43 protein-coding genes, 1 pseudogene and 1 riboswitch are annotated in these 45,171 nt (G+C 75.8%); of the genes and pseudogenes, 22 read left to right on the top strand and 22 right to left on the bottom strand.

Annotated elements, in window-relative coordinates; genetic code table 11:
• Positions 1-509 precede the first annotated feature (509 nt).
• The 3 genes from ACIPYS_RS29465 (at position 510) to ACIPYS_RS29455 (ending at position 5,538) form a co-directional block, all read left to right on the top strand.
• Entirely contained in the window at positions 510-3,329 is a 2,820-nt protein-coding gene (locus ACIPYS_RS29465; protein ID WP_400751651.1) for a M4 family metallopeptidase, read from the top strand.
• A gap of 302 nt (positions 3,330-3,631) precedes the next feature.
• Positions 3,632-3,771: riboswitch (cobalamin riboswitch) on the top strand.
• A gap of 104 nt (positions 3,772-3,875) precedes the next feature.
• Entirely contained in the window at positions 3,876-5,009 is a 1,134-nt protein-coding gene (locus ACIPYS_RS29460; RefSeq protein WP_400751648.1) for a peptidase, read from the top strand.
• 58 nt (positions 5,010-5,067) lie between these two features.
• Positions 5,068-5,538, top strand: coding sequence for a hypothetical protein (locus ACIPYS_RS29455; protein ID WP_093863955.1), 471 nt, complete (start codon positions 5,068-5,070; stop codon positions 5,536-5,538).
• Between the two features lie 46 nt (positions 5,539-5,584).
• Here ACIPYS_RS29455 and ACIPYS_RS29450 read toward each other — a convergent pair whose 3' ends face one another.
• Positions 5,585-6,307 carry a hypothetical protein gene (locus ACIPYS_RS29450; RefSeq protein WP_400751645.1) on the bottom strand — a complete coding sequence of 241 codons (723 nt, stop codon included), beginning with the start codon at positions 6,305-6,307 and terminating at the stop codon, positions 5,585-5,587.
• 182 nt (positions 6,308-6,489) lie between these two features.
• Positions 6,490-7,548, bottom strand: a complete 1,059-nt coding sequence (locus ACIPYS_RS29445) for an NAD(P)-dependent oxidoreductase (protein WP_400751642.1) — start codon at positions 7,546-7,548, stop codon at positions 6,490-6,492.
• Between the two features lie 261 nt (positions 7,549-7,809).
• Here ACIPYS_RS29445 and ACIPYS_RS29440 point away from each other — a divergent pair, with 261 nt between their 5' ends.
• From ACIPYS_RS29440 to ACIPYS_RS29420, 5 genes are all read left to right on the top strand, one after another.
• On the top strand, positions 7,810-9,027 hold the full coding sequence (locus ACIPYS_RS29440) for a glycosyltransferase (RefSeq protein WP_400751639.1): 1,218 nt from the start codon (positions 7,810-7,812) through the stop codon (positions 9,025-9,027).
• A gap of 593 nt (positions 9,028-9,620) precedes the next feature.
• A complete protein-coding gene (locus tag ACIPYS_RS29435; RefSeq protein WP_400751636.1) occupies positions 9,621-10,649 on the top strand; it encodes an RNA polymerase sigma factor SigF in 1,029 nt (342 codons plus the stop codon).
• Positions 10,650-11,191: 542 nt separating this feature from the next.
• Positions 11,192-11,575 carry an STAS domain-containing protein gene (locus ACIPYS_RS29430; protein WP_400751633.1) on the top strand — a complete coding sequence of 128 codons (384 nt, stop codon included), beginning with the start codon at positions 11,192-11,194 and terminating at the stop codon, positions 11,573-11,575.
• Between the two features lie 351 nt (positions 11,576-11,926).
• Positions 11,927-12,202 (top strand): hypothetical protein, encoded by a 276-nt coding sequence (locus ACIPYS_RS29425; RefSeq protein WP_400751630.1) that lies wholly within the window; start codon positions 11,927-11,929, stop codon positions 12,200-12,202.
• Positions 12,199-12,642, top strand: a complete 444-nt coding sequence (locus ACIPYS_RS29420; protein ID WP_400751628.1) for a hypothetical protein — start codon at positions 12,199-12,201, stop codon at positions 12,640-12,642. Before ACIPYS_RS29425 ends, ACIPYS_RS29420 begins: the two co-directional genes overlap by 4 nt.
• Before the next feature lie 254 nt (positions 12,643-12,896).
• On the opposite strand, the gene ACIPYS_RS29415 is transcribed toward ACIPYS_RS29420, so the two are convergent.
• A complete protein-coding gene (locus tag ACIPYS_RS29415) occupies positions 12,897-13,121 on the bottom strand; it encodes a hypothetical protein (protein WP_159425178.1) in 225 nt (74 codons plus the stop codon).
• A 254-nt stretch (positions 13,122-13,375) separates the two neighbouring features.
• On the opposite strand from ACIPYS_RS29415, the gene ACIPYS_RS29410 reads away from it, so the two are divergent.
• From ACIPYS_RS29410 to ACIPYS_RS29400, 3 genes are all read left to right on the top strand, one after another.
• The gene (locus tag ACIPYS_RS29410; RefSeq protein ID WP_400751624.1) at positions 13,376-13,756 is read left to right on the top strand and encodes an SRPBCC family protein; all 381 of its coding nucleotides are present in this window, start codon (positions 13,376-13,378) and stop codon (positions 13,754-13,756) included.
• A 162-nt stretch (positions 13,757-13,918) separates the two neighbouring features.
• Complete coding sequence (locus tag ACIPYS_RS29405) at positions 13,919-14,380, top strand: hypothetical protein (RefSeq protein ID WP_400751621.1); 462 nt, start codon at positions 13,919-13,921, stop codon at positions 14,378-14,380.
• A gap of 166 nt (positions 14,381-14,546) precedes the next feature.
• Complete coding sequence (locus ACIPYS_RS29400) at positions 14,547-14,966, top strand: hypothetical protein (protein ID WP_400751618.1); 420 nt, start codon at positions 14,547-14,549, stop codon at positions 14,964-14,966.
• 155 nt (positions 14,967-15,121) lie between these two features.
• Here ACIPYS_RS29400 and ACIPYS_RS29395 read toward each other — a convergent pair whose 3' ends face one another.
• On the bottom strand, positions 15,122-15,430 hold the full coding sequence (locus ACIPYS_RS29395; RefSeq protein WP_093863966.1) for a hypothetical protein: 309 nt from the start codon (positions 15,428-15,430) through the stop codon (positions 15,122-15,124).
• 506 nt (positions 15,431-15,936) lie between these two features.
• On the opposite strand from ACIPYS_RS29395, the gene ACIPYS_RS29390 reads away from it, so the two are divergent.
• Positions 15,937-16,497 (top strand): type 1 glutamine amidotransferase domain-containing protein, encoded by a 561-nt coding sequence (locus tag ACIPYS_RS29390; protein ID WP_093863967.1) that lies wholly within the window; start codon positions 15,937-15,939, stop codon positions 16,495-16,497.
• Between the two features lie 152 nt (positions 16,498-16,649).
• On the opposite strand, the gene ACIPYS_RS29385 is transcribed toward ACIPYS_RS29390, so the two are convergent.
• Entirely contained in the window at positions 16,650-17,210 is a 561-nt protein-coding gene (locus ACIPYS_RS29385; RefSeq protein WP_159425180.1) for a hemerythrin domain-containing protein, read from the bottom strand.
• A 202-nt stretch (positions 17,211-17,412) separates the two neighbouring features.
• Here ACIPYS_RS29385 and ACIPYS_RS29380 point away from each other — a divergent pair, with 202 nt between their 5' ends.
• The gene (locus ACIPYS_RS29380; protein WP_400751682.1) at positions 17,413-18,213 is read left to right on the top strand and encodes a VOC family protein; all 801 of its coding nucleotides are present in this window, start codon (positions 17,413-17,415) and stop codon (positions 18,211-18,213) included.
• 99 nt (positions 18,214-18,312) lie between these two features.
• Here the strand turns inward: ACIPYS_RS29380 and ACIPYS_RS29375 are convergent, their stop codons facing one another.
• From ACIPYS_RS29375 to ACIPYS_RS29365, 3 genes are all read right to left on the bottom strand, one after another.
• Complete coding sequence (locus tag ACIPYS_RS29375) at positions 18,313-19,599, bottom strand: PP2C family protein-serine/threonine phosphatase (protein ID WP_400751613.1); 1,287 nt, start codon at positions 19,597-19,599, stop codon at positions 18,313-18,315.
• A 346-nt stretch (positions 19,600-19,945) separates the two neighbouring features.
• The gene (locus tag ACIPYS_RS29370) at positions 19,946-20,134 is read right to left on the bottom strand and encodes a CsbD family protein (RefSeq protein WP_231978096.1); all 189 of its coding nucleotides are present in this window, start codon (positions 20,132-20,134) and stop codon (positions 19,946-19,948) included.
• A gap of 75 nt (positions 20,135-20,209) precedes the next feature.
• Entirely contained in the window at positions 20,210-20,761 is a 552-nt protein-coding gene (locus ACIPYS_RS29365; protein WP_400751610.1) for a DUF6328 family protein, read from the bottom strand.
• Between the two features lie 99 nt (positions 20,762-20,860).
• On the opposite strand from ACIPYS_RS29365, the gene ACIPYS_RS29360 reads away from it, so the two are divergent.
• Complete coding sequence (locus ACIPYS_RS29360; protein ID WP_400751608.1) at positions 20,861-21,511, top strand: STAS domain-containing protein; 651 nt, start codon at positions 20,861-20,863, stop codon at positions 21,509-21,511.
• Positions 21,511-21,978: an ATP-binding protein gene (locus ACIPYS_RS29355; protein WP_400751606.1), complete on the top strand. Its 468-nt coding sequence runs from the start codon at positions 21,511-21,513 to the stop codon at positions 21,976-21,978. The genes ACIPYS_RS29360 and ACIPYS_RS29355 overlap by 1 nt, the downstream gene beginning before the upstream one ends.
• 340 nt (positions 21,979-22,318) lie before the next feature.
• On the opposite strand, the gene ACIPYS_RS29350 is transcribed toward ACIPYS_RS29355, so the two are convergent.
• Positions 22,319-22,642, bottom strand: a complete 324-nt coding sequence (locus ACIPYS_RS29350) for a plasmid stabilization protein (protein ID WP_093863976.1) — start codon at positions 22,640-22,642, stop codon at positions 22,319-22,321.
• Positions 22,643-22,867: 225 nt separating this feature from the next.
• Here ACIPYS_RS29350 and ACIPYS_RS29345 point away from each other — a divergent pair, with 225 nt between their 5' ends.
• From ACIPYS_RS29345 to ACIPYS_RS29330, 4 genes and pseudogenes are all read left to right on the top strand, one after another.
• The gene (locus ACIPYS_RS29345; protein ID WP_400751602.1) at positions 22,868-26,854 is read left to right on the top strand and encodes a HAMP domain-containing protein; all 3,987 of its coding nucleotides are present in this window, start codon (positions 22,868-22,870) and stop codon (positions 26,852-26,854) included.
• Positions 26,851-27,099 (top strand): annotated as a pseudogene (locus ACIPYS_RS29340) (hypothetical protein); the annotation flags it as partial. The gene ACIPYS_RS29345 and the pseudogene ACIPYS_RS29340, both read left to right, overlap by 4 nt.
• Positions 27,100-27,344: 245 nt before the next feature.
• Complete coding sequence (locus ACIPYS_RS29335) at positions 27,345-29,252, top strand: PP2C family protein-serine/threonine phosphatase (RefSeq protein ID WP_400751599.1); 1,908 nt, start codon at positions 27,345-27,347, stop codon at positions 29,250-29,252.
• A 234-nt stretch (positions 29,253-29,486) separates the two neighbouring features.
• Positions 29,487-30,260: an SDR family oxidoreductase gene (locus ACIPYS_RS29330; protein WP_400751596.1), complete on the top strand. Its 774-nt coding sequence runs from the start codon at positions 29,487-29,489 to the stop codon at positions 30,258-30,260.
• Between the two features lie 21 nt (positions 30,261-30,281).
• Here ACIPYS_RS29330 and ACIPYS_RS29325 read toward each other — a convergent pair whose 3' ends face one another.
• On the bottom strand, positions 30,282-30,677 hold the full coding sequence (locus ACIPYS_RS29325; protein ID WP_400751594.1) for a winged helix-turn-helix transcriptional regulator: 396 nt from the start codon (positions 30,675-30,677) through the stop codon (positions 30,282-30,284).
• Positions 30,678-30,745: 68 nt separating this feature from the next.
• Between ACIPYS_RS29325 and ACIPYS_RS29320 the strand changes: the two genes are divergently transcribed.
• Complete coding sequence (locus ACIPYS_RS29320; RefSeq protein WP_400751591.1) at positions 30,746-31,570, top strand: nitroreductase family protein; 825 nt, start codon at positions 30,746-30,748, stop codon at positions 31,568-31,570.
• Between the two features lie 22 nt (positions 31,571-31,592).
• Here ACIPYS_RS29320 and ACIPYS_RS29315 read toward each other — a convergent pair whose 3' ends face one another.
• Positions 31,593-32,354, bottom strand: coding sequence for a hypothetical protein (locus tag ACIPYS_RS29315; RefSeq protein WP_400751589.1), 762 nt, complete (start codon positions 32,352-32,354; stop codon positions 31,593-31,595).
• Between the two features lie 352 nt (positions 32,355-32,706).
• On the opposite strand from ACIPYS_RS29315, the gene ACIPYS_RS29310 reads away from it, so the two are divergent.
• Positions 32,707-33,195: a hypothetical protein gene (locus ACIPYS_RS29310; RefSeq protein WP_400751587.1), complete on the top strand. Its 489-nt coding sequence runs from the start codon at positions 32,707-32,709 to the stop codon at positions 33,193-33,195.
• 210 nt (positions 33,196-33,405) lie between these two features.
• On the top strand, positions 33,406-34,068 hold the full coding sequence (locus tag ACIPYS_RS29305; RefSeq protein ID WP_400751584.1) for a GNAT family N-acetyltransferase: 663 nt from the start codon (positions 33,406-33,408) through the stop codon (positions 34,066-34,068).
• A gap of 339 nt (positions 34,069-34,407) precedes the next feature.
• Here ACIPYS_RS29305 and ACIPYS_RS29300 read toward each other — a convergent pair whose 3' ends face one another.
• From ACIPYS_RS29300 to ACIPYS_RS29250, 11 genes are all read right to left on the bottom strand, one after another.
• Complete coding sequence (locus tag ACIPYS_RS29300; protein ID WP_400751581.1) at positions 34,408-35,802, bottom strand: carbohydrate-binding protein; 1,395 nt, start codon at positions 35,800-35,802, stop codon at positions 34,408-34,410.
• Positions 35,803-36,214: 412 nt separating this feature from the next.
• Entirely contained in the window at positions 36,215-36,823 is a 609-nt protein-coding gene (locus tag ACIPYS_RS29295) for a hypothetical protein (protein WP_162497186.1), read from the bottom strand.
• A 240-nt stretch (positions 36,824-37,063) separates the two neighbouring features.
• Positions 37,064-37,534, bottom strand: a complete 471-nt coding sequence (locus ACIPYS_RS29290; RefSeq protein WP_093863985.1) for a hypothetical protein — start codon at positions 37,532-37,534, stop codon at positions 37,064-37,066.
• A 223-nt stretch (positions 37,535-37,757) separates the two neighbouring features.
• Complete coding sequence (locus ACIPYS_RS29285) at positions 37,758-38,402, bottom strand: dihydrofolate reductase family protein (RefSeq protein WP_030395138.1); 645 nt, start codon at positions 38,400-38,402, stop codon at positions 37,758-37,760.
• A 186-nt stretch (positions 38,403-38,588) separates the two neighbouring features.
• On the bottom strand, positions 38,589-40,004 hold the full coding sequence (locus ACIPYS_RS29280; protein WP_400751679.1) for a cytochrome P450: 1,416 nt from the start codon (positions 40,002-40,004) through the stop codon (positions 38,589-38,591).
• A 265-nt stretch (positions 40,005-40,269) separates the two neighbouring features.
• Positions 40,270-40,890, bottom strand: a complete 621-nt coding sequence (locus tag ACIPYS_RS29275) for an ATP/GTP-binding protein (RefSeq protein WP_328958804.1) — start codon at positions 40,888-40,890, stop codon at positions 40,270-40,272.
• Positions 40,871-41,230, bottom strand: a complete 360-nt coding sequence (locus tag ACIPYS_RS29270) for a DUF742 domain-containing protein (protein ID WP_093863988.1) — start codon at positions 41,228-41,230, stop codon at positions 40,871-40,873. The genes ACIPYS_RS29275 and ACIPYS_RS29270 overlap by 20 nt, the downstream gene beginning before the upstream one ends.
• Positions 41,227-41,634: a roadblock/LC7 domain-containing protein gene (locus ACIPYS_RS29265; protein WP_093863989.1), complete on the bottom strand. Its 408-nt coding sequence runs from the start codon at positions 41,632-41,634 to the stop codon at positions 41,227-41,229. The genes ACIPYS_RS29270 and ACIPYS_RS29265 overlap by 4 nt, the downstream gene beginning before the upstream one ends.
• Positions 41,631-43,301 (bottom strand): ATP-binding protein, encoded by a 1,671-nt coding sequence (locus ACIPYS_RS29260; RefSeq protein ID WP_400751573.1) that lies wholly within the window; start codon positions 43,299-43,301, stop codon positions 41,631-41,633. Before ACIPYS_RS29260 ends, ACIPYS_RS29265 begins: the two co-directional genes overlap by 4 nt.
• Before the next feature lie 548 nt (positions 43,302-43,849).
• A complete protein-coding gene (locus tag ACIPYS_RS29255; protein ID WP_400751571.1) occupies positions 43,850-44,293 on the bottom strand; it encodes an NTP pyrophosphohydrolase in 444 nt (147 codons plus the stop codon).
• A gap of 113 nt (positions 44,294-44,406) precedes the next feature.
• Positions 44,407-45,060, bottom strand: a complete 654-nt coding sequence (locus tag ACIPYS_RS29250) for a hypothetical protein (RefSeq protein WP_400751568.1) — start codon at positions 45,058-45,060, stop codon at positions 44,407-44,409.
• Between the last annotated feature and the right edge of the window lie 111 nt (positions 45,061-45,171).

Below are 45,171 nucleotides of genomic sequence, written 5' to 3'. Positions count from 1 at the left end.
GCGAGCAGCCGGCCAGGGCGGCGGTCGCCACGGCGAGGGTGAGCAGCGTGGCGGCGGTGGAACGACGGGCGGACATGCGGGCTCCAGCGGTCAGGGTCGGGGGTGTGCTCGGCGGCGTCGTGACCGCTGTGCGGACGGCGGCCGGGGAGCTTAGGTGCACCTTACTAAGGTCGCCCTAATTCGTCTACTTTGCTGTAGACATTCGCGCGGTGCGGGGGTGGCGGCAAGGGCAACTGCTCGGGTGTGGCTGGGTGGTGGGGCTGGGTGGTGGGGCGGGGTGATGGGGTGGGTCGGTGGCGGTGGGTGCCGGGTGTGCTCTCCGGTCGGGGTCGGACGCATTGGTCGGTCTGCATATGCAGTCGATCGACATATGCAGAGAGATGGCCTATGTTGATCCGCAGGACGGACCGCCGGCTCCGGAGAACGGACGAGCCGTGGGGGTGGGCGTCCGCCGTCCGTGCATGGCCTGGCACGCCGTCAGGCCGGCCGCTTCCCGTGGGAGGACCGCAGTGCATCACCGTTCCCGTACACCCGGACCCAAGCTGCTCGGTGTCGCGATCGCCGCCGTGCTCGGCCTCGGAGTGGCCGTGCCACCCGCCTTCGCCGGACCGGCCGGGGGACCGTCCGCCGACGCCGACCCGGTGCCCGGGTTGGTCGCCGGGTCGGACACCGGGGCGCCGCAACTGGTCACCGGCCTCGCCGAGGCGGCCCCCGGCGACAACCCGGCCGAGGCGGCCCGCGCCCATCTGGCCGCCCATCAGGACCGCTACCGGATCGACCCCGGACAGCTCGTCGAAGCCGGCGTGGAGCGTGCCGCCGACGGCCGGCGCACCGTCAGGTTCGAGCAGCGGCACGGCGGCATACCCGTCTTCGGGGCCCGGTACCTGGTTCACCTGGTCGGCGAAGGCACTGGACAGCGGGTCGAGTCGGCCGGCGGCAAGTACTTCACCGGACTCACCGCCCCGACCGTGCAGAGCGTTCCGGACGAGGTGCTGCGACGGCTCGCGATCGGCGCGGTCCAGGACCCGGTGGCCCGCGCCGGCGCGACGGCCGAGGACCGCGGCCCGGTGGTGCTGCCCGGCGGTGCCGGCCGGCTCGCCCGCCACTTCACCGTGCGCGGGAGCGACCCGGCGGTGTGGGCGGCGAAGGCGCAGGAGGTGTTCGTGGACGCCTCGACCGGGGAGGTCGCGCTCTCCTACCAGGTACGCGCCCCGTACCCGCTCGACGTCCCGGGCGCCGCGGCATCGGGCGTCGCGGCGGGCGTCGCGGCATCCGCCGCCGCGACCTCTCCCGACGCGGCCGCCGCCGCCCCGGCCCTCGAACCCGCCACCGGCACCGCGCCCGACGCCCTCGGCCGCCCCGCCCGGGTGAACATCGGCCGACTCCCGGACGGCACCTACCAGCTCGTCGACCTCACCCGCCCCGCCACCGTCACCACCTACGACGCGGCCGGTCGCGACGAGCTGGACTTCAGCACCCTGCCCGCCGACGCCCACCCCGCCGCCTCGCCGACCACCGACTTCCCGGCCGTCACCGGTACCAGCGGCGCCACCGACGCCCACCTCAACGCCGCCGCCGTGTACGACTTCTACCGCGACCGACTGGGCCGCGACGGGATCGACGGCAAGGGCGGACCGATCACCTCCGTCGTCAACGTCACCAGCTTCGGCGAGCCCCTGGACAACGCCTACTGGGACGGCCGGAAGATGGTCTACGGAGGCGGCAGCGGCAAGTACCTCCCGTTCTCCGCCGCGCGCGACGTGGCCGGCCACGAGATGACGCACGGCGTCGTGAAGCACACCGCGGAGCTGGTCGGACTCGGCCAGTCCGGTGCCCTCGACGAGGCCGTCGCCGACTACTTCGGCAACGCCATCGAGGTGACCGGCCGAGGCATGCCGATGACCGACCCCAGGGCCGCGCTGCTCGGTGAGGACCTCTGCCGCACCGGCACCCCCGAGGCCTGCGCCGACCGCCGGCTGGACGACCGCCGCACCACCGTCGCCGACTACGTCGGAGCCCCCGCCGGGGTCGACAACGGCGGCGTGCACCTCAACTCCACCATCTTCTCCGGCGCGTTGTGGGACATCCGGCGCACCCTCGACCCGCTCCTCGCCGACCGTCTGGTCTACCGCGCGCTGGCCGAGTACCTCACCCCGCTGGACGACTTCGTCGACGCCCGCAACGCGGTGCTCGCCGCGGGCCGCGCGCTCGGCCTCGACCGTGCCCGGCTCCGCACCGTGGCCGCCGCCTTCGACGCCCACGGGATCAAGGCCGGCTGGCAGCGCCGGATCGGCGTGGACAGCCGGCCGCTGCTGCGCGAACTCTCCACCGAGAGCGTGGCGCCGGACGTCGCGGCCGGCCGCTGGGTGGCGGCCACCGCGGGCGAGGGCGCCAAGGGCAGCATGGCCGTGTACACGGGCGCCGTCGCCGGCTCCGCCGAGCCCGCCCGGCTCAGCGCGGAGGACGGCCGCTCGCACGGCTGGCCCGCGACCGACGGTACGACGGCCGCGTGGGTGGCGATGGGGCCGGGGGCCGACGGTGGTTGGGGCATGGAGGTGCTGGCCCGGCCGCTCGACGGTGGCCCGGCGCGCAGCGTCCAGCGCGGCGCGAACCAGTACTTCGGCGATGTCCGGGTCTCCGGTGGGGACGTCGCCTTCCTGATGACGGACTACGCCACCGGCCGCGGCGGGCCGGTGCTCTCCCGCGCCGGCGCCCCGGCGGTGCCGATCGCGCTGCCGGAGGGCCACCGGGCCTCCGCCCTCGCCTTCCGGGACGGCCTGCTCGCCTGGACCGAGAGCTGGCAGGTCGGTGAGCGGACGGTGAGCGCGCCGACGGTCTACTCGCTCGCCGCCGGCAAGGTCGTCGCCCAGTACGTGGTGGACGACGCGAACGCCGCCGCCGGGACCGAGGTCGGCAGCACCCGACTGGCCGGTGGCCGGCTGCTGTGGGTCGAGACCCCCTTCGACCGGACGAAGGGCAGCACGATCCGCTCCGGCGCGCTGGACGGCTCCGGGGTGAGCGACCTCCTGCCCGCGGGCCCGAGGCTCGGCACCGGCACCGAGCCGCGCCGGATCTCCGGCCTCACCGCCTCCGACCGGGCCGTCACCTTCGCCGAAGCCGCTCGCCCGGTGACGGGCGGCACCAGGAACACGGACCTGCCCAAGCTCTGGCAGCTCCCGCTCACCGGCGGCACCCCGGAGCGGATGTCCTGCAACCGGGGCGGCCAGTACTCCCCGGTGGCCGACCGGGGGACCCGGGTGGTCTGGCTGGACGCCACGGCGGGCCGTACCGACCTCGTCGTGCGCGAGCGCGCGGCCGGCACCTGCTGACCGAAGGCGGCTGCCCCGGGGACCCAAGGGCTCTCGACCCCGAAGCCCGGCCCCCGTCCGCCCCGGTCTCCCGCCCGGCCGCCGCATCCCTGCGGCAGCCGGGCGGGTCCTTGCCGTGACCGGACCGCCGCTCCCGCCGCAGCAGGCTCGTCGCCGAAGTGCTGGTACCGACGACCCGCCTGTGCGGTCCAGGTGACGGACCACCGCCCGCCGGTCCCGGCGGCCCGGGCCGCTGAGGTCCTGTCAGCCGAGACCCGGCGACGGCGATCCGACCTCGAACCGGCCTTGACCCTCTCTCGGCCGAGCCGACATCATGAGCCGTCATGTTCTGACTCCGCCGTCGGGGGAAGTCCGGTCGAATTCCGGCGCTGACCCGCAACGGTAGGCCGCCGACGGCAGTCGGTGGCGAGCCCGAGTACCCGTCGGCGGAGGCGTGTCCCCTCCTCCCGTCGTGGTCTGCGGCCAGGGGCTCCCGGAGCCGTCGGGCGGTCCGTCCCGCGCGGTCGCCGGCGGTCGCCCGTGCGCCCAGGCCCGGAAAGGCCTCGCATGTCCGACTCCGCGCTCCGCCGCCGCCCGCTCCGCCTGCTCGCGATATCCGCGCTGGCCCTGACCGCCACCCTCCCCGCCGCCACCGCCGCCCAGGCTGCCGCGCCCGTCCCGGCCGTCACCGCGCCGGCCGTCACCGCTGCGGCCCCGGCCTCCGGCGACAACGCCACCACCTACCGTCCTGACGCCGCCGCGGCCGGCTGGCTCGCGCGCCAGCTGGTCAACGGCGACCACTTCGAGTCGGTCTTCGACGGCACCGCCTACCCCGATCAGGGCCTCACCATCGACGCCGTGCTCGCCTTCGCCGCCGCGGGCAGCGCCGACCAGGCCGCCGCCCGCGCCACCGCCTGGCTCGCCCGCCCCGACATCCTGAGCGGCTACCTCGGCGACGGCACCACCGAGGCCTACGCCGGTGCCACCGCCAAGCTCCTGCTGGTCGTCGAGGTGCGCGGCGCCACCCCGTCGGCCTTCGGCGGCGTCGACCTGCCCGCCCGGCTGCGCTCCCTGCTGACGCCGAGCGGCCGCTTCTCCGACCGCTCCCAGTGGGGCGACTACAGCAACGCCTTCGGCCAGTCCCTCGCCCTGATCGCCCTCCAGCGCACCCCCGGTGGGGTACCGGCCCCGGCCGTCGACTTCCTGGCCGCCGCCCAGTGCGCCGACGGCGGCTTCCCGGTCTCCTTCGGGCAGGCCACCTGCACCGCCGACGCCGACGCCACCGCGCTCGCGGCCCAGGCGCTCGCCGCCACCGGCCGCAGCGCCAAGGCCAAGGCGGGCCTGGACTGGCTGACGGCCCACCAGAACACCGACGGCGGTTTCGCCGCGGCCGGTGCCACCACCTCCAACGCCAACAGCACCGGCCTGGCCACCTCCGCCCTGCTCCCCGGCGGACGGTTCATCAGCGGCCTCAAGGGCTGGAGCAGCCTGGTGAAGCTCCAGCAGGGCTGCTCGGCCGACCCCTCCGTGCGCGGCGCCGTCGCCTACGACGCCAGCGGCTTCAACCCCGCCAACGCCGCCCGGGCCACCGCTCAGGCCGTCCTCGGCCTCTCCGGCCAGGGCCTGGCCGGCCTCAGCGCCCACGGCGCCCGCCCGTCCGCCCCGACCCTGGCCTGCCCGGCCCCGGCCGTGCGCCCCTGACGGTCGCCCGCCCGCCCGTGACCCGCACTGCCGCCCGCCACACCCCAGGAGCACGCCCATGACCACCTCCGTCCACCCGGCCCGCCGTACCCTCGGCGCCTTCGCCACCGCTGCGGCCCTCACCGCCGGCCTGCTCGGCGTCTCCACCGCGACCGCCCCGCAGGCGCAGGCCGCAGCCTGTTCCGGCACCTCCGGCGTCACCGTCGTCGTCGACTTCACCGCCCTCGGTGGTGGCATCGAGACCGGCTGCGCCCCGGGCGACCCGGCGAGCGGCCTCGCCGCGATCACCGGCGCCGGCTTCTCCTACTCCTTCCACCCGCGCTTCCCGGGTTTCGTCTGCAAGATCAACGCCCTGCCGACGACCTGCACCAACCCCACCGGCACCGCCTACTGGTCGTACTGGCACGCCCCGCACGGCGGCCCGTGGTCCTACAGCAGCCTCGGCGCCGGCTCCTACAACCCGGCCCCGGGCGAGGTCGAGGGCTGGTCCTTCGGCGCCGGTGCCCAGCCGGGCATCACCGCGCCCTGACCCCGGCCCCGCTCTCCCCAGGGCGCGGTCCGGCCCGGACCGCGCCCTACCGGCCGGGCGTCCTCGGGGCCTCCAACTCCACGTGGTGGACGGTGAAACCGCCCTGCAGCACCGGGGCGAACGGCGCCGGAGCCATGCAGGTGCCGACCACCGGTTGGTAGGGCTTCTGGTCGGCGTCCAGGTCGAGATTGGCCACGCCCCAGGAGAATCCGAGGCGGGCGCCGTCGCGGCCGCTGCCCTGGTAGACGCTGAGACCGATCCGCTCCTTGCGGTTCTCGGTGTCCGAGCCGATGACGGCGGTCAGGGTGGCGACCGGGCCGCCGGTGCTCAGGCAGTCGACCTCGGCCTCGGCGCTGTGGACCTCGCCGGTGGCGGCCACGCGGTGGGAGTAGCGGACCGTGCCCACGGCATCGGTGGGCAGCCCGTTCGGCGAGTTCGTCCCCGGGAGGGGGCGGGAGTAGGGCTTCGCGCGGGCGTCGACGGTGAACCGGATCTCGTCGTCCGGGGAGAAGGCGTACGAGATCCGGGCGCTGCCGCTGACGCTCGCCGTCCGCTCGGGCCGGTCGCCCCGGCCGGCGGGCCCGGACTCGCCGGACAGGGAAACCGTGGACACGCCGTCCGTGGACAGGGTGTCGGCGGAGGCCGGCGCGACGCCCGAGAGGGCGGCGAGGGCCAGCCCGGCGGCAGCGGCAACCCGTGCGGTCCGAGCAGCCCGAGCGGCACGTGCGGTCCGGACGGCGGCACGGTTGTGGGTACGAATGCGGAACATGGTGGGTCTCCCTCCCCGGCGGCCCCGTCGGCCGCCCTCTCGATGCCCCCAATCCTGGTCGCGGCACCCCCACCCGCACATGTACCGATCGGCACATCTACCGAGCTCGCCCGGCGGCTCCACCCCTGCCGAACGGCAGGGTCGGAACCGACGACCCGTCAGCCGGTCAGCCGGTCAGCTCGTCAGCCCGTCGCCACCGGCACGCCCTCCGGCCGACCGGCCAGCAGCGCCGCCACGTGGTCGGCGCAGCGGACGGCGGCCTCGGCCATGGCACCGCGGGTCATCCCCGCGACGTGCGGCGTCAGCAGGGCGTTCGGGAGCCCGAAGAGCGGTGAGGCGAAAGCGGCGTGCTCGTGCTCGAAGGTGTCGACGGCCGCCGCCGCGAGCGGGTGCCCGGGATCGCGCAGGGCGTCGGCCAGGGCCGCTTCGTCGACGATCCCGCCCCGGGCGGTGTTCAGCAGGACCGCGCCCGGCCGCACCGACGCCAGTTCGCGGCGGCCGATCAGTCCCCGGGTGCGTGCCGTGAGCGGCAGGTGGACGGACAGCACGTCGCTGGTCGTCAGCAGTTCGGTGAGGGAGCCCGCCCGCCGGACGCCGTCCTCCTCGGCCGCCGGGCCGCGGCCGAGGCCGAGGACGGTCAGGCCCAGGGCGCGGGCCCGGCCGGCCAGTGCGCGGTCGGTCCGGCCGAGGCCGAGGATGCCGAGGGTCAGTTCGGACAGGGCCCGCGACGGTGACGCCGGAGTGCGCCAGTCGCCCCGGTGCGAAGCCGCGTTGTGCTGCACGAGGTCCCGGCTCAGGGCGAGCAGCTGGGCCAGGGCGAACTCGGCGACCGCGTCGGCGTTGGACCCGGGCGTGTGGGTCACGGCGACCCCGAGGCGGGCGGCCGCGCCGAGGTCGACGTGGTCGGTGCCCGCTCCGGCCCGGCCGATCACCCTCAGCGCCTCGGTCGTGCCGGCGGCCGTGGCGGCGAGGAACCCGGCGCGCATCGGCACCCCGGCCCGGGACTTGACGGCCCGGTGCCCGCCGTCGCGCAGGGTCGCGGCGATCAGGGCGGCCTCGTCGAAGGGGTCGAAGTCGGTGAAGGCCACCCGTCCGTCCCAGTCGTAGCGGGCGCGGGCCGGGTCCGCGACCCGCCGCAGGTTCAGGGTGACCTCCAGGCCGTGGCCGAGCAGCCGCTCCAGCTCCACGCGGAGCAGGTCCCCGGGCGCCGCGTCCAGCAACAGGATCCGGTTCCGTCCCACCGGGCCCCCGTTCCGCCCCACCGGGCCCCCGTTCTGCCCCGGCCGGATCCCCACGGACGCACGGCGACGCGGGGCGACGTGACGCGGTGCGGCACGGCGCGGCACGGTGCGGCGCGGTGCGGTTGCAACGAGGGGCGCGGGAGCTGATTGATGATCACTGCCGCTGCCAAGCTACCGCGCACCCGGGGGCTTGCCGCAAGGCCCCGGGGACGTCGGAGAATCACCGTCGAAACCGGAACAGGTGTGGCGGGAGGGGGCGGGATGCGTGTGGTGCTGTCGACGTACGGGTCGCGGGGGGACGTCGAGCCGATGCTGGGGCTCGCGGTGCGACTGCGCGAACTGGGCGCGGACGCAAGGCTCTGCGCGCCCTCGGACGAGGAGTTCGCGGCCCGGTCGGCCGCGCTCGGCGTCCCCGTGGTGCCGGTGGGCGACCCGGTGCGGGCGCTGGTGACCGGTGCGGCCCCGGCGGCGCCGGTGGACTTCCCCACCCGGGTGGCCCGGCTGACGGCGGCGTCCTACGAGGCGGTGCTCGGGCAGGCGGCGGCGGGCGGCGCGGTCGTCGCGACCGGGCTGTTCCCGAGCGCGGCCGGTGCCCGGGCGGCGGCGGAGACGGCGGGCGCCCGGTTCGTCTACGCGGGCCTGCAGCCCACCGTCCTGCCGTCGCCGCACCACCCGCCGTTCCAGTACCCGGGCCGGCCTGCGCCGCCCGCGGGGGCGGACAGCACGGAGCTGTGGGAGCTGGACGTCGAGAGCATGAACGCGCTGTTCGGCGGGGCGGTCAACGCGCACCGGACGGCGGTCGGCCTGCCGGTGGTGGAGAACGTCCGTGACCACGTCCTGACCGGGCGGCCCTGGCTGGCCACCGACCCGACCTTGGGCCCGTGGCTGCCGGCCGACCTCGACGTGGTGCAGACCGGCGCCTGGCTGCTGCCGGACCCGCGCCCGCTGCCCGCCGGTCTGACCGCCTTCCTGGACGCGGGCGAGCCGCCGGTGTACGTGGGCTTCGGCAGCATGCCGATGCGCGGGGCGGAGGACGTCGCCCGGCTGGCCGTCGAGCAGGCCGTCGCCGCCGGCCGCCGGGTGGTCGTCGGCCGGGGCTGGGCGGAACTGTCGGCGGGTGGGGACGGCGCTCCGGACGACCGTTTCGTGACCGGCGAGGTGAACCACCGGGCGCTGTTCGCCCGAGTCGCGGCCGTCGTGCACCACGGCGGCGCGGGCACCACCACGGCGGCCGCCCTGGCGGGTGCGCCGCAGCTGGTGGTGCCGCAGATCGTCGACCAGCCGTACTGGGCCGCCCGGGTCGCCGAACTGGGCATCGGGGCGGTGCACGACACGGCCGTTCCGACCGCGGAGTCGGTCGCCGCCGCGCTGCGGACCGTCCTGGCGCCGCGGACCCGGGGGCGGGCCGCCGCCGTGGCCGCCGCCGTCCGCACCGACGGCGCGGAGGTGGCCGCGCGCCTGCTGCTCGACGGGTGCTGACCCGCCCCCGGGCCGGTGCGGCGCGGGACCCGGGTACTCGGGGTCGCCGGCCGGATTGCCGTGCCGCGGCCCGGGCACCCGCCCGGTGTCCGGGGGGTGAGCACCGTGGTGCGGAGGTGGCCGTGATGGACGGACCGGGCCTGTCGAGCCGGGAACGCCGCATCCTGGCGGAGATCGAGGGCGACCTGCGGGCGGACCGCCGCCCGGCCGGGGCGGGACGAGCGGGTACGCCCGACGTCCGGTGACGCGTGGCGTGCCGTCCGGCCTACTGCCGGTGACGCCCGACGCCCGGTGACGCACGGTGTGCGGACCCGAGCCTGCAACAGACCCCGGTGGAACGGGGCCGGGAAACATCGAGGACCGGAGAACATTCAAGCCGACAAATCAGAATGAACCGCTCCATGTCGGGTACCAGAACCACCGGAGCGGTCGCACAGCACCGCACGCCGTTCCCGCGCCCGCACAGGGCGCCACCTGGACCGTCGCTTGAAGAAGCCGGGCAGAGGTCTTCGGGAAGAGGGGCCGCAGTGCGCGGGCGATCACGCCCTACCCTCTCGCGGTCCGAGGCGTTCCCGCTGCCCAGGAGAACCGCCGTGTCCACAACGATGTCGGACGTCGGCCGTCGGACCGACCCGCCGCCCGTTACCCCCGATGCCCTGCCCGCCGCCGCCGACGGCGTCCCCCAGGACGCCACCGCTGTCCCGCCGACCGACATCCCGTCGCCCTGGCACCCGGCCGACCCGCCGCCCGACCTGCCCCCGCGCCCGAGCGAGGCGCAGCTGCGGGCCATGGGCAAGACCGAGGCCCGCGAGCTGAGCGACGCGCTCTTCGACCGCCTCGCCGGCCTGGCCCGCGAGACCCACGCGTACAGCTACGTGCGCGGCACCATCATCGAGCTGAACATGCCGCTGGTGCGGTTCATCGCCGGCCGCTTCCGTCACCGCCCCGAGGACATGGACGACATCCTCCAGGTCGGCACCGTCGGCCTGATCAAGGCCGTCGACGGTTACGACCCGGGGCGCGGCGTCGAGTTCGTCACCTACGCCATCCCCACCATCGCCGGCGAGATCAAGCGCTTCTTCCGGGACACCTCCTGGCCGGTCCGGGTGCCGCGCCGGATGCAGGAGTGCTACCTCGCCGTGGCCCGTGGCTCGGACCGGCTGGAGCAGGAGCTCGGCCGGCTGCCGCACCCGGAGGAGATCGCGGAGGCGCTCGACCTCGACGTCGACGAGGTGGTCGAGGGTCTGATCGCGGGCCGGGTCTACCGGCCCAACTCCCTCGACGCCCCGCGTGAGCAGGACACCGACGAGTCGGGCAGCGCGCTGCTGGACCGGCTCGGCTCGTGCGATCCGGGGATCGAGCTCGCCGACTTCCGCACCGCCGTCCGGCCGCTCCTCCGGCAGCTGCCGCGGCGCGAGCAGACGGTGCTCGAAATGCGGTTCTGGGAGGACCGGACCCAGTCCGAGATCGCCGCGCGGATCGGGGTCTCCCAGATGCACGTGTCCAGGCTGCTCTCCGCCACCCTCGCCCACCTGCGCGAACAGCTGGACGACCGGGACGCGGCGGGTTGGAGCGACGACCCGGACGGTCCCGGGTCCTCTTCGGAGCAGGGTCGAGGCTGACTCCACGAGGCTGGTCCGGGCGGCCGACTCCGGGCGGCCGACTCCGGGCGGGGCGGCCGCACCCCGGGAGTCCGGAGGGCGCCGACCCGGTATCCGACGGACGGAACGGAGCAGACCCTCCGACCGGGAATTCCGGTGCTTCCTCGTGTTTCCGGCCCCCCGCAGCGGATACCCGCGCTGCGGGGGGCCGTCGGTACGAGAGAGGAGAGCGCGGTGGCAGCGGAGGTTCCCGACCGCGTTCCGGAGCGGCTCCGACCGTCTCCGCAGGCACCTGTCGGCAGCCTGACCTTCGGCGCCCGCCACGTGTGCCGTCGGCCGCGCCGTGCGCAGCGTCCGCAGCGTCCGCAGCGTCCGCAGCGTCCGCTCCGGCGTTCCCCGGCGCTCGCCGCGACCGGCGGTTCGATGACCACGGCCGCCGACGGTGCGCGCCGCCCGGTACCGAAGCGCCTGGACCCCGCACCGATCCACGGACCCGCCGCACGGGCCGGGCCCGGCTGCGAACGCGCCCGACCGGCCGCCGCGAACGAACAGGAGCATCCGTCATGACCCGCCGCCCGCCCCGCCCGCCCCCCGGGGCCGTCACGGCCGCCCCGGACCAGTCGGTCGGACTCACCGTCCGCACCCGGCCGTCGGCCCTCGGCACCGTGCTCTCGCTGCACGGAGAGCTCGACCTCGACACGGTGGCGGTGCTGCGCGAGGCACTCGACCGCGCTCCGGCCACCCCCGGCACCGTGCTCCTGGTCGACTGCGGCGACCTCGCGTTCTGCGACTCCACCGGCCTGTCCGCGCTCCTCGACGCCGCGGTCGGGGCACGGGAGCGGAAGACCCGGATCGAGCTGGCCCGGCTTCGGCCGATCGTCCGCCGCGTCCTCGAACTCACCGGCGCCATCGACGCGTTCACCCTCCGCGAGAGCCTGCCGCCGTGACCGCGCCCTGACCGCGCCGCGACGGTCGAACGTCCCGCTCGGGGGCACCGGTCGGACCTGCCCCGCCGGTGCCCGACCTGCACGTGTCGTGCCCGACCCGCCCGTGCCGTTCCTGGCCGCCTGCTCCCTACTGCTTGCCCGGCCCTCCGCCTGCCCGCTCGCCTAATCGCCTGCCGACGCCCCGCGTGGCGGCTGCCGTGCCGTGCGTGCTTGTGTGCAGGTCGTGGCGATGCCACGGCGAAACGGCGGTCCGACGTTCGCCGGGCGCCTTTCGGGGAAGCCGCAGGGCGGGGGACCGGACCGCGTAGGCGGAGAGGGAGGTCGGCGGGGATGAGGCGGCAAGGACGGATCGTGGCCGGGACGCGGTCCCGGGCGCTCGCGGTACGCGGGCGGGTGTGGGCGGCCACCAGCGGAGCGCGTCCACGGGCGCTGCCGACCCTGGGACTTCTGCCGCTGGTGCTGCTGGCCGCCGGCCTCGCCACCGACGCGGCGCCCGTACTGTGGGCCCTGATCGGCGGCTGGCTGCTGGCCCTCGGCGGCGCCGGGCTGCTGCTGCGGCGGTCGGCCGGGAGCGGTGACCGACCGGGAGCTCCCGGCTCCTCCGCCGCCGGGGCGGACCGGCGATGAGGACGGCGACGAGGCGACTGCCGCCGGCGGCCCGCGGACCGCTCTCCGTGGCGGTGCTGGAACTGGTCTCCGCCGGTCCGCCGGACGGGACCGCCCGGCCGGCACCGGCCGCCGGCGGCGACCCCTGGGGCCAGGACCACCAACTGGCCCTCCACCTCTGTTACGAACTGCACGACCGGCGCCTTCCCGGCGCGCATCCCGACTGGGAGTGGGACCCAGGACTGCTGGCCTTCCGGCAGTCCCCGGAACGCCCCTTCCTGGCCGCCCTCCGCGCCGAGGCCGGGCCGGTCCCGCCGCTCGCGGACCTGGTCGAGGACATGCTGAGCGCGACGGGCGGCGGCGGCCCGTCCGTCTACCTCCTCACGGAGGGCGAGCGCCGGCAGGCCAGGGAGTACCTGGTGCACCGCTCCCTCTACCACCTCGAGGAGGCGGACCCATAGGGGCCGAACGGCACGCCGTTCAGCGCGTCGGCCAGCGGCCGGGTGTCCATGCCGGGCGGCTGGCCGCCCGGCGCGCGGACAAACCCGTGACGGGAGGCGCGGGCGGGCCGGACCTGTCCGCACGGCCCCCCCGGCCGGGGCCGTCGCGCCCGATGTCGGGCGCACGAGGCCGAGCGGCCGACGGCGAGCGGTAGGTGTTCCGCCGTCGGTGCTCCGCCGTCGGTGTTCCGTGGCCGGCGCTCAGTGGCCGACGCTCAGTGGTCGGCGGCCGCCATGGTCTCGCGCACCGACACCAGGCACGGATCGCAGTAGCGGTCCGGCGCCCCTATCGGCGTCTCCACACCGTTCGGCACGACCCGGCGGGACAGCTCCAGCAACTGCCCGCAGAGCGCCGTCGACGCGTCGTCCTTCGACACCACGTGCCACATCAGACCGGACGGCTCCACCGCCGCATCGGTCTCGGCCCACATCTCGTACACGACTGCCTCCCTGAGCAGGGGTTGGGGCTCTCCCATGCAATCCCGGGCCGGGCCGGGCGGCCACCGGGTGTCACCCACTGGGGCGTTTCCCGACTGCGGAGGTTTGGCGTGCCCGTGGCCGGGGCAGACCGCTGGACCCGCCGGGGTCCCGAGGGTTACCGGCGGGACGTCGGGGCAGGCGCGCGGCCGGGGCCGGACGTGTCCGGCCCCGATCCGCAGCACCACCGGCACCACAACCAGCAGGGAGGCACCGGATGAGCACGGTGAAGGAATCGGTCGACGTCGACGTGCCGCTGCACGCCGCCTACAACCACTGGCGGACCAGCGTCGGGGGCGTCAGCCGCGAGTTCGACACCGAGATCGTCGACCAGCTCCCGGACGAGCGGATCGCCTGGCGGACCGTCGACGGCGACGTCGACCAGAAGGGCGTGGTCACCTTCAGGAGCATCGACGACGTGCACACCAGGGTCAGCCTGGCCATGGAGTTCCAGCCCGAGGGCCTGGCCGAGAAGGCCAATTCCGCCATGGGCAGGGTCGACCGGAGGGTCAAGGGCGACCTGCGGCGGTTCAAGGACTTCGTCGAGGAACGGGGACGGGCGGAAGGAGGCCGGCGCGGCCGCATCACCCCCGGCTGAGCCCCGGTACGGCCGCCGCGACACCGCCCCTGGTCCCGTACGGACTGGGGTGCCGTCGTGCCTCGCCCTGCCCGTGTCCGTGTTGCCGCTGCCTCCGGTGCCGCGCCGCTCCGCGCCCCGCGCCCGGTGGTTGTCCGCGGGCTCCCCGGGTAGGCGCCGGACGTGGAGCACAACGAACCCCCGGCGGACGTCGGCGCAGGCGCGGCCGACGCGTCCGCGTACGACATCTGCGACCACTGCGGCCTGGCGGTCCTCGCCGAGGACCTGCTCAGCGCGATCGTCCCCGACTCCTCGGCCGTCCACGTCTCCGATCCGGAGCTCGACGGCAGGCGGGTGGTGACGGCGTGCTCGGCCGGGCACCTGGCCGCGCTGGTCGAGGTCTACCGCAGCCGTCCGTTCGTCCCCGAGGAGCAGTACGCGGCCAAGGTCTGCCGCACGCTGGCCGACTACGACGAGCCGGTGCCGCTCGGCGTGGTCGCCGCCCTCAGCGGCCTGTCGGAGGACCAGGCCCAGCAGGGCGTCGACTGGCACAACGCCCGGGCCCAGGAGTGGCGCGCCCGCTACGGCGACCTGGACGGCGTGGGGGACGAACCGGACGGTCCTGCGGACCCGGGCGCCCCGTGAACCGGGCCGCCGTCGAACGGCGAGCGCCGCCCGGCCCCGGGCGCGCCGCGTCACGGGCCCGCCGCGGCGGTGCTTACGGCCGGCGTCGCACGCCTGTTTCGATCCGGGGACGACCGGGCAGACGGGCGGTGCCCGAGGCCGGCTCACCGAGGAGGCGTGCACGCGGATGTGGCTCATCGTCCTTGCCGTCGCGGTCCACTGCACCGGAGCTGCCGTCACCACGAAGGTGGCTTTCACCGTTCTGCGCAATCGCTACCTCCTGGCGGGTCGTGCTCCTGCGCCCGGTCCTGGACCAGGTGCCGGTTCCGCTCCGAGCGAGCAGGCTGCGGCAGCCGTGTTCGAACTGAGTGAACGACCGCAGGCCGAATGCCTCTCGCTCATCACCGGCCTGATCCGGCCGCTCTCCTTGCCCGCGCTCGCGGTCCGGACGGTGGGGCGCCGAGTGCTGTTCGCCCGGGAGCAGGGCCGGGAGGCAGCGGCGGCGGCGCAACGCCATGCCGTTTGCCGCGACCGCATCGACGAGCTGGAACGGTCGCTCGGGTTGGGTACGTACGCCGCTCCGCCCAACGGCGGCCCGCGGCGCTGAGACCGCTGCCCGGCGGAGCCCCTCCCACGCGTCGCACGGCGGCGCGCCCCCTCCGGAGCGCCGCCGTCGCCCCGACCCGGACGACCGGGGCAGGGCACGGGAAGGACGGCCGGACGCGCGGGCCGGGCCACCGGGTCGGTCGTGCCGGAAGAGCGTCAGGAGTCACCCGCGGGCCGGTGCGAGCGGCCGGGGGCCGGTGCGGCGAGGCCGGTGAAGAGGACGCCTCGGCCGCCGGGGACGGTCCGGATCCGTACGGCCAGCGGCGGCGAGAGCCAGCGGACGATGCTGGACGGCTGCGGACCGGTGGGCTCCGGCTCGGGGATCCGGGCGATGTCGTGGTGGCTCAGCGGGAGACTGACGGCGCGCTGCCCGTCGTGCAGGCGCAGCAGCAGGCGCCGCCGGTGGTCGCGGTGGATGCCCACCGCGAGGGCGGTCGCGGAGGCGGACTGGGCGGTGGTGGTCATGGCGGTCAGGTTTCCTCGGAGCGGGACGGCTCGCGGGTGCGGAGCCGCCGTCAGTGGGGGTGACGGGCCCTCCCACGGGCCCGGACAGGTTCCATCTTGGTGTCGGCCCGGCGATCGTGTGCGGAGCACGGCCGCCGACCGGTGCCCCGGCGGCCGTGCTCCGCACCCGCGGCGAAGAAGGCGGCACGTTCGTCCGGTGCGGGGTGCCTGCCCGGACGGGGACGCTGCCGCACACCCGCGCGCCACCCGCCCGGCAGGCCCGTGCCCACATGCGACGGTGCCGGGGCCACGGCCGGTCGCCTCCACCCGAACGGGGGGCGCCCGCACAGGCGAGGTGCACCGTCGGTGGCGGCTCGGCCGTAGTGCCGGGCGCTCCCGGTGTTCGTCGGAAACCCGGCGTGGGTGGGGCATGGTGCGGGGACCGCCGGGTACCCGCAGGGATCCGGGGCGCACCGCGCCCTGCCCGGCGCCCCGCCGTACGGGGCCGGCCGATTCGGAGGAGAACCATGACCCACCAGACCAAGGCCCTGGCCATCGTCACCAACTACGGCGTCGAGCAGGACGAACTCCTCGTCCCCGTGCGCCACCTGCGCGACGACGGCGTGCACGTCGACATCGCGGCGGCGGAGGCGGAGGTCGTCCACACCCTGGTGCGGGACAGGAAGCCCGGCGAGACGGTCGCCCCGACCCACACCCTGGGTGAGGTCGACCCCGCGGACTACGACCTGCTGCTGATCCCCGGCGGTACGGTCAACGCCGACAGCCTCCGCCTGCGGGGCGAGGCGGTGGAGCTCGTGCGTGCCTTCAGTGCCACGGGCCGCCCGATCGCCGCGATCTGCCACGGTCCGTGGCTCCTGGTCGAGGCGGGCGTCGTCGGGGGCAAGCGCCTCACGTCGTACCCGTCCCTGCGGACCGACCTCGCCAACGCGGGCGCCGAGTGGGCGGACGCGCCGCTGGTCGAGGACGACACGGGCGGCTGGCACCTGGTCACCTCGCGCAACCCGGACGACCTCGGCCCGTTCACCCAGGGCATCGACAGCGCGCTGCGCCGCGCCGCCGCGGCGTAGCGCGCGCGTTCCGGCGGTCGGCACCGTGCGGCCACGTCCGCCCGTGCCGCCCGCCCGCCCGTGCGGCCACGTCCGTCCGTGCCGTCCGTCCGCCCGTGCTGCCCACCCGTGCCGCTCACCGCAGTCGCCCGCCGTCGACGGGGTGCGGTCGGTCACGGGGTGTTCTGGTGGTCCGCGCCGTTGTGGCCGGTGAGCCGGTCCCGGACGGCGGCGATCGCCCCGGTGCCCGGCGGCAGGCCCCAGACCGGGGCGCCGCTCCCGCACGGCCGGGCCTCGGCGAGCCGCTCGCCCTGGCGCCGCAGCTCGGCCGCGGGTACGGCGGCCCGGACCAGGGGGAACAGCCGCTCGTTCTCCCCGCGCAGATGGGTCCGGAGGAGGACCAATAGCGAGCCGGTGCAGCGCGTGCGGTCGGAGGCGGGCAGCCGTTCGTCCGCGGCCCGGGCGAGCAGCCGCCGGACCGCCGCGTGGGCGTGCCGCGCCGCGTCCGCGAGGGCTCCGCCGGCCGGGAGGTGGCGGACGACCAGCGGATAGAAGTACGCCTCCTCGACGGCCGTGTGTTCGTCGAGGAGGGCGGCCAGCTCGGTCAGCAGCCGGCCCCCGTCGGCCACGGCGTGCTCGCCCCGGGCGTGGACCAGGTCCAGTCGTCGCAGGAGTGCTTCCAGCGCGCGGTGTTCGACGCACAGCTCGCCCAGGAGTCCGTCCGGCCCGTTCATGGGTGCCTCCGTGCAGGCGGGGTGTGGTTGCTGGAACCCCGGCGTCTGCCCCGATCGGTCCGCCCCAACCGGTCCGCGCGGGCCGGACCGCCCCCTTCCGACGGTTTTCACCCGTGCGGTCCGATTCCGGGACGGTGGGGCGGGTACGGAACCGCCCGTCCGTCCCCGCCGAACGCGCTCCCGGAGGCATCCCGTGCCCGACATGAACGGCCCCTACAAGCCCGGTACCCCGTGCTGGATCGACCTGATGGTGCCCGACCAGCAAGCGGCGCTCGACTTCTACGGGGAGGTGTTCGGCTGGCAGGGCGAGATCGGGCCCGCCGAGCAGGGCGGCTACTCGGTCTGCACCCTGAAGGGCAAGCCGGTCGCCGGGATCATGAAGGCGTCGAACCCGGACGGCACCGTTCCCGACCCGATGCCGCCGACGGTGTGGACCACGTACCTGTCCACCGACTCCCTGGATCCCGCGCTCAAGACCGTCACCGATGCCGGCGGTTCGGTGGTGATGGGGCCGATGGACGTGATGGACCTCGGGCGGATGGCCGTGATCGCGGACCCGACCGGGGCCGTGGTCGGCCTCTGGCAGCCCGGGACCTTCGACGGTGCGGGCATCGTCAACGAGCACGGCGCGCTGATCTGGAACGAGCTCGCCACCCGTGACCGCGCGGCGGCCGCCGACTTCTACTCCGCCGTGCTGCCGGTCACCACCGGCCGCTCGCAGGAGCCCGGCGCCGAGGGGTACATCGAGTTCAAGGTCGACGGCCGCGCGGTCGGCGGGATGATGGACCTGTCGACCTTCCCGCCGGGCGTTCCGCCGCACTGGCAGCCGTACTTCAACGTGGACGACGTCGACGCGATCCAGGCGGCCGTCGTCCGCGCCGGCGGTGCCGTCCTCACCCCGGCCTTCGACATGGGCGCCAACCGGCTGGCCGTGCTCGCCGACCCGCAGGGCGGCGCCTTCTCGGTGATCACCTGGCCGGTACCGGAGGACCCGGCCGGCTGACCGGCCCCGGCCCGCGACCCCCGGTACCGGCTCCCGACCGCCGGGAGGCGCCATGTGTCGTCGGAGGTGTGCGCCACGGCCCTGGCGCACACCTCCCGACTACGCCGTCCGGCGGTCGGCGTGGTCGGTGCGGTCGCCGGGGGCAGTGGTCCGGGACGGCAGCGGGTCGGTCCGGGCGGCTTCCGGGCCCGGCTCCTCATGGCGGCCGGACGGGTCAGGGGGGTGCCATTCGGCGAGGACGATGGTGGCGTCGTCCTGGAGCCGGCCGTCGTGGCGGTCGAGGACGGCGTGGACGAGACGGCGCAGGGCCTCCGGTGCGGGCTCGCCCGCGGCGAGCGCGCGGGTGACGAAATCGACGAGCTGGTCCTCGCCGAACTGTCGGCCGGTGGCCGAGCGGGCTTCGGTGACGCCGTCGGTGTGGACGAGGACGCGGTCGCCGGGCTCCAGCTGGACCCTGTGCACGGTGCGGGAGTGCGGGTAGCCGGGGCCGAGGCCGAGCGGCAGCTCGCCCGGCGCCTCCAGGGCGCCGGGAACGACGTGGTGGGCCCGGATCAGGAGCGGCGGCGGGTGGCCGGCGTTGATCCAGGTGAGCTGCCCGGTCTCCAGGTCCAGGCGGGCGAAGACGCCGGTGAGCAGCCCGCCGGGCTGCCAGCGGTGCAGGTCGTCGTCGATCCGGTCGGCGATGTCGCTCAGGGTGCCGCCCGCGCGGCGGGTGGAGCGGCAGCCGGCCAGGGCGACGGCGGAGGCCAGCCCGGAGGACAGGTCGTGGCCCATCGCGTCGACCACGGTCAGGTGCAGGTGTCCGTCGTCCAGGCCGTGGTCGAAGGCGTCCCCGCCGATCTCGTAGGCCGGTTCCAGTGCGGCGGCGGAGGTGACCCGGTCGGTGCCCAGGGTGCGTGGGGGCAGGAACGCCCAGACCATCTCCGCCGCGGTGGTCATCGGTCGCTGCCGGGAGACGCGGCTGAACAGGTCGCTGAACCCGCTTTTGGACACGACGGTCAGCGCGGTCAGCGCGGCGAGCTGCGTGGCGCCGTCCAGCAGCTCGGGCGTGATCCGGTCGGCGGCGACGTGGAGCACGCCGATCCGGGCGATGCCGTCGACCAGCGGCAGCCAGAGAGCCATCGGCCCGTGGTGGGACAACTGCACCGACACGGTCCGGTACGCCCGTCCGGCGACCGTTCCCTCGATCGCCAGCGTCTCGCCCTCGTCCTCGCCCGGGCCCGGCAGCGGTACCAGCTGCTCCTCCTGCACGTCGGTCAGGTAGACGGTCGCCGACGCCATGCCCATCCGGCGGGCCGTCTCGTCGACCAGCCGGGGCAGGAAGCGCGGGGAGGCGGTGTGCGACCGCTCCAGGAACCGGGCCAGCGCGGCTTCCTCCTCCGCCATCGCGCCGATCCCTTCGCCGTCCTGTCCTTCTTCGAGTCTGGGGCCGGACCGGCCGTGGTGCGCGGCCCGCCGACCGGCGGGCGGGGCCGAACAGGGGCCGGGCGGCGCGACCTGCGCCGGGCGCCGGGCGGTTCGGCGGGCCCCGGCGACAGCACGGCGAAGGCCCGCCCCTCCGAGGGACGGGCCGATTTCGCCGACGTCGGGTGGCCGGCCGGGTCGGTCCGGCGGGGTCAGTCCGGCTCCGGGACGGGAGGGTCCCTGGGTTCGCGCGCGGGCTGCTCGGGTTCGGTCATGGCGGTCACCTCTGTCGGGGTTCGTCGTCCGTTCCGGTCCTCGGCCCGCGGGGTCACTCCTTTCCCGCGTCCTTGATCTTCTCGGCGGCCTGCTTGAGGTCGCTCTTCATCTGGGTGCCGCGGCCCTTGGCTTCCATCGTCCGGTCGCCCGTCGCCCGCCCGGCGACCTCCTTGGCCTTGCCACGGGCCTTCTCGGCCATGTTGCGGATCTTGTCGTCGGTGGCCATGGTCCTGCCTCCCATCGATGGACGGGCCGGTGCCCGCCTGAACCGCGTCTGCCCCCGTCGGGGCGTTCCATGCGTCACTCGTCCCGTGCCTCAGTCGGGGGACCGGCCCCGGCCGACGGGCCGGTCGCGGGTCGGGTCGTGGTGGTGCCGGCGCAGGTGGAGCACCGGCAGGAGCAGCCAGCAGGCCGCGAACCAGGCCATCACCGCCCCCGCGATCCAGGCCGCCGCCGCGCTCCCGGTGGCGACCCGGAGCAGGAGCAGCAGCGCGGTGCCGATGGTGAGCGCCAGCAGCACCAGACCGATCGCGACCAGCCGGGCCGCCGCCTCGACCAGCTGCGGCTTGAGCCGGTGGCCGGCGAAGAGCCGGTGGTAGGAGACGGGGGCGGTGAGCGCGCCGGTGGCCAGGGCGCCGAGGACCACGGTGAGCACGTAGAGGCCGCCGTCGAAGGCGCCCAGCTGGGCGAAACGCGGCATGAAGACCACGCTCAGCAGGAAGCCGAACAGGATCTGCGAGCCGGTCTGGGCGACCCGGACCTCCTGGAGCAGGTCGTTCCAGCGGCGGTCGGCGCGCTCGTCCGCCGACTCCCGCCGCCCCGTGCGGGCGGAGGCGGCGCCGCTTCGCCCGGTGGTCCCCGGTGGCATCCGGCCCACCTCCGTCCGCTCCGTTGCCGTCGGCCGTGCTCGTGCTCCTCGTGGGTCCGCCTCGCGTGTAGCCGCACCGGGCCGGGGCAAACGCCCGGCATGGAGGTCACGACCCGGCCACCGCCGGCGCCGTCCTGCCGGGCGGCCGACCGTCGGGTGCCCGCCGTCCGCGCGGCCCGACCCGCCGCGCGGCATCATGGTGCTGACGGGACGAGGCAGTTCCGACCGGACCGGGAGCCAGCCATGCATCTGTCCGCCGGGGGCGACGGGGAAGACGGGGGTGCGGGGGGAGGGCCGGGCACGGGGGAGCCCGGTGCGGGTGCGTTCCGGTCGGGCGGGCTGCGCGTCGAGTCGCGGCGGACCGGAACGGTGCGGATCGTCTCGCTCCGGGGCGAACTCGACCACGACTCGGTGGACGGCTTGCGCTCGGCGCTCGGCGGACTGCCGGAGGACGGCCTGGCCCGGATCCTGGTGGACCTCGCCGAGCTGAGCTTCTGCGACTCGACCGGCCTGAACATCCTGCTGCGGGCCCGGCAGGACGCGGAAGCGGCCGGCGTGCGGCTGGAGATCACCGGGCCCCGCCCCGCCGTGGTCCGGCTGTTCGCGGTCACCGGCGCGGACACCGTCCTGCGGATCCACCCCGACCTCGCTCTCGCGCTGGCGGTCGACGACGGCCCGTCGGCCCCCGGCCGCCCGAGCGGTCCCGACCGTTCCGGGCCTACTGCTCCCGAGGGACCCGGAGGGCCGTGATGGACCACCCGGGAACCGCTGCCGCACCGGATCGGGACCAGACCCGGCGGCTGCCGCTGAGCAGCAGCGCCGGTACGGTGCAGCAGTGCCGGGACTTCAGCCGCCAGGCACTGCTCGACTGGCACTGGCTGGCCGTGGACGGGGGGAGCCGGCCCGACGAGGAGCAGGTGGCCGTCTTCGAGGACGTCCTGCTGATGGTCTCCGAACTGGTCACCAACGCCTGCCTGCACGCCCCCGGCGGGCCGCGCGAGCTGCGGCTTCGCTGGGACACCGTCCGGCTGCGGGTCGAGGTCAGCGACGCGAGCCCGGTCCCGCCCGAGCTGCGTCCGTCCGCCGACCCGGGGCAGCCGGGCGGCCACGGCCTGCGGGTGGTGGACCGGCTCGCCCGGGCCTGGGGGTCGCGGCCCGAGAACGGCGGCAAGTCGGTCTGGCTGGAGGTGTCGTCGCCGCTGGACCACCGCACCTGAGGTGCGGTGGTCCAGCGGCGACGGGTCCGGGTCTCAGTCGCCGAGCGGCCGGGGCTCCGTCGCGGGCCCCGGCCCGGGCACGGCGGGCGGGCCGGGATCGGGGTCGGGCGGCGGGAAGGGCGGTACGGGCGGTGGCGCCGGGTCCGGCACCGGCCGGGGTGCGGGGTCCGGGTGCGGGAACGGTTCGGTGTCCGGGTGGACGGGTGGCGGGACGGTCATGGCGGCCGTGCCTCCTTCCCGGGGTGGGGGCCGTCGCGGGCTCCCCGGCCCGGTGCCGGAGCGCCGCGGTGGGCGCTGACCGGGCCGGACACGGGAATTCGCCCGAACGGTACAGTTGGCGTCAGTGGCCGAGTGCCCGGGCCAGCTCGCGCTTGTTCATCTTCGAGCGGCCCTCGATGTTGCGCTGCCTGGCCTCGTTGTACAGCTGGTCGTAGGTGGGCCCGCCGGCGCCCCGGTGCGAGCGCTGCCCGCCCCGGCGGCCGGACGAGATGTCGTGGGTGGAGCTGCGGCTGGCGGTCCTGGACTCGCCGTGCCGGGCACGCTCCTTGTTGACGGTCCGCGCGGCGATCTCCTCGGCGCGGTCCTCGCTCTCGCCGCGCTCCAGCACGCTCTCCTTGATGTGCTCGTACTGGCGTTCCCGTTTCGGACTCGATCCTCGGGGCATGGCGACGGTCCTTCCCTCGGCCGGTACTTCGGCGGGTGGCGTCTACCCGACGGCGCCGGGGTAAAACGGGCGCGGGCACCGGGGGCCGCTCCGACGCCGTCCGCCCCCGCCTGTCCCGGGTGGCGGGACGGTGGCAGAGTGGAAAGCGGGACGGCGCCGCCGCCCCCATCGGCCGGGGCCGCCGCGCAGCGGCCCGGCCGCGCGGTCGATCCGGACGGTGGACGGATGGACGAGGAGCAAGCACCGGGCGCGCCTGGTCCCGCAGCCGGGCGAACGGACCGACCGGCCGGACCCGACCGGGCGGACCCGGTCCTGCGGCAGCTGCTCGCCGGGCTGACGGCGGTCCGGGACGGTGACTTCCGCATCCGACTCGGGTCGGACCTGCCGGGTGTGCCGGGGGAGATCGCCGGCGTCTTCAACGGCATGGTCGAACAGCTCGCCCGGGTGACCTCGGAGGTGACCCGGGTCGCCCGCGAGGTCGGTTCCGAGGGGCGGCTCGGCGGTCAGGCGCACGTCCCCGGCGCGGCCGGGACGTGGCTCGACCTCACGGACGCGGTCAACGCGATGGCCGGCGACCTCACCCGGCAGCTGCGCAACATCGCCCAGGTGACGACGGCGGTGGCGCGGGGCGACCTCACCCAGAAGATCGAGGTCGACGCGCGCGGAGAACTCCTCGAACTCAAGAACACCGTGAACACGATGGTCGGCCAGCTGGGCTCGTTCGCGGGCGAGGTGACCCGGGTGGCGCGGGAGGTCGGTTCCGAGGGGCGGCTCGGCGGACAGGCCGACGTGCGCGACGTCTCGGGGACCTGGCGCGACCTCACCGAGTCCGTCAACGTGATGGCCGACAATCTGACCGCGCAGGTCCGGTCGATCGCCGAGGTGACGACCGCGGTCGCCGAGGGCGATCTGACGCAGAAGATCCGGGTGGACGCGCGCGGGGAGATCCTGGAGCTGAAGGAGACCATCAACACGATGGTCGACCAGCTGTCCGCGTTCGCGGACGAGGTGACCCGGGTGGCGCGGGACGTCGGCACCGAGGGCAACCTCGGCGGCCAGGCCACCGTCCGGGGCGTGTCCGGAACGTGGAAGGACCTCACGGACAACGTCAACGTGATGGCCTCCAACCTGACCGGCCAGGTCCGGTCGATGTCGGACGTGGCGACCGCGGTGGCCCGCGGCGACCTCTCGCGGAAGATCACCGTCGAGGCCAAGGGCGAGATGGCGGCGCTGGCCGACGCGATCAACACGATGGTGGACACCCTGTCGGTGTTCGCCGACGAGGTCACCCGGGTGGCGCGGGAGGTGGGCACCGAGGGGACGCTCGGCGGGCAGGCCCGGGTCCCGAACGTCGCCGGGACGTGGAAGGACCTGACCGACAACGTCAACTTCATGGCGCACAACCTGACCAGCCAGGTCCGCAACATCGCCCAGGTCACCACCGCCGTCGCGGACGGCGACCTCACCCGCAAGATCGACGTCGACGCGCGCGGCGAGATCCTGGAGCTCAAGACCACCGTCAATACGATGGTCGACCAGCTGGGCTCGTTCGCCGCCGAGGTGACCCGGGTGGCGCGCGAGGTGGGCACCGAGGGGCGGCTCGGCGGCCAGGCCGAGGTGGAGGGTGTGTCCGGCACCTGGAAGCGCCTGACCGAGAACGTCAACGAGCTCGCCGGCAACCTCACCCGCCAGGTCCGCGCCATCGCCGAGGTCACCAACGCCGTGACCGCCGGCGACCTCACCCGCTCGATCACCGTCGACGCCTCCGGCGAGGTCGCCGACCTCAAGGACAACATCAACTTCATGGTCGAGTCGCTGCGCGAGACCACCCGCGCCAACCAGGAGCAGGACTGGCTCAAGACCAACCTCGCCCGCTTCACCGGCACCATGCAGGGGCAGCGCGACATCCGGTCCGTCGCCGGGCTGATCACCGACGGGCTGACGCCGCTGGTCGGCGCCCAGTACGGGGCGTTCTACCTCGCGGAGGAGGGTCCGGAGGGTACCGTCCTGGCCCGGATCAGTGCCTACGGCGGTCAGGGCGGTACGGCGGCGGAAACACCCACCGGCGAGGGCCGCGGGAGCGGGAGTGGGACCGGCGACGGAGACGGCGCCGGGACCGGAGACGGCGCCGGGGGCGGCGGTGCACGAGGCGGTCCGGCACGGGTCCGGCTCGGCGAGTCCCTGGTCGGGCAGGCGGCCCGCTCCCGGCGCACCGTCGTCGTGGACGACCTGCCGCCCGACTACGCGACCATCGGCTCCGGCGCCGGCGCCACCCACGCCCGGTCCGTGCTGATCCTGCCGATCGCCCTGGAGGAATGGCTGCTCGGCGTGATGGAGTTCGCCTCCGTGCACCCCTTCAGTGCCGTCCACCGCGACCTCCTGGAGCAGTTGGCCGAGGCCTGCGGAGTCAACATCGGCACCCTGCTGGCCAACGCCCGGACCGACGAGCTGCTCGGCGAGTCCCAGCGGCTCGCCGCCGAGCTCCAGTCCCGGTCGGAGGAGTTGCAGGAAGGTCAGGAGGAACTGCGGCGCTCCAACGCCGAACTCGGGGAGAAGGCCGCGCTGCTGGCCGAACGCAACCGCGACATCGAGGCGAAGAACCTGGAGATCGAGCAGGCCCGACAGGAACTCGAGGAACGGGCGCGGCAGTTGAGCCTCACCTCGATGTACAAGTCCGAGTTCCTGGCCAACATGAGCCACGAACTGCGCACCCCGCTCAACAGCCTGCTCATCCTCGCCCAGCTGCTCGCCCAGAACGCCGCCGGCAACCTCACCCCCAAGCAGGTCGAGTACGCGGGTGTGATCCACTCGGCCGGCTCCGACCTGCTCCAGCTCATCAACGACATCCTCGACCTCTCCAAGGTCGAGGCGGGGAAGATGGAGTTCAGCCCCGAACCCTTCGCCGTCCAGGAGCTGTTGGCCTACGTCGAGGGCGCGTTCAAGCCCCTGGCCGACCAGCGCGGCCTCGCCTTCCGGATCGGCGTCGGCGCACACGTGCCCGGCGAACTCGTCACCGACCAGGCCCGGTTGCGGCAGATCCTGCGGAACCTGCTCTCCAACGCGATCAAGTTCACCGACACGGGCCACGTCGAGCTGCGCGTCGAACGGGTGGAGGCCGACGCGCTCCCGGCCGAACTCGGCCGGGCCGGGGCCGCGGTGGCCTTCCACGTCGAGGACACCGGCATCGGCATCGACCCCGACCACCTCGACAGCATCTTCGGCGCCTTCCAGCAGGCCGACGGCACCACCGCCCGCCGCTTCGGCGGTACCGGGCTCGGCCTGTCCATCAGCCGCGAACTCGCCCGCCTGCTCGGCGGTGTCCTCACCGTCCGCTCCGCCGCCGGTCGCGGCAGCCGCTTCACCTTCCACCTGCCGCTCGCCGGCCGGGACCGGGCGGCCGAAGTCCCGGGTGCCCTGCCGGACGCCGGGGCCCGCGTCCTGGTCGTCGAGGCCGAACCGCCCGCCCTGCTCACGCTGCTGGCCCGGACCGCCGCCGAGGCGCACGGCGAGGGCCCGCCGGTGGAGATCCGCAGCGCCGGCACCGAGGCGGACCTCCGTGCCGCCCTCGCCGACGGCCCGTACCGGTGTGCCGTGCTCGACCTCGGCCGCACCGGCGAACTCGCCCCCCTGCTGATCACCGGGCTTCCGGCGGGCACGCCCGTGCTCGGCCACCAGGGCGGGGAAGGCGGCGTCGGCGCCACCGCGGCGGCGATCGGCGGCCTCGAACTCCCGGCGGGTCTGGACGAGTTGTGCGAACGCCTGATCGGCCTCCTGGGCGGCCGGAACCCCGCCGACGCCGGGCCCGGCGAACACGCCGTCCCCACCGACGAACCGCTCGCCGGACGCACCACGCTGATCGTCGACGACGACGTCCGCAACGTCTTCGCGCTCGCCGCCGCCCTCGAGCAGCACGGCCTGACCGTCCTGCACGCCGCCGACGGCCGTGCCGGGCTCGACCTGCTGCGCGCCCACCCGGAGACGGACCTGGTCCTGATGGACGTGATGATGCCCGGCCTCGACGGCTACGCGGCCATCGCCGCCATCCGTGCCGACGAGCGGTTCGGCCGGATCCCGGTCGTCGTCGTCACCGCCAAGGCGATGGCCGGTGACCGGGCCAAGAGCCTCGCCGCCGGCGCCGACGACCACATCAGCAAGCCGGTGGACACCACGCTGCTGCTGGAGCGGATGCGGCACTGGCTGGACGGGTCATGACCGACGGCCCCCGGCCCGGCGGTCCGCCGGGTGTCCCCCCGCACGGTGCCGGACCGACCGGGCCCGCCGGGGGACCGGGGGAGGCCCAGGACGCCGCGGCGCGGCAGCTCGCCGGGGCCGTCCGACGGCTCCAGCGCGCCGTGGAGCGGATGCGGGCCGAGGAGGGCACCCGGGCGCTGGTCGACCTCGCCACCGGCATGCTCGCCGAGCGGCTGACCTCGACGACCGCCGAGGCCGCCGCCCGGCTGGCCGCGCTCGCCCGGGAGGCCGGAGTGCCGGTCGCCACCCTGGCCGCCGACGTCGTCGGACGCACGGCCGAGGGGCCCGCCCGGGACGGCGGGCCCGGACCGTCGGACCTCCGCGATGCGCCCGGGTCCGCCGGGGCACCCGCCCCACCGGCCCCCGCCGGGCCCTCGCCGCCGTCCCCGACCTCGCGGGCGCCGTCGAGGCCGTCCTCCGGCAGGGCGCCGCCCCCCTCGGCGCCCACGCCGTGCTGGTCTGGCAACGGCTGCCCGGCGGCGGCCTCGCCCTCGCCGCCCAGGCCGGACTGCCCCTGGACGAGGCCGAGGCCTGGAACCGGGTGCCCCCCGGCGTCGACACCCCCGCCCGACAGGCCGTCACCGGCGGCGAGGACCGCTGGCCCGACGCGCCGGCGCCGACCGGACCCGTCGCCGGTGGAGCCACCACCCCCCGCGCCGTCCTCCCGCTGCTCGCCGACGGCCGCCGCCTCGGGGCCCTCGAAGTGCTCTGGCCCGGCCCCGCACCCGAGCTCGGCCCGCCGCAGCGCCGCCGGCTCCGGGCCCTCGCCGACCTCTGCGCCACCCTCCTCGGCCACCCGGAGCCCCCCGTGCCGCCCGACCGGGAGGCGGACCTGCTCGACGGCCTGCTCGACCCGGCCCTCCTGCTCGAACCCGTCCTGCGGGACGGCCGGGTCGTGGACTTCACCGTCCTGCGCACCAACCGGCTGTTCCGTGACCCGCTCGGCCGCCCCCGCAGCGGCCTGGACGGCACCTCCCTCCTGGAGACCTACCCGATGGCCTGCGCCACCGGTCTGCTGGAACCGCTGCTCCGGGCGCACGAGACCGGCGAGCCCCGGACCGACGACCGCCTGCGCCTGGTCTTCCAGGGCGGCGGGATCGCCGTACCCGCCGTCCTGCGGATCGCCGTCGCCCCGCTCGGCCCCCGCCTCCTGCTCAGCTGGCAGCGCGACACCGACCGGTCCGGCGATCCCGAGCAGACCGATCTGCTGCGCCAGGCCCAACGCCTGGCCCGGGTGGCCGGGTTCGAGGAACAGCCGGACAGCGGCCGGATCCTCTGGAGCGAGGGCCTGAGCGAACTGTTCGGCCTGCCGCCGGAGTCCGTTGTGCCCCTCGCCCGGCTCGCCCGGCACGTCCACCCCGACGACGGGCCCGCCGTCCGCCGGCTGCTGGACACCGTCCGGCACCGGCTGCGCACCGCCTCCTCGGTGTTCAGGCTGGTCCGCCCGGACGGCTCCCAGCGCTACACCCGGGTGATCGCCGAACCGGTCCTGGACGAGGCGGGCCGTCTCGTCGCGATCCGCGGTGCCTACCACGACGTGTCGGCCCAGCACTGGACCGAGATCGCCCTCGGCGCCACCCGGGCCCGGCTGGCGGACAGCGAGCAGGAGACGGCCGAGCGCGAGCAACTCGCGCTCCGGCTCCAGCAGGCGATCCTGCCCGCGGCACCCCCGCCCCTCGGAGCCTCCGGACTGCGCGCCGCCGTCCGCTACCGGCCCGCCGCCAAACGCGAACGGGTCGGCGGCGACTGGTACGACGTCCTGGTGCTGCCCGACCGCCGGGTGCTGCTGGCCGTCGGCGACGTGGCCGGGCACGGGGTCGGCGCGGCCACCGGCATGGTCGCGCTCCGGCACGCGCTGCGCGGTCTGGCCGTCACCGGTGCCGGACCGGGCCGGCTGCTGGAGTGGGCCAACACCGTGGCCCTTCGCGAACCGGCGCAGGTGACCGCCACCGCCGTCTGCGTGCTGCTCGGACCGGACGACGGCTCGCTGCGCTGGGCCCGGGCCGGGCACCTCCCGCCGATCAGACTCGCCCCCGGCGGCGCCGAGGTGCTGCCGCTGCCGCACGGCGTGCTGCTCGGGGCGCTGGCGGACGCCGAGTACGAGGAGTACACCGCCCGGCTCGTCCCGGGCGACGTGCTGCTCCTCTACACCGACGGCCTGGTCGAGCGCCGGGACCGCCCGGTCGAGGAGTCGGTGGACCAGCTGATCCGGGCGGCCGGCCCGCCCGGCCCCGATCTGGAGCGGTACCTGGACCTGCTGCTGGAGCTGAGCCCGGCCGACACCGACGACGACACCTGCCTGGTCGCCGTCCGCATCGAGCCGCCGGAGGCCGCCGCGGGACCGCCGCCCGACGGATGACGGGACGGATGACGGGCGGCCACGGACGCCCGCCGCACCGGCGGCCGCCGCTCCTCAGGTGCCGATGCCCCCGCTCTGCACGCATTGACGAAGGACCGTGCGCGCCTCGCACACCCCGCGACGCCGTACCGGCCCTAGGGTCGGTGGCCGGAGCCGTCCTGGCCGCCGCGCGCACGGGGGTGGTGCGGGGCCCGGCGGTGTCCCACGACACACGCACCACGAAGGAGAACAACCATGTCGAACCGCAGGACCGTCGCGGTGGTCGGCGCCACCGGCCGTCTGGGCGAGCACGTAGTCCGCGTGCTGGCGGAACGCGGCCACGAGGTCGTGGCGATCTCGCGCTCGGCGGGCGTCGACATCGTCACGGGCGAGGGCCTCGACAAGGCGCTGACCGGGGTCCAGGTCGTCGTCGACACCTCCGGCACCCCCTCCGCGGACGAGACGGTGGCGACGGAGTTCTTCACCGCCGCCGCCGCCAACCTGCACGCCGCGGGCGCCCGGACCGGGGTGGAGCAGATCGTCTCGGTGTCCATCCTCGGCATCGACGCGTCGACCGGCGGTTACTACCGTGCCAAGGTCGCCCACGAGAAGGCCCTGACGGCCGGCCCGCTGCCGGTCCGGATCCTGCGCGCCGCGCAGTTCCACGAGTTCGTCGAGCCGCTGGTCAGCTGGGGCCGCCAGGGCGACACCGTGCGGGTCCCGCTGATGCGCACCCAGCTCGTCGCGGCCGCGGCGGTGGCCGAGGCGCTCGTCGACCTCGCCGAGGGTCCCGCGCCCGAGCCGGGCACCACGGCGGCGCCGTTCCCCGAGATCGCCGGCCCGCGCGAGGAGAACCTCGCCAAGGCCGCCGGACTCGTCTACGCCGCCCGGGGCGAGGACGTCACCGTCGTCGAGGTCAGCGAGGAGGCGACCCCGGACCGCGAACTCCTGGAGAACGGCGCGTTCGTCGCCGGTCCCGCCACCGTGCTCGCCGGTCCGACCCTGGAGGAGTGGCTGGCGCAGGCCTGACCGCCGTCGCCCGCCCGGCCGTCAGGGGGTGGCCCCCCGGTCGGCCGGGCCGGCGGACCGGGCCCGCTCGATGTCGTTGATGTGGGCCTCCGTCCACTCGCGGAGGGCACTGATCGGCCCGGCGAGGCTGCGCCCGAGGTCGGTCAGGCCGTACTCGACGCGCGGCGGCACGGTCGGGTGCACGGTGCGGGTGACGAAGCCGTCGGTCTCGAGTAGCCGCAGGGTCTGGGTGAGCATCTTCTGCGACACCCCCTCGATCCGCCGGAACAGCTCGGTGTAGCGCAGGGTGCCGTCGAGCAGGCAGTCGACGATCAGGACGGTCCACTTGCCGGCGATGTGGTCGAGGACCTGGCGCGTCGGGCACTTCGCGGAGTAGACGTCGGCCGGGAAGCCGGAGGATGCCACGGTGGTCTTCACCCAGGGAGAGTAACGCACTTTCAGGTGCCTTCTTCCTAAAAGAGAGTGACTCTCCGAGAGTTGTCGGCATGACGAACCGCACCCTGAACCGGACGACCGACCGCACCGCGAACCGCACGACCGACCACACCGCGAACCGCACGACCGACCACACCGCGAACCGCACGACCGACCGCACCGCGAACCGCACGACCGACCACACCGTCAGCGACACCACCGGCCGCGCGACGGACCGCACCGCGAACGGCACGATGTCCGTCCCCGAAGCGATCCGCACCCGCCGCACCGTCCGCCACTACCGGCCCGACCCGGTCTCCCCGGAGCTGCTCGACACCCTGCTCGACCTGGCCGTGGAAGCTCCCACCAGCTGGAACCTCCAGGACCGTTCGATCGTGGTGGTGTCGGGCGAGGAGGGCCGGGCCGGGCTGGCCCGGGCCACGGGGGGCCAGCCCCAGCCGAGCGAGGCTCCGGTGGTGCTGGTCTTCGTCGCCGAACCGCAGGCATGGCGGGAGGACCGCAGCGACGTCTACCGGCAGGCGCGGCAGAACGGCGCGTGGAGCGAGGAGTTCGTCGAGATGTTCTCCGCCGCCGCGCAGGAGTTCCAGGAGGGCCTGGAGCAGCGCGGCCTGCTCCGCGAGTACGCGGTGAAGGACGCGGTCATCGCCGCCTCCTTCGTGATGCTCGCGGCCACCGGGATGGGGCTGGCGACCTCGCCGATGAACGGCTGGGACGAGGAGGAGGTGAAGAAGGTGATCGGGATCGAGCACCGCGAGGACCTCGCGATCGCCCTGCTGGTCGCGGTCGGCCACCCCGCCGGCACCCGGTTCCACCCGGGCCGCCGCCCCCGCCGGCGCGTCGTCTTCGAGGAGACCTGGGGTGCCCACGGCGGCTGAGCGGCCCGGCCGGGCCCGGCGGTCACCTGCGGCCGGTGCCTCCCGGCCGGGAGGCGGTGGCGGCGCCGAAGTCGGGGCGTCCCGGCCGTCCCGCCGGCCGGGGGAGGGGCGCGCCCAGCCCGGCCGCGTAGCGGCGGTACGCGCGCGCCCCGGCGGAGCCGGTTCCGACGGCGGCGAGGCGGTCGGGGAACATCACCCCTCCCGCGTGCGGCCGGGCACCCGCTCCGAACAGGTTGCCGTGCAGCCGGCCGGTCACCAGGCGGCCCCGGACCCCGGGCAGCGGCCGGGACCGGCCGGCCACCACCGGACCGCGGTTGACCTGGAACCAGACCTCGCGCCCGTTGCCGAACCGCACGACGCTCTCGCGCAGGTCGGACACGTCGGTGTACACCTCGAAGTCCCAGTCCTCCGCGGCCCCCGCGGAGCCGTACCGGCCGCGGAGGTGCCGCAGGAAGCGCCGCGGGTCGACCGGCGCGCCGAACGGAACCACCGCGTCGGCGTACGGTTCCCCGGCCACGAAGTGCAGCCTGAACTCCAGGCCGTACCGGCGCCCGCGGACCGTTCGCCGGACGTGCAGCGAGAAGGTCTCCGCGTCGTCGTGGCGGGCGCGGTGCTCGGGGCGGACGTGCCGGCTCAGGTGATCGAAGGACAGGGCCTCCCGGTCGGCCGGAAGACCGGGGATCCGGTCGACGGATCCGTGCAGCAGATAGAGGCACATCAGGTCCACCGGATGGGCCTCGTGGGCCGGCCCGGCGAGGAAACCGTCGGAAAAGCTGTCCCGCAAGGGTGGCTCCAGCCGTCCCGCCCTGCCGGTGGGACCGGTCGTCGTGGTCGGTGCGCAGCCGGTCGCGGTGCGCGTCGGGATCCGCCGGGGAGGGCTGCCGCCGTTCCGCGGTGGCGTCCTCGACGGGCTCCCTCCTCGTCGGTGGACAGCAGGATGCCACGGATGTCGGTGCGTCCGCCGGACCGGGCCGGTGCCGCACGGCCCGGTCCGCCTTCCGACCCGCTCCCCGTCCGCTTTCCGACCCGCTCCCCGTCCTGCCGGAGCGGCCGGGCCGTGTACGGCGGGCCGCGGCGGGTAGGCGCGGTTCGGCCCCGGGGGGCACACGCGGGGGACGGACCGAAAGGACACCGCCATGCTGTTGTTCGGAATCCTCCTGTTCGCCGCGGCGGGAGCCTTCACCGGCCTGCTGATCGCCGACAACCTGGACGGCGGGCCGGAGTACCAGGTGACCGTTCTGGGGCACGATCTGGTGACCCTGAACAGCCTGGGCGTCTTCCTCGCCGGGCTGGCGCTCGCGCTGCTGTTCTGCCTGGGCCTGTTGCTGGCCGGAGCGGGCCGGTCGCTCCGCCGGGCCCGGGCCGTGAAACACGGCCGCCATGCCGCGCCCGCCGCGGTCCGGCCGGAGGAGCGGACCGCGGAGCGCCCCGGGGCCCGGTCGGAGGACCGGGTCATGGAACGCCGGATCACCGACGACCGGATCTCCGACGAGCCTGCCGTGCGCGAGCCTGCCGTGCGCGAGCCGGTCGTAGGTCGCGCGGCGCGGCGGGCCGACGAGGAGGCGGGGGCCCCGGAGGACTCCCCGCGCCGGGGCCGGGGGCCGGGGCGCCTGCCGGAGCACTGACCGGGGACCGCTCGGCCGGGAGGCCCTCGGGTCGGCGTGCGAGCGCCGGTGACCTGCCGGCGTCCTGCTGTCGCGCCGTCCCGACCCGCCGTCCGGCGCCCGCTGCCCCGGGTCGCGACGGCGGGCGCCGGCGGGGAGCTGGGGGGGTTGGCTTGTCGCCACCTATGGGTAAGCTATGAACTTCATCAGTGACTATTACGGGGGTCGAGGATGGCTGAGTCCGTCGTCAGCGGGCTGGTGCGGGACTGGATCGCGGGCTGGGTGGTCTCACGGGGAGCGGCCGATCCGGTGGACGAGCCGTGGGGCTGGACGATCGACGTCGGCCAGTCGGCGCAGGTGGCCCGCCACGTCCTTCCCGAGCCGACGGAACCCGACGTCCGCAAGCTGGTGGCGGCCACCACAGCGCCCGGCACCTGGCTGAAGGTGTTCGCCGACGACGACACCGTCCGGCCCTGGATCGCGCCGGGCTGGCGCTTCGACGTCCCCGGCTATCTGATGACCGTGCCGCTCGCCGCCGGACGTCCGGTCGTCCCGGCCGGGTACACCCTCACCACCTGGGAGCGCGGCGGCGTGGTCCGGGTCCTGGTCCGCACCGAGGACGGCCACTTCGCCGCGCGCGGCCAGCTCGGGCTCGCCGGGGCCGCCGCCGTGGCCGACCAGATCGAGACCGCGCCCGCGCACCGCCGCCGGGGCCTCGGCTCCGTGGTGATGCGGGCACTGGAGGACGCCGGGCACCGCAGCGGCGCCGAGACCGGGCTCCTCGTCGGCACTCCCGACGGGAAGGCGCTCTACAGCGCCCTCGGCTGGACGCTCCGCGCCCCCATGGCGAGCCTCTACTACGCCCCCGAGCCGGTGGAGTCCGCCGGGGCGTGACCCACCGGCCGTGGATCCGGCCTCCGCTCCCGGGGCGGCCGGCCACGGCGCACAACCGCCGCCCGGCCCCGGACGGGTGTCCGGGGCCGGGCGGCGGTTCGGGGCGGTTCCGGCACCGTCCTCAGTGCCGGTTCAGCACTGCGGCCGCTTGCCGTGGTTGGCACCCTTGCGACGGGCCTTCTTCTTGCGGCGACGCTTCGACGACATCGGGCCTCCTTGGTGGGTTGGCCCCCCGTCCAAGGTCTCACACGGAGGGCCCGCCGTGGCACCGCCGGTTGCTCCGATCGAGGGCGCGGCGGGCCGCTCGGCCCGGGCTCCGGGGCTGTGGACGGTCACGGGTCAGACCGCCTGCCAGAGCGCCGGGGTGTTCGGCGGCTCCCATCCGGCCTGGGCCTGGTGGCCCTGGAGGCAGCGGTAGGAGGCGCTGCCGTAGGTGACGGTGGCGCCGGCCTGGTAGACGGTGCCCGCGGCCCAGGTGCCGCCCGGGTTGCCGGGACCCGGGCCGGGACCGGGACCGGGGCCCTGGCCGTCGGTCTTCAGCGTCAGCCCGTAGCCCTGCAGGATCGGGTTGACCGGCTGGAAGTACGTGGTGCCGCCCTGGGAGCAGTTCCCGGTGCCGCCCGAGGTCACGCCCTGTGCCTGCGTGCCCGAGATGAAGGAGCCGCCCGAGTCGCCCGGCTCCGCGCACACATTGGTCCGGGTGACGCCCGAGACGGTGCCCTCGGCGTAGGTGACGCTGGTGTTGTGCTGCTGGATCGTGCCGCAGTGCCAGCCGGTGGTGGAACCGGACCGGCAGACCGAGGCCCCGACCTGCTGCAGCACCGAGCCGGTCACCGCGCCGGACGCGCTGTTCACGTAGGGGGTCGCGGTCCAGCTGCTGTTGGTGGCCACCCAGGACATGTCGTTGCCCGGGAAGACCGAGGCCTGGAAGCTGCCCTGGGCGGCCCGGTTGGCGCCGGTCGTGCTGGACCCGGCCCGGCCGCAGTGGCCCGCGCTGACGAAGCCCTGGGTGGTCCCCCTGGTGATCGGGAAGCCGATCGAGCAGCGGCTGCTGTTGTCGATGTAGTAGGCGTCGCCGCCGCGGAGGTCGTAGAGCGGACGCGGGGCCTCGGCCACCGTTTCCACCCGCACCGCCGCCCGGTCCAGTCCGGCCCCGGCGACCAGGCGTTCGGCGGCGGCCGGGTCGGTGGCCTGCACCACGACGGTGTTGGCGGCCACGTCGACGTAGCGCACCGGCGCGGCGAGCGCGTCCGCCCGGCCGGCGGGGCCGCGTCCGGCCGCCCGGTCGAGCGCGGCCAGCGCTCCGTCCAGGGCGGCGAGCGGGCGGTCCACGAGCACCGGCCGGGCACCCGCCGCGCGGATCACGGCGAGGTCGGCGGAGCGGGTCGTGGCGACGGCCGGAGCGGCGTCCGGGCCCTCCAGCCAGGAGCCGGCCCAGCCGGCACCGAGCGACTGGGCGAGCGCGCCGGCCAGGGCACCCGCCCTGGCCTCGGCGGAGATCCGGGCCCGGGCCTGGGCGGAGGTCAGGCCGAGGTCGCGCCGCAGCGCCTCGACCAGCTCGGGCGCGGCGGTGGCGACACCGAGGGTGTCCGGCGCGGCCGAGGCGGCGGCCCGGGCGGCCGCGGCGGGTCCGGGCGTGGGGGAGGCGGCACCTGCGGTGCCCTGGAGGGCGGTCAGACCCAGGGCGGCGGTGGCCAGGACGGCACACGCGGCCCTGGCGGGTCGTCGGAGCATGGGGGTCTCCTGCGGTCACGGTGTGGGGGATTGCCGGAAACCGTAGGAGCCCCGTCCGCCGGCGGGGGAGATGTCACCCGGGGGTACCGTCCGGAGCTATCACCGCGTGGCTCGGGTGGTCCGGGGGCGCTCGGGCGCGTGGTACAGAAGACCTTTCCGTGGACCATTTCGTCAAGACGGTCCGCCGGTGCGTCAGGACGGTCCGCCGGTGCGTCAGGACGGTCCGCCGGTGCGTCAGGACGGCCGCACCGTCGGGCAGGACGCTTCCGCTCCGCGCCGGGAGGAGCCCACCGTTCGTCAGGACGGCCGCGCCGGGGGAGCGGCGGCGCGCGGGATCGTCCCAGCGGCCCCCGGCGGTGCCCCGGCGGCCCCCGGCGGAGCCCCGGTGACCGGCCCCGTCCGCGGAAACGGCTCAGCGCTGCTCGACCAGCCCCAGCAGCCAGAAGTTGGCGTACTGCCCGGCGGCCGTGGCGGTCGGGTCGGCGGGGCGGCCGTTCCGGCCCAGCCGGACCCGCACCTCGTCCAGCGACACCGAGGCGCCGCACGAGTAGCCGAGGGGTGCGTAGGTCTCGTCGGGTCCGCAGAGCACGGACACCACCCGACGCGCGGCCGGGAATCGCAGCACGATCTGCTGGTGGTCGGCGTACGCGACCTCCAGGTTCAACGCCAGGTGCGCCCCGCCGACCAGGTACCAGCCGCTGCCGGGCCGGTCCTGCCGCAGGACCCCGGCCAGTGTCCGCAGGCGGCCCGTACCGAACCCGCCGGGCCGGGGGAACCCGCCGGGACCGCCCTGGCCGGGCGGCCCGCCGACGGCTCCGTAGCCGCCGAAGTCGTCGGAGGCCCCGAACGCGTCGAAGCCGCCGAACAGGCCGGAGTCCCCGAGCAGGCCGGAGCCCCCGGCCGCTGCCGGTTCGTCACCGGCCGCCGGGCCGCCCGGGCGCGGTGGTGTCCCGGGCCCGACGGCCGCCGTAGCGAGCACCGCGACGGCCGCCACCGCCGCCGCCACCCTCAGTCGCCGCACCGTCCCGCCTCTCCGTCGCGGCCGACGCCCGCCCGCACCACCGACGGACCATCCGACCACGCACCACCCCCGGCCCGGCCGCCCGCCGTGCCGCCCCGCGGCCACGACCACCCGCCCGGGCGACACCGGCCGCCGGCGCGCCCGCGCGGCCCGGCCGCGTGGTACGGCGGACGCCGTCGGGGCCGGGGGCCGGCCCGGACGGCCGGTCAGCGGCCCGCCCCGGTCAGCGGTCCGGGCCGCTCACCAGGTGTCCCCGGCCTGCGACCAGCGGGCCCGGGCCTCGTGCTCCGCGTCCAGGTGGCCGTCCAGTCGCCAGCGTGCCACGTCGTAGTCGGGCAGGTGGCTCCAGGCCTCGGCGGCCGTCAGCAGGTACCGCCAGAGCCGGCTGAGCCGAGCCATGAGCTCCTCGAACTCCTCGTCGAAGGCCGCGACGTCCCGGTCCCCACCGCTCTCCCCGGCGGGCCCGGAGGCGTGGCCGGCCGCCTCCGCCGCGTGCCCGGCGAGCGTGCCGAGCACCTCCCGCGCGCTCCCGGTCAGGGCGGTGACCGTCTGGGTCAGGGCCGCTCCGACCAGCTCCTCCTCGCCCCGCGGCCCCGGGGCCGCGTCCCGCAGCAGCACGACCCGCCGCTCGATGAACCCGGCCAGCCCGTCGATGTCCTCCACGGTGATGTCCGCGGTGTACCGCAGCGCCGGTCGCCGAATGTCCGTCATCCCGGTGTCCCCTCCGTCGACTTCCTCGAAATCCCTTCGAGGGCCGGGCCGGCACCCCCGCCACCGCGTCCGGTCCGCACCCCCGAACCTCGGATATGGCACCGGCACCGGGGGCGGCAAACCCGGCGCACGGGAGCATTCCGGTGGCGCGGCCCGGGCGGGCAACCGGCACGCGGGGGCGGGGGCGGGGGCGGGGAGGCGGGCGGGACCGGGCGGACGACCGTCAGGGCCGGGTGAAGGTGAGGTGGGTGACCCGGCTCGGGCTGGTGACGGACTCGATCCGGAAGCGCTTCTCCAGCCCTTCCAGCCCGTCCCACAGCCGCTCGCCCCGGCCGAGCAGTACGGGCACCACGACCACGTGCAGATGGTCGACCAGGTCGGCGGCGAGGAAGGCGCGGACGGTGCTCGGGCCGCCGCCGATCCGGACGTCCAGGCCGCCGGCGGCCTCCCGGGCGAGGGCGAGGACCTCGTGCGGGGTGCCGTCGACGAAGTGGAAGGTGGTGCCGCCCGCCATCTCCACGGTGGGCCTGGGGTAGTGGGTGAGGACGAAGACCGGGGTGCGGAACACCGGGTGCGGGCCCCACCAGCCGTTCCAGTCGTGGTCCTGCCACGGGCCGCGCTGCGGACCGAACTTGTTGCGCCCCATGATCTCCGCGCCGATCCCGTCGCCCCAGGCCCGGGCCATGGCATCGTCCACGCCGGTCTCCCCGCCCTCGCCGCCCTGCATGGCCCGGAAGGTGTGGGTGTGGAAGAACCAGCTGTGCAGCCGGTCGCCGGCGTGGCCGAACGGTGCCTCCAGGCTCTGTCCCTCGCCCGTGCCGTAGCCGTCGAGCGAGACCGAGAAGTTGTGGACGCGGACCAGGGACACGGGGCACCTTCCGACGGGCGGGGTTCGGCGCGGCGGAGGGGCCGCGTCCGGCTCGCGCCGACTTTAGTGCGGGCCCGTCCGGTTCGGCCGGGGACGCGCCGCCCGGCCGGTCAGCACCGCCCCGGCCGGTCAGCGTCGGCCTTGCCGGCCACGGTCCGTCAGTGCCTGTCCGTCAGCGCCGACCCGTCAGCGCCGGAACCACCCGGCGAGCCTGGCCCACCAGCCGCGCCGGGGCCCGGGGACGAGTGCGGGCGAGGGCCCGACCGGCGTCGGTCCGGCGAACGGCGTCGGCGCGGCGAACGGCGGGCCGGAGCGAGTCGGGCCGGAGGATCCCGGAGCCGCGGCACCCGGAGCCGCGGCGGGCGCGGCGGCCGGGGGAGCGGCGGCCTCGGCGGGCTGCCGCTCGCGCGGGGTGAACTCCACCGGCAGCGCGACCAGATGGCGCGAGATCCAGGCCGAGGTCCAGGTCAGTTCCTCCTCCGGTACGGCGAGCCGGAGGTCGGGCAGCAGGGTGAGCAGGCAGTCGATCCCGGTCTCCGCGATCGCCCGCCCGATGTCCTGGCCCGGACACTCGTGCGGTCCGCTGCCGAAGGACAGGTGGGACCGGTTGCCGTGCAGCGGCTTCGCCAGGTCGGGCCGGACGACCGGGTCGACGTTCCCGGCGGCGAGGCCGAGCAGCAGCATGTCCCCGGCCCGGATCCGCTGCCCGCCGAGCAGGGTGTCCCCGGTGGCCCAGCGGCCGGCGACCAGCGACATCGGCGGGGCGTCCCAGAGGACCTGGTCGAGCGCGTCCGGCACGGTCATGTGGCCGCCCGACAGGTGGGCCCGGAACCGCTCGTCGGTGAGGATCATCTTCAGGGTGTCGGCGATCAGGTTGACGGTCGTCTCGTTCGCGGCGAGCAGCACGACCCGCAGGTGCTCCAGCACCTCGTCGTCCGTCAGCCCGGCCCCGTGCTGCATCAGCCGGGTGCAGAGGTCGGCGCCGGGGTCGGTCCGCTTGCGCTCGACCAGCCGGCGCAGGGCCGCGACCACGTGGTCGTTGCTGGCGATGGCGGTCTCGGTGCCCTTCATGAGGTCCCGGGCCGCGTCGACCAGGCGCGGGCCGTACTCCTCGGGCATGCCGACCAGCTGTGTCATCACCAGCATCGGCAGGTGCTCGGCGAAGCGGCTCACCAGTTCGGCCCGCCCGGCCGACCCGAACTCCTCGACCAGTTCGGCGGTGTACCGGGTGACGAAGCGCCGGACGCCGCGCCGGTCGGTGCCGTTCAGGCCGTCGGTGACGGCGCCGCGCAGCCGCCGGTGCTCGGCGCCGTCGGCGAAGACACAGAGCGGCTGCCAGGCGATGACCGGCATCAGGGGCGAGTCGGCCCCGACCCGCCCCTCCTGGAACGCCCGCCAGCGGCGCGAGTCCCGGGAGAAGCGGGAGGGCGTGCGCATCACGGTGAGGTTGGCGGAGTGGCCGAGGACCAGCCAGGCCGGCAGGTCGCCGTGCAGCAGGACGGGCGCGACCTCCCCGTACTCGGCGCGCAGCTTCTCGTACAGGCCGGAGGGGTCGGCCTCGGCCTCGGGCCCGTAGAGGCGGCGGAGTTCGGCGACGGGCAGCTCGTCGAGGGCGGGCCGGTCGCTCCCCGGCTCGGTGCTCCCCGGTTCGGCACTCGCGGATCCGGCACTCGCGGATCCGGTGCTCGCCGATCGGGCGGGGCTCGGGATGCCGGTCCCCCGGGCGTCCGCCCCCGGGGCGTCGGCCCCGTGGGCGGGGCAGCCGGCCGGCGGGGCGAGGGGGGCGTCGTCGCGGAACGGGGTGGTCACGGTGTCTCCGGAGGTCGTCGTCGACGGGGGTGGGGGTGGGGCGGGGCCGACGGTGCGCTCACCGCGCGGCCCGCGACCCCGCCAGGTCGTAGAGGTAGTGCATGAGGGCGAGCAGCACGTCCCGGCCGGACTCGCGGACCCGGGCGTCGCAGGCGACGATCGGGACCTCGGGCGGCAGGTCCAGGGCGAGCCGCAGTTCCTCGTCCGGGTGGGCGGGCGCGCCGGGGAAGGCGTTGGCGGCGACCACGAAGGGCACCCCGCGGTCCTCCAGCCGCCCGATCACGTCGAAGCTGACCTCCAGCCGACGGGTGTCGACCAGCACCACCGCGCCGAGGGCCCCCTCGAACAGGCCGTTCCACAGGAACCAGAACCGCTCCTGCCCGGGGGTGCCGAAGAGGTACAGCACCAGTTCGTCGCTGATGCTGATCCGGCCGAAGTCCATCGCGACCGTGGTCTCGGACTTCCGCTCGATCCCGGCCAGGTCGTCGACGTCGGCCCCGGCCTGGGTCATCGTCTCCTCGGTGGTCAGCGGGCGGATCTCGCTCACCGCGCCGACCAGGGTGGTCTTGCCGACGCCGAAGCCGCCGACGACGACCACCTTGACGGCCGCGGTGGCCGAGTCCGGCAGCAGGTCCTCGTCGGCCGGCCCGCGCACCGTGTCAGAGGCGCTGAAGTCCATGCATCACCGCCTCCAACAGGGCACGGTCGGGGAGAAGCGCGGCCGGGACCGAGGCGCGCGCCTCGACCCGCTCCTCGGCCACGAGGTCGGCCAGCAGCACGGTGACCGCGCTGACCGGCAGCCGCAGGTAGGCGGAGATCTCGGCCACCGAGAGCGGCGATCCGCACAGGCGCAGGATCGCCGCGTGCTCGGGCGGCATCGAGGGGGTGGGCTCCGCACGGGAGACGATCAGGGTGACCAGGTCCAACGCGGCCCGTCCGGCCGGTTGGGAGTGGCCGCGCGTGATCACGTAGAAGCGTTCCGGGGCGTCCTCGCCCCAGTCCCGGCCGGCTGTGCTCATGCGACGGGCTCGCCCCTTCGGGGAGGCGTACTGAGGTGCTCGCCGATCCGGGCGACCAGGTCGCGCATCCGCTGGCCCATCAGCCCGGCGTCCACGCCCTCGTCGGCCAGTACCGCGAGGAAGGCCCGGGCGCCGGCCGCCATCATGTAGAAGAAGCCGCCGCCCATCTCGATCACCACCAGCCGCATCCGGCCGTCCCCGTGCGGGAACTCGTGGCCCACGGCCGCCGCCAGACTCTGCAGACCGGCGCACGCGGCGGCGAGCCGGTCGGCGGTGTCGGTCTCGGTGCCGTGCTGGGCCATCCGCAGGCCGTCCGCGGAGAGCACGATGACGTTCCGGACGTGCGGAACCTCGTCCGCCAACTGCTTGAGCAGCCAGTCCATGTTGGTCCGTGGCTGAATCACCGCTCGTCCCTCCGCGTCGAGTCCCCGTTGTCGTGGTCGGCCGCCGGCCCGGTGCCGTTGACCCCCTCGGTGAAGGCGGCCAGCCAGAGGCCGGGCTGCACCGCCCCCGCCGGGGCCGAAGGATCGGCGCCGGGCCGGTCCGGTGGGCCGCCGGACCCGTCACCCCGGCCGGTCGGGCCCGCCGAGCCGTGCACGGCCGGTGGGCCGCCCGGGACCGAGGAGCCGTTCACGCCCGGGGCGCCGTTCACGCCCGGGGTGCCGTTCGCGCCCGCCGCGCCGCCCCGGGACGCCGCCCGGCCGGTCGTGCCGCCGGAGCGGGAGGTGGTGGTGCGGGTCGTCTGGGCGACCCCGATCCGGGCGGTCGGCGCGGCGTGCCGACGCCGGCGGGGCAGCCCGGTGGCGGTGCGCTCGGTGACCACCGGCACGTCCTCCCCGCCGCTGAGCGGCCCCGGCAGCGAGCCGGAGAGCGGCCGCCGCGGCGGCGGCGAGGTGTGCGAGCGGCGGTCGTCCACCGGCTCCGGACCGGACGAGCCGGTCACACCGATGCCGTGGGCCCGCCCGGTGGCGGGCGCGGTCGTGATCAGCTCCTGCGGCACGACCAGCACCGCGCGCACCCCGCCGTAGGCCGAGGGGCGCAGCGAGACCTGGAAGCCGTACGCCCGGGAGAGCCGGCCGACGACGGCGAGGCCGAGCCGGGGGGTCTCGCCCAGCTCGTTGAGGTCGATGCCGGCCTGCGCCTCCAGCAGCATCCGCTCGGCGCGGGCCCGGCCCTCCTCGCTGAGGCTGAGCCCGCCGTCCTCGATCTCGATCGCGATGCCGGTCTGCACCTCGACGGCGGTCAGGTGCACACCGGTGTGCGGCGGCGAGTAGCGGGTGGCGTTGTCGAGGAGTTCGGCGACCGCGTGGATGAGCGGCTCGACCGCCGGGCCGATCACCGCCACCTCGGAGACCGGGTGCAGCTCGACCCGCTGGAAGTCGAGGATCCGCGACATGCCGCCTCGCAGGACGCTGTAGAGCGGCACGGCCCGGTTCCACTGACGGCCCGGCCGCGCGCCGCCGAGGACGGCGATGCTGTCGGCCAGGCGGCCGATCAGGGCGTTGCCGTGGTCGACCAGCAGCAGGTCGTCGAAGACCGCGGGGTCGTTGCCGTGCCGGTGCTCCATGACGCGCAGTTCGGCGGCCTGCCGGTGGACGATCGCCTGCACGCGGCGGGCGATGTTGACGAAGGAGCGCCGTGACGACTCGCGCAGCGCCTCCTCGTTCTCGACGGTCTCCAGTACGGCGCGCAGCAGGGTCTGCTGCGCGGTCCGGAACTCCGCGCCGACCGTGACGTCCTGGAGGGTGTACGCGTTGACCACGTCCTCCAGGCCCTCGCCGTGGGTGAGCCGGGCCATGGCGGCGGGCAGGACCGACTTGGCCAGCCGGATGTACTCGGTCTCCTGCCGGGTGAGCCGGCGGATCAGTTCACCCTCGCGCTGGACGGCCCGCGCGCGCAGTTCCTCCGTCGCCCGGCCCCGGCGGGCGGCCTCGGCGGCGACCAGGACCACGGCCAGGGTGCCCACCACCGCGCAGACGGCGATGCGCGGACGCGAGTCGGGGGTGGCCGTGGCCACGGCGGCGGCGGCCACGGCGGCCGTCACGACGGTGGGCAGGAGCCAGACGAGCACGGGGGCGGAGCGCCGGCGTCCGGGTGACGAACCAGCACCAAGCATTCAGCATCCTCAAACGATCGGAAGAGTGGGGGAACGGGACAGTGGTGGCCGGTGGGCCTCGGGGGTTCGGAGCGGTGGGCGGGGACGCGCGGGTGGTGCGCGGGTGGTGCGGCGGCCGGGCGGGTCTCCGCCGTGCGGCGCCCGGGGACGGCGGGCGCGCGCACCGGAGGGAACGGTCCGGCCGGACCTCCGGACCCGTTGCCGGGCCGGTGATGGCACCAGGTTTACCGCGCCCCGCGCGCCCCGAACCGGCGCTCGCCCCCGGTTCGCCAATGCGAGCGGTCTCCGGGTGAACTTGCCCCGAGCAAGGGCCACTTCGTGCTAGGGCGCGGATCCGGGCGGTGTGGGCGGCGCCCGGGACGTCAGCCCGGGGCCGGTCCGCGTCCACCGAAATGATGAGCCGTCGAGGCCCCGGTCCGGGTGACGGGGAAGGCGGTGGGGCGGGCCAGGCCGGCGGCGAGGGCCGGGAAGGCGCCGCGGGAGCGCCGCGAGGGAACGAGGGGTCAGACGGGGCGGACGGCGCGGGGGCCGGTCACCCCGGCGCCGAGGGCGGTGACCCGGGCGCGCAGGTCCCGGTCGGCGGTGACGACCAGGCAGCGCCGACCGGGGCGGGCGGCGAGGGCCGCCGCGACGATCTCGACGATCAGGTCGTCACCGCTGCCGCCGGCGGCCTCGACGCGCACCCCGGGTGCGGCCGTCACTCCCCGGGCCGCGCCCTCGACCACGAGCAGTACCTCCAGCGGGCCGGTCCGGGCCCAGGGCGGGACGTCGGCCCGCTCGCCCGGGACCCCGTGGTCGGCGACGGGCGCGAGCGCGTCCCGCAGCCGCTCGGCCGCACCGCGCCGGTCCCGCCACCAGCCGTCGGGGACCGAGCCCACGACGTTGGCGCCGTCCACCACGAGCAGCGGCAGCTCCGGGACGGCCTCGCCGGCCTCGCTCTCACCCATGGCCGGTCAGTCTGCCACGGACCTGCGGCGCGACGCGGGGACCGGCGCGGAGCGCGCGAGGGGGCGTGCGGGCCGGGCGGTGCGGTGCCGGTCAGCCGCCCGTGCCGGTCCGCTCAGAGGTCGGGGAAGCACTCCTCGGCGAACTCCCCGCCGAACAGCTGCTGCGCGTGGGTGAGCATCCGGCGGGCGTACACGGGGTTCCGGGCCAGCGCGGAGTAGCCGTCCCCCTCGACGGTCAGCAGCCCGCAGGTGGCGGCGAGGTAGACGTCCAGCCCCGGGTACATCAGCTCGACGCACGGGATGTCGTCCACGTCGAGCGCGAGCACCGGGTACTCGCCGTGCGCGTCGCCCGCGCCGGTCACCAGGACCCGGCGCGAGTCGGAACCGCCCGGCAGCAGGAAGCACTCGTCGAAGCGGTCCGAGACGCCGTCGAAGCAGGAGCCCCAGAGCTCGCCGAGTTCGTCCCGCGCCAGTTCGCCCAGGGGACGGGGCGTGAAGCGGTCGTCCTCGTCGAGCCAGCCGAACCGGCGCAGCAGCCCGGTGTCGAAGGCCAGCCAGCGCCGCAGGCTCGGCGGGAGCGGTCGGCCGCTGGGGAAGACCGCGCCGGCCGCCGCGCCGGTCGGCAGCGGCCGGGGCTCGCCGGTCAGCCACGGCCCGGCCCACGCGCTGTAGTCCAGGATCGGCCGGTGCGGGTCCGCCTCGACGGAGATGATCACGCGCTCGACGAGCGCGATGCCGTGCTCGGCGGCCGGGGGGATCGGGGTCACGGGGTTCATCGGGCTCGGTGTCCTGTCCGCGAATCGCTCGACTGGTGCTCGGTCGCGCCGAATCTACGGCCCGCCACCGACAACACCCGGCGCGGGGGGACGGGCGTCCCC

Source organism: Kitasatospora sp. NPDC089913 (assembly GCF_044748625.1).
Lineage (GTDB): Bacteria > Actinomycetota > Actinomycetes > Streptomycetales > Streptomycetaceae > Kitasatospora.
The sequence above is the reverse complement of the archived record's forward strand: the minus strand, read 5'-3'. Positions and strand labels throughout refer to the sequence as shown.

Excerpts from the sequence above, each read along its gene's own strand:
- ACIPYS_RS29460 (WP_400751648.1), top strand. The coding sequence starts at position 3,876 with ATGTCCGACTCCGCGCTCCGCCGCCGCCCGCTCCGCCTGCTCGCGATA.
- ACIPYS_RS29455 (WP_093863955.1), top strand. The coding sequence starts at position 5,068 with ATGACCACCTCCGTCCACCCGGCCCGCCGTACCCTCGGCGCCTTCGCC.
- ACIPYS_RS29450 (WP_400751645.1), bottom strand. The coding sequence starts at position 6,307 with ATGTTCCGCATTCGTACCCACAACCGTGCCGCCGTCCGGACCGCACGT.
- ACIPYS_RS29440 (WP_400751639.1), top strand. The coding sequence starts at position 7,810 with ATGCGTGTGGTGCTGTCGACGTACGGGTCGCGGGGGGACGTCGAGCCG.
- ACIPYS_RS29430 (WP_400751633.1), top strand. The coding sequence starts at position 11,192 with ATGACCCGCCGCCCGCCCCGCCCGCCCCCCGGGGCCGTCACGGCCGCC.
- ACIPYS_RS29420 (WP_400751628.1), top strand. The coding sequence starts at position 12,199 with ATGAGGACGGCGACGAGGCGACTGCCGCCGGCGGCCCGCGGACCGCTC.
- ACIPYS_RS29410 (WP_400751624.1), top strand. The coding sequence starts at position 13,376 with ATGAGCACGGTGAAGGAATCGGTCGACGTCGACGTGCCGCTGCACGCC.
- ACIPYS_RS29400 (WP_400751618.1), top strand. The coding sequence starts at position 14,547 with ATGTGGCTCATCGTCCTTGCCGTCGCGGTCCACTGCACCGGAGCTGCC.
- ACIPYS_RS29395 (WP_093863966.1), bottom strand. The coding sequence starts at position 15,430 with ATGACCACCACCGCCCAGTCCGCCTCCGCGACCGCCCTCGCGGTGGGC.
- ACIPYS_RS29390 (WP_093863967.1), top strand. The coding sequence starts at position 15,937 with ATGACCCACCAGACCAAGGCCCTGGCCATCGTCACCAACTACGGCGTC.
- ACIPYS_RS29385 (WP_159425180.1), bottom strand. The coding sequence starts at position 17,210 with ATGAACGGGCCGGACGGACTCCTGGGCGAGCTGTGCGTCGAACACCGC.
- ACIPYS_RS29380 (WP_400751682.1), top strand. The coding sequence starts at position 17,413 with ATGAACGGCCCCTACAAGCCCGGTACCCCGTGCTGGATCGACCTGATG.
- ACIPYS_RS29375 (WP_400751613.1), bottom strand. The coding sequence starts at position 19,599 with ATGGCGGAGGAGGAAGCCGCGCTGGCCCGGTTCCTGGAGCGGTCGCAC.
- ACIPYS_RS29370 (WP_231978096.1), bottom strand. The coding sequence starts at position 20,134 with ATGGGAGGCAGGACCATGGCCACCGACGACAAGATCCGCAACATGGCC.
- ACIPYS_RS29365 (WP_400751610.1), bottom strand. The coding sequence starts at position 20,761 with ATGCCACCGGGGACCACCGGGCGAAGCGGCGCCGCCTCCGCCCGCACG.
- ACIPYS_RS29360 (WP_400751608.1), top strand. The coding sequence starts at position 20,861 with ATGGAGGTCACGACCCGGCCACCGCCGGCGCCGTCCTGCCGGGCGGCC.
- ACIPYS_RS29355 (WP_400751606.1), top strand. The coding sequence starts at position 21,511 with ATGGACCACCCGGGAACCGCTGCCGCACCGGATCGGGACCAGACCCGG.
- ACIPYS_RS29350 (WP_093863976.1), bottom strand. The coding sequence starts at position 22,642 with ATGCCCCGAGGATCGAGTCCGAAACGGGAACGCCAGTACGAGCACATC.
- ACIPYS_RS29345 (WP_400751602.1), top strand. The coding sequence starts at position 22,868 with ATGGACGAGGAGCAAGCACCGGGCGCGCCTGGTCCCGCAGCCGGGCGA.
- ACIPYS_RS29330 (WP_400751596.1), top strand. The coding sequence starts at position 29,487 with ATGTCGAACCGCAGGACCGTCGCGGTGGTCGGCGCCACCGGCCGTCTG.
- ACIPYS_RS29320 (WP_400751591.1), top strand. The coding sequence starts at position 30,746 with ATGACGAACCGCACCCTGAACCGGACGACCGACCGCACCGCGAACCGC.
- ACIPYS_RS29310 (WP_400751587.1), top strand. The coding sequence starts at position 32,707 with ATGCTGTTGTTCGGAATCCTCCTGTTCGCCGCGGCGGGAGCCTTCACC.
- ACIPYS_RS29305 (WP_400751584.1), top strand. The coding sequence starts at position 33,406 with ATGGCTGAGTCCGTCGTCAGCGGGCTGGTGCGGGACTGGATCGCGGGC.
- ACIPYS_RS29300 (WP_400751581.1), bottom strand. The coding sequence starts at position 35,802 with ATGCTCCGACGACCCGCCAGGGCCGCGTGTGCCGTCCTGGCCACCGCC.
- ACIPYS_RS29290 (WP_093863985.1), bottom strand. The coding sequence starts at position 37,534 with ATGACGGACATTCGGCGACCGGCGCTGCGGTACACCGCGGACATCACC.
- ACIPYS_RS29275 (WP_328958804.1), bottom strand. The coding sequence starts at position 40,890 with ATGGACTTCAGCGCCTCTGACACGGTGCGCGGGCCGGCCGACGAGGAC.
- ACIPYS_RS29270 (WP_093863988.1), bottom strand. The coding sequence starts at position 41,230 with ATGAGCACAGCCGGCCGGGACTGGGGCGAGGACGCCCCGGAACGCTTC.
- ACIPYS_RS29255 (WP_400751571.1), bottom strand. The coding sequence starts at position 44,293 with ATGGGTGAGAGCGAGGCCGGCGAGGCCGTCCCGGAGCTGCCGCTGCTC.